This window comes from Pseudomonas sp. v388, from assembly GCF_003935425.1.
Lineage (GTDB): Bacteria > Pseudomonadota > Gammaproteobacteria > Pseudomonadales > Pseudomonadaceae > Aquipseudomonas.
This window is the reverse complement of record NZ_RHQN01000001.1, coordinates 1-56,201: the sequence shown is the minus strand read 5'-3', so window position 1 is coordinate 56,201 and position 56,201 is coordinate 1. Positions and strand designations below refer to the sequence as shown.

The 56,201-nt window shown below is 60.7% G+C and carries 53 protein-coding genes and 3 pseudogenes (1 of these 56 running past the window's edge); 20 read left to right on the top strand and 36 right to left on the bottom strand.

Annotated elements, in window-relative coordinates:
* The 15 genes from EGJ27_RS00280 to EGJ27_RS00210 form a co-directional block, all read right to left on the bottom strand.
* Positions 1–473, bottom strand: partial view of a fumarylacetoacetate hydrolase family protein gene (locus tag EGJ27_RS00280; RefSeq protein ID WP_125828625.1) — the 5' portion only. 274 nt of this gene lie to the left of the window's left edge; the window shows 473 of its 747 coding nt (coding positions 1–473); its start codon is at positions 471–473; its stop codon lies off the left edge, out of view.
* Positions 470–1,906, bottom strand: a complete 1,437-nt coding sequence (gene hydA, locus EGJ27_RS00275; RefSeq protein ID WP_125828624.1) for a dihydropyrimidinase — start codon at positions 1,904–1,906, stop codon at positions 470–472. Before hydA ends, EGJ27_RS00280 begins: the two co-directional genes overlap by 4 nt.
* A gap of 12 nt (positions 1,907–1,918) precedes the next feature.
* On the bottom strand, positions 1,919–2,815 hold the full coding sequence (locus tag EGJ27_RS00270) for an allantoinase PuuE (protein ID WP_125828623.1): 897 nt from the start codon (positions 2,813–2,815) through the stop codon (positions 1,919–1,921).
* Positions 2,816–2,868: 53 nt separating this feature from the next.
* Positions 2,869–3,741 (bottom strand): MurR/RpiR family transcriptional regulator, encoded by an 873-nt coding sequence (locus EGJ27_RS00265; RefSeq protein ID WP_125828622.1) that lies wholly within the window; start codon positions 3,739–3,741, stop codon positions 2,869–2,871.
* Positions 3,742–3,757: 16 nt separating this feature from the next.
* Positions 3,758–5,005, bottom strand: coding sequence for a cysteine desulfurase-like protein (locus tag EGJ27_RS00260; protein WP_125828621.1), 1,248 nt, complete (start codon positions 5,003–5,005; stop codon positions 3,758–3,760).
* A gap of 21 nt (positions 5,006–5,026) precedes the next feature.
* Complete coding sequence (locus EGJ27_RS00255) at positions 5,027–5,761, bottom strand: amino acid ABC transporter ATP-binding protein (protein ID WP_125828620.1); 735 nt, start codon at positions 5,759–5,761, stop codon at positions 5,027–5,029.
* Entirely contained in the window at positions 5,758–6,435 is a 678-nt protein-coding gene (locus EGJ27_RS00250) for an amino acid ABC transporter permease (RefSeq protein ID WP_125828619.1), read from the bottom strand. The genes EGJ27_RS00255 and EGJ27_RS00250 overlap by 4 nt, the downstream gene beginning before the upstream one ends.
* 99 nt (positions 6,436–6,534) lie before the next feature.
* Positions 6,535–7,311: a transporter substrate-binding domain-containing protein gene (locus EGJ27_RS00245; RefSeq protein ID WP_125828618.1), complete on the bottom strand. Its 777-nt coding sequence runs from the start codon at positions 7,309–7,311 to the stop codon at positions 6,535–6,537.
* Between the two features lie 408 nt (positions 7,312–7,719).
* Complete coding sequence (locus EGJ27_RS00240) at positions 7,720–8,898, bottom strand: fumarylacetoacetate hydrolase family protein (RefSeq protein ID WP_125828617.1); 1,179 nt, start codon at positions 8,896–8,898, stop codon at positions 7,720–7,722.
* Positions 8,899–8,913: 15 nt separating this feature from the next.
* Complete coding sequence (locus EGJ27_RS00235; RefSeq protein ID WP_125828616.1) at positions 8,914–10,698, bottom strand: IlvD/Edd family dehydratase; 1,785 nt, start codon at positions 10,696–10,698, stop codon at positions 8,914–8,916.
* 15 nt (positions 10,699–10,713) lie between these two features.
* Positions 10,714–11,598: an NAD(P)-dependent oxidoreductase gene (locus EGJ27_RS00230; RefSeq protein WP_125828615.1), complete on the bottom strand. Its 885-nt coding sequence runs from the start codon at positions 11,596–11,598 to the stop codon at positions 10,714–10,716.
* Positions 11,595–12,968 (bottom strand): MFS transporter, encoded by a 1,374-nt coding sequence (locus EGJ27_RS00225; protein WP_125828614.1) that lies wholly within the window; start codon positions 12,966–12,968, stop codon positions 11,595–11,597. The genes EGJ27_RS00230 and EGJ27_RS00225 overlap by 4 nt, the downstream gene beginning before the upstream one ends.
* Positions 12,969–13,037: 69 nt before the next feature.
* Complete coding sequence (gene denD, locus EGJ27_RS00220) at positions 13,038–14,015, bottom strand: D-erythronate dehydrogenase (protein WP_125828613.1); 978 nt, start codon at positions 14,013–14,015, stop codon at positions 13,038–13,040.
* Positions 14,016–14,061: 46 nt separating this feature from the next.
* Positions 14,062–14,910, bottom strand: coding sequence for an ureidoglycolate lyase (locus EGJ27_RS00215; protein WP_125828612.1), 849 nt, complete (start codon positions 14,908–14,910; stop codon positions 14,062–14,064).
* A 32-nt stretch (positions 14,911–14,942) separates the two neighbouring features.
* Positions 14,943–15,701: an SDR family oxidoreductase gene (locus tag EGJ27_RS00210; protein WP_125828611.1), complete on the bottom strand. Its 759-nt coding sequence runs from the start codon at positions 15,699–15,701 to the stop codon at positions 14,943–14,945.
* Between the two features lie 109 nt (positions 15,702–15,810).
* Here EGJ27_RS00210 and EGJ27_RS00205 point away from each other — a divergent pair, with 109 nt between their 5' ends.
* Both EGJ27_RS00205 and EGJ27_RS00200 read left to right on the top strand, forming a co-directional pair.
* On the top strand, positions 15,811–16,767 hold the full coding sequence (locus tag EGJ27_RS00205; protein WP_125829418.1) for a LysR family transcriptional regulator: 957 nt from the start codon (positions 15,811–15,813) through the stop codon (positions 16,765–16,767).
* A gap of 111 nt (positions 16,768–16,878) precedes the next feature.
* Positions 16,879–18,165 (top strand): MFS transporter, encoded by a 1,287-nt coding sequence (locus EGJ27_RS00200; RefSeq protein WP_125828610.1) that lies wholly within the window; start codon positions 16,879–16,881, stop codon positions 18,163–18,165.
* A gap of 313 nt (positions 18,166–18,478) precedes the next feature.
* On the opposite strand, the gene EGJ27_RS00195 is transcribed toward EGJ27_RS00200, so the two are convergent.
* Both EGJ27_RS00195 and EGJ27_RS00190 read right to left on the bottom strand, forming a co-directional pair.
* Positions 18,479–18,973 carry a nuclear transport factor 2 family protein gene (locus tag EGJ27_RS00195; RefSeq protein WP_125828609.1) on the bottom strand — a complete coding sequence of 165 codons (495 nt, stop codon included), beginning with the start codon at positions 18,971–18,973 and terminating at the stop codon, positions 18,479–18,481.
* A 103-nt stretch (positions 18,974–19,076) separates the two neighbouring features.
* Positions 19,077–19,835 carry an SDR family NAD(P)-dependent oxidoreductase gene (locus tag EGJ27_RS00190; protein ID WP_125828608.1) on the bottom strand — a complete coding sequence of 253 codons (759 nt, stop codon included), beginning with the start codon at positions 19,833–19,835 and terminating at the stop codon, positions 19,077–19,079.
* 252 nt (positions 19,836–20,087) lie between these two features.
* Here EGJ27_RS00190 and EGJ27_RS00185 point away from each other — a divergent pair, with 252 nt between their 5' ends.
* The gene (locus tag EGJ27_RS00185) at positions 20,088–21,542 is read left to right on the top strand and encodes an MFS transporter (protein WP_125828607.1); all 1,455 of its coding nucleotides are present in this window, start codon (positions 20,088–20,090) and stop codon (positions 21,540–21,542) included.
* Positions 21,543–21,556: 14 nt separating this feature from the next.
* Here the strand turns inward: EGJ27_RS00185 and EGJ27_RS00180 are convergent, their stop codons facing one another.
* A complete protein-coding gene (locus tag EGJ27_RS00180; protein WP_125828606.1) occupies positions 21,557–22,408 on the bottom strand; it encodes a LysR family transcriptional regulator in 852 nt (283 codons plus the stop codon).
* 108 nt (positions 22,409–22,516) lie between these two features.
* Between EGJ27_RS00180 and EGJ27_RS00175 the strand changes: the two genes are divergently transcribed.
* The 5 genes from EGJ27_RS00175 to EGJ27_RS00155 all read left to right on the top strand — a co-directional run bounded on the left by EGJ27_RS00175 (position 22,517) and on the right by EGJ27_RS00155 (position 27,029).
* Complete coding sequence (locus EGJ27_RS00175; protein WP_125828605.1) at positions 22,517–23,410, top strand: NAD(P)-dependent oxidoreductase; 894 nt, start codon at positions 22,517–22,519, stop codon at positions 23,408–23,410.
* Between the two features lie 25 nt (positions 23,411–23,435).
* Complete coding sequence (locus EGJ27_RS00170) at positions 23,436–23,612, top strand: ATP-binding protein (RefSeq protein WP_125828604.1); 177 nt, start codon at positions 23,436–23,438, stop codon at positions 23,610–23,612.
* 183 nt (positions 23,613–23,795) lie between these two features.
* Entirely contained in the window at positions 23,796–25,172 is a 1,377-nt protein-coding gene (locus EGJ27_RS00165) for a pyridoxal-phosphate dependent enzyme (RefSeq protein ID WP_125828603.1), read from the top strand.
* Positions 25,169–26,347 carry a PLP-dependent aspartate aminotransferase family protein gene (locus EGJ27_RS00160; protein ID WP_125828602.1) on the top strand — a complete coding sequence of 393 codons (1,179 nt, stop codon included), beginning with the start codon at positions 25,169–25,171 and terminating at the stop codon, positions 26,345–26,347. The genes EGJ27_RS00165 and EGJ27_RS00160 overlap by 4 nt, the downstream gene beginning before the upstream one ends.
* Before the next feature lie 316 nt (positions 26,348–26,663).
* Entirely contained in the window at positions 26,664–27,029 is a 366-nt protein-coding gene (locus EGJ27_RS00155) for a hypothetical protein (RefSeq protein ID WP_125828601.1), read from the top strand.
* A gap of 52 nt (positions 27,030–27,081) precedes the next feature.
* Here the strand turns inward: EGJ27_RS00155 and EGJ27_RS00150 are convergent, their stop codons facing one another.
* The 4 genes from EGJ27_RS00150 to EGJ27_RS00135 all read right to left on the bottom strand — a co-directional run bounded on the left by EGJ27_RS00150 (position 27,082) and on the right by EGJ27_RS00135 (position 29,297).
* The gene (locus tag EGJ27_RS00150) at positions 27,082–27,486 is read right to left on the bottom strand and encodes a carboxymuconolactone decarboxylase family protein (RefSeq protein ID WP_125828600.1); all 405 of its coding nucleotides are present in this window, start codon (positions 27,484–27,486) and stop codon (positions 27,082–27,084) included.
* Positions 27,437–27,850 (bottom strand): MerR family transcriptional regulator, encoded by a 414-nt coding sequence (locus tag EGJ27_RS00145; RefSeq protein WP_125828599.1) that lies wholly within the window; start codon positions 27,848–27,850, stop codon positions 27,437–27,439. The genes EGJ27_RS00150 and EGJ27_RS00145 overlap by 50 nt, the downstream gene beginning before the upstream one ends.
* A 177-nt stretch (positions 27,851–28,027) precedes the next feature.
* A complete protein-coding gene (locus EGJ27_RS00140; protein WP_125828598.1) occupies positions 28,028–28,420 on the bottom strand; it encodes a RidA family protein in 393 nt (130 codons plus the stop codon).
* Positions 28,421–28,688: 268 nt separating this feature from the next.
* Positions 28,689–29,297, bottom strand: coding sequence for a TetR/AcrR family transcriptional regulator (locus EGJ27_RS00135; protein WP_125828597.1), 609 nt, complete (start codon positions 29,295–29,297; stop codon positions 28,689–28,691).
* A 118-nt stretch (positions 29,298–29,415) separates the two neighbouring features.
* On the opposite strand from EGJ27_RS00135, the gene EGJ27_RS00130 reads away from it, so the two are divergent.
* On the top strand, positions 29,416–30,630 hold the full coding sequence (locus EGJ27_RS00130; protein WP_125828596.1) for an MFS transporter: 1,215 nt from the start codon (positions 29,416–29,418) through the stop codon (positions 30,628–30,630).
* A gap of 203 nt (positions 30,631–30,833) precedes the next feature.
* Here EGJ27_RS00130 and EGJ27_RS00125 read toward each other — a convergent pair whose 3' ends face one another.
* The 8 genes and pseudogenes from EGJ27_RS00125 to EGJ27_RS00090 form a co-directional block, all read right to left on the bottom strand.
* Positions 30,834–31,214 (bottom strand): DUF6632 domain-containing protein, encoded by a 381-nt coding sequence (locus tag EGJ27_RS00125; protein ID WP_125828595.1) that lies wholly within the window; start codon positions 31,212–31,214, stop codon positions 30,834–30,836.
* 492 nt (positions 31,215–31,706) lie between these two features.
* The gene (locus EGJ27_RS00120) at positions 31,707–32,207 is read right to left on the bottom strand and encodes a lipocalin-like domain-containing protein (protein ID WP_125828594.1); all 501 of its coding nucleotides are present in this window, start codon (positions 32,205–32,207) and stop codon (positions 31,707–31,709) included.
* Positions 32,204–32,404 carry a hypothetical protein gene (locus tag EGJ27_RS00115; RefSeq protein ID WP_125828593.1) on the bottom strand — a complete coding sequence of 67 codons (201 nt, stop codon included), beginning with the start codon at positions 32,402–32,404 and terminating at the stop codon, positions 32,204–32,206. Before EGJ27_RS00115 ends, EGJ27_RS00120 begins: the two co-directional genes overlap by 4 nt.
* 376 nt (positions 32,405–32,780) lie before the next feature.
* Positions 32,781–33,068, bottom strand: a complete 288-nt coding sequence (locus tag EGJ27_RS00110) for a nuclear transport factor 2 family protein (RefSeq protein WP_125828592.1) — start codon at positions 33,066–33,068, stop codon at positions 32,781–32,783.
* A gap of 115 nt (positions 33,069–33,183) precedes the next feature.
* A complete protein-coding gene (locus tag EGJ27_RS00105) occupies positions 33,184–34,275 on the bottom strand; it encodes a nitronate monooxygenase family protein (RefSeq protein WP_125828591.1) in 1,092 nt (363 codons plus the stop codon).
* 76 nt (positions 34,276–34,351) lie between these two features.
* Positions 34,352–35,539: an NO-inducible flavohemoprotein gene (gene hmpA, locus EGJ27_RS00100; protein ID WP_125828590.1), complete on the bottom strand. Its 1,188-nt coding sequence runs from the start codon at positions 35,537–35,539 to the stop codon at positions 34,352–34,354.
* A 265-nt stretch (positions 35,540–35,804) separates the two neighbouring features.
* Positions 35,805–36,027: pseudogene (locus tag EGJ27_RS24980) on the bottom strand (IS5/IS1182 family transposase); the annotation flags it as partial.
* Between the two features lie 142 nt (positions 36,028–36,169).
* Positions 36,170–37,069 (bottom strand): LysR family transcriptional regulator, encoded by a 900-nt coding sequence (locus EGJ27_RS00090; protein ID WP_125828589.1) that lies wholly within the window; start codon positions 37,067–37,069, stop codon positions 36,170–36,172.
* A gap of 124 nt (positions 37,070–37,193) precedes the next feature.
* Between EGJ27_RS00090 and EGJ27_RS00085 the strand changes: the two genes are divergently transcribed.
* The 8 genes from EGJ27_RS00085 (at position 37,194) to dctM (ending at position 45,988) form a co-directional block, all read left to right on the top strand.
* A complete protein-coding gene (locus EGJ27_RS00085; RefSeq protein WP_125828588.1) occupies positions 37,194–38,027 on the top strand; it encodes a MaoC family dehydratase N-terminal domain-containing protein in 834 nt (277 codons plus the stop codon).
* A gap of 62 nt (positions 38,028–38,089) precedes the next feature.
* On the top strand, positions 38,090–39,253 hold the full coding sequence (locus EGJ27_RS00080; RefSeq protein WP_125828587.1) for an acyl-CoA dehydrogenase family protein: 1,164 nt from the start codon (positions 38,090–38,092) through the stop codon (positions 39,251–39,253).
* A gap of 10 nt (positions 39,254–39,263) precedes the next feature.
* A complete protein-coding gene (locus EGJ27_RS00075) occupies positions 39,264–40,613 on the top strand; it encodes an MmgE/PrpD family protein (RefSeq protein WP_125828586.1) in 1,350 nt (449 codons plus the stop codon).
* A gap of 27 nt (positions 40,614–40,640) precedes the next feature.
* Positions 40,641–41,840 carry a CaiB/BaiF CoA-transferase family protein gene (locus EGJ27_RS00070; RefSeq protein ID WP_125828585.1) on the top strand — a complete coding sequence of 400 codons (1,200 nt, stop codon included), beginning with the start codon at positions 40,641–40,643 and terminating at the stop codon, positions 41,838–41,840.
* 44 nt (positions 41,841–41,884) lie between these two features.
* Positions 41,885–42,754 carry a CoA ester lyase gene (locus EGJ27_RS00065; protein ID WP_125828584.1) on the top strand — a complete coding sequence of 290 codons (870 nt, stop codon included), beginning with the start codon at positions 41,885–41,887 and terminating at the stop codon, positions 42,752–42,754.
* 220 nt (positions 42,755–42,974) lie between these two features.
* Positions 42,975–43,973 (top strand): TRAP transporter substrate-binding protein, encoded by a 999-nt coding sequence (locus EGJ27_RS00060; protein WP_125828583.1) that lies wholly within the window; start codon positions 42,975–42,977, stop codon positions 43,971–43,973.
* A gap of 99 nt (positions 43,974–44,072) precedes the next feature.
* Positions 44,073–44,705 (top strand): TRAP transporter small permease, encoded by a 633-nt coding sequence (locus EGJ27_RS00055; protein ID WP_125828582.1) that lies wholly within the window; start codon positions 44,073–44,075, stop codon positions 44,703–44,705.
* Complete coding sequence (gene dctM / locus EGJ27_RS00050; protein WP_125828581.1) at positions 44,705–45,988, top strand: C4-dicarboxylate TRAP transporter large permease protein DctM; 1,284 nt, start codon at positions 44,705–44,707, stop codon at positions 45,986–45,988. The genes EGJ27_RS00055 and dctM overlap by 1 nt, the downstream gene beginning before the upstream one ends.
* 474 nt (positions 45,989–46,462) lie before the next feature.
* On the opposite strand, the gene EGJ27_RS00045 is transcribed toward dctM, so the two are convergent.
* The 3 genes from EGJ27_RS00045 to EGJ27_RS00035 all read right to left on the bottom strand — a co-directional run bounded on the left by EGJ27_RS00045 (position 46,463) and on the right by EGJ27_RS00035 (position 49,013).
* Positions 46,463–47,482, bottom strand: coding sequence for a zinc-binding alcohol dehydrogenase family protein (locus tag EGJ27_RS00045; RefSeq protein ID WP_125828580.1), 1,020 nt, complete (start codon positions 47,480–47,482; stop codon positions 46,463–46,465).
* 10 nt (positions 47,483–47,492) lie between these two features.
* A complete protein-coding gene (locus EGJ27_RS00040) occupies positions 47,493–47,786 on the bottom strand; it encodes a putative quinol monooxygenase (RefSeq protein ID WP_125828579.1) in 294 nt (97 codons plus the stop codon).
* A 228-nt stretch (positions 47,787–48,014) separates the two neighbouring features.
* Entirely contained in the window at positions 48,015–49,013 is a 999-nt protein-coding gene (locus EGJ27_RS00035) for a zinc-dependent alcohol dehydrogenase family protein (protein WP_125828578.1), read from the bottom strand.
* Between the two features lie 102 nt (positions 49,014–49,115).
* On the opposite strand from EGJ27_RS00035, the gene EGJ27_RS00030 reads away from it, so the two are divergent.
* From EGJ27_RS00030 to EGJ27_RS00020, 3 genes and pseudogenes are all read left to right on the top strand, one after another.
* Positions 49,116–50,003: a LysR family transcriptional regulator gene (locus tag EGJ27_RS00030; protein ID WP_125828577.1), complete on the top strand. Its 888-nt coding sequence runs from the start codon at positions 49,116–49,118 to the stop codon at positions 50,001–50,003.
* A 93-nt stretch (positions 50,004–50,096) separates the two neighbouring features.
* Positions 50,097–51,263, top strand: a pseudogene (gene traD, locus EGJ27_RS00025) (conjugative transfer system coupling protein TraD); the annotation flags it as partial.
* A 5-nt stretch (positions 51,264–51,268) separates the two neighbouring features.
* Positions 51,269–52,021, top strand: coding sequence for a TIGR03747 family integrating conjugative element membrane protein (locus EGJ27_RS00020; protein ID WP_125828576.1), 753 nt, complete (start codon positions 51,269–51,271; stop codon positions 52,019–52,021).
* Between the two features lie 483 nt (positions 52,022–52,504).
* Here the strand turns inward: EGJ27_RS00020 and EGJ27_RS00015 are convergent, their stop codons facing one another.
* From EGJ27_RS00015 to EGJ27_RS00005, 3 genes and pseudogenes are all read right to left on the bottom strand, one after another.
* Positions 52,505–52,963, bottom strand: a complete 459-nt coding sequence (locus EGJ27_RS00015; RefSeq protein ID WP_125828575.1) for a hypothetical protein — start codon at positions 52,961–52,963, stop codon at positions 52,505–52,507.
* On the bottom strand, positions 52,964–53,260 hold the full coding sequence (locus tag EGJ27_RS00010) for a GIY-YIG nuclease family protein (RefSeq protein ID WP_125828574.1): 297 nt from the start codon (positions 53,258–53,260) through the stop codon (positions 52,964–52,966).
* A gap of 185 nt (positions 53,261–53,445) precedes the next feature.
* Positions 53,446–56,201, bottom strand: a pseudogene (locus EGJ27_RS00005) (DUF637 domain-containing protein); the annotation flags it as partial.

Below are 56,201 nucleotides of genomic sequence, written 5' to 3'. Positions count from 1 at the left end.
GGCACACCGAGCACCAGTGCGCGGTTGAGCTGCTGATCGGCCAGCCGCAGCAATGGTGCGGCCTGATCGCCCTGCAACCAGCGGGTGCCGCATAATTCGATGCCAGGCAGCCACGCATCAATGGCCGTATGGAGCATCGCCCGTTCAGTGTTCTCGCCGAGATCACGGGCCAGGCGCACGATCAACTCGCCTTCGATACCGAAACCGAAGGCCTCGCCCGATGGGACGTGCCAACCCGACGCATGCACGGCCGTTGATGGCACCCTTGCGGCGCTGAGCAGTCCACCCGGCGCGCCACCGAGCTTCCAGGCGGCAGGTGCCAGGGCATCGAACCAGCCAAGGGCGTCCGCCACTCGGCGCTGCACTTCATAGGCCTGGGTTTCGCTGTTCAGGCTCAGCTCCGGCAGCGGCTGCTGGCGCCCTTCACGCCAGCCGCGAATCAGGCCGGCTGCCACGTGTTCCTCGACGCTCATAGCGGCAGCTCGGTCCGGCGCCGACGCACTTGGGCCGGCGCCGGACGCTCGCAGCGTAAAAAGCGCCCACGCCCGGCGTCACCGCGCGGCTCGCCATCCCAAACCACCTCGCCGCGAGACAGCGTCATGGCCGGCCAGGCGCTGAGTTGCATGCCGGCGTAAGGCGTGTAGTCAACGTTGTGATGCAGCATGGCGTTGTTGATGGACACCGGTTGCCCTTCGTCCCAGATCACCAGGTCGGCATCGGCGCCGATGGCGATACTGCCCTTGCGCGGGTACAGGCCATACAGTTTGGCGGCATTGGTGGAGGTCAGCGCCACGAAACTTTGCGGCGTGATACGGCCGCTGCGCACGCCTTCAGACCAAAGCAAGGCCATGCGTGTCTCGACGCCGGGAATACCGTTAGCGGTCCGGTCGAATGACGCCTGCTCGCCGTGTGCCTTCTTGCCGTCCGCGCCGTTGAAGCGAAAGGGTGCATGGTCTGAAGAAAAGATCTCGAACGAGCCGTTCTCCAGCCCGTCCCAGATCACCTGCTGGTTGGCGGAATCACGCGGTGGCGGGCTGCAAATGCACTTGGCACCTTCAAAGCTGTCGTCGCAACCCAGCGAATCGGCGGTCAGGAACAAGTATTGGGGACAGGTTTCGGCATACACTTTCAAACCCTGGCTCTGCGCCCAGCGGATCTGCTCCACGGCCTCACGGCCCGAAACGTGCACGATCAGGATCGGCACATCCACCAGTTCAGCCAGGGCGATGGCGCGGTGAGTCGCCTCACGCTCCACCAACATCGGCCGCGACGTGGCGTGATAACGCGGCGCGCTCAGCCCGGCTGCCAACAGACGCTCGGTAAGCCAGGCGATGCAGTCACTGTTCTCGGCGTGCAGCATCACCATGGCACCCTCTCGGCGCGCCACCGACAAGGTCTCCAGGATCTCACGGTCATTCAGTTTCAGCGCATCGTAGGTCATGTAGATCTTGAACGAGGTGTAGCCTTCGGCAATCAGCGCCGGCAGCTCTTCACGCAACACCTGTGGCGTGGGATCGGTGACGATCAGGTGGAACGCATAATCGATGACCGGCTTGCTGCCGGCGCGCCGGTGATAGTCCTCGACGGCCGCGCGCAAGCTTTCGCCCTTCTGCTGGCAGGCGAAGGGGATGACTGTCGTGGTGCCGCCGCAGGCAGCCGATATCGTCCCGCTGAGAAAGTCATCGGCCATCACCGAGCCGTCGCCGGTGGGCTGGTCCAGGTGCACGTGGCTGTCGATACCGCCGGGTGTGACATGCCGTCCGGCCGCGTCGATTTCCTGTCGACCCTGGGGCAGGTCCAGGCCCAGGGCGGTAATCAGCCCGTCACGGATACCGATGTCACAGCGAAACGTGTCCGCTGCAGTCACTACATTGGCGTTGCGAACAATCAGGTCGAAAGCGTGCATGTCCGGACTCCCTCAGCCGCGCGCCAACCAGGCCCTGGCTATTTCTTCACGGGTGGTGAACCACACCTCATCGTGGCTCTGTGCGTACTCGATGAATCGCTTGATGGCACGCACCCGGCCCGGCCGCCCGACCATGCGCGGATGCAGCCCGATGGACATCATTCGCAGGCCATCGGCGGCTTCTTCGTACAGCACGTCGAAACTTTCCTTCATGTATTCGAGGAAGTCCGAGGCCTGGGAAAGCCCTGGGGAGTTCCAGTAGCGGAAGTCGTTGACGTCGCTGGTGTAGGGAACGACCAGGTGCTGCTTGCCCTGGACGTCGACGAAGTAGGGAACGTCGTCGTTATACGCATCGGAGTCATAGAGAAATCCTCCCTCCTCGGCCACCAGTCGCCGGGTATGTACGCTGGCGCCGTAGCGGCAGTACCAGCCCACGGGACGTTTGCCACAGGTGCGCTCGAACGACTCGATCGCAAGCCGAATGTGCTCGCGCTCCTGGGCTTCGCTCAGACGGAAAACCTCTTCCCAGCGATAGCCATGGCTGCAGATTTCGTGGCCCAGTTCGACAGCCGCTTTCGCCACATCGGGGTTTTGTTCGAACGCCACCGCGCACGCATGAAAGGTCGCGGGGACGTCGGCGGCCTGCAGGATGTCGAGAATGCGCCAGATACCGACCCGTGCGCCGTACTCGTACATCGACTCCATGGCCAGATTGCGGACGCCGTCAGGAAACTGATAGCTGCCCCACTCGGTCATGCTCTCCTGGTCAGGGTCGCCCATTGCCAGCGAGCGCTCCGAACCTTCTTCGTAATTGATGACGAAGTTGATCGCCAGCCGGGCGCCGTTAGGCCAGGTGCCCTGAGGGCGTTGTCGGCCATAGCCGACCAGATCACGATGGGGTAATGCCATGGGTCCTGTCTCCTGCAACGATTCAACGTTAGGCAAAACCGCCAAGCCCAGGCTCAGCAGTCGATATCTTTGAGTGCATCGTGATCAGGCCCGTCCAGGTTCTGGCCATTGCGGAACGCCAGCCCCATGGCCAGCGTCTGCGCGATGCAGAAGGCGGCGGTCAACGAGCGAAAACCCAGCAGTTCGGCATCATTGACCTCGATCATCACCGACGCTTTCTGTCCGACGGGACTGAGGATGCTGTCCGTAATCGCCACGATGGGGGTCCCGGCCGCAACAGCCTGCTGACACGCGTCGATGGTTTCCTGCGCGTAGGGAGGAAAACTCACCGCCACCAGTACGTCATCGCCGTGCAGCGCACCGACCTGTTCGCGCAGGCTGCCGCCCAGGCCACTGATGTGTACGGCGCGTCTGCCCACGCGGCTCAGGGCGTAGCTGAGGTAGGCCGCCATGGGAAACGAACGGCGCATGCCGACGACAAAAGTGGTACGCGCCTGCTGCAGCAACAGGATGGCCTTTTCAATGGCCTCGACCTGCTGACCTTCCGCCAGGTGCTCAAGGGACACGATGTTGGCCCGGCTGAACGCCGACAGCATGGCGCCGACGTCAGTCGGGTCGTCGAGCAGTTGCTCGCCACGGTAATGCCGGATGCGCTCTTTGAAACTGCCCTGCCCGGCTTGCTGCAATGGCTGCTTGAACAGTTTCTGCAAATCGCTGAACCCGCCGAACCCCAACGCCTGGGCCAGCCGGATGAATGCAGAAGACGGTATGCCGGAAATCTTCGCCAGCGCAGCCACGGTGTTCAACGCAACGTCGTGCGGGTGCTCGGTCAGATAATGGGCGGCATCACGCTGGCGCGCGGTCAAGCGTTCCTGGTGTTCAACGATGGCCGAACGCAGCTCGGCCAGTGTCAGGGGTACAGGCATAAAATCGCTCGAAAATTCAGGAAGGACGCAGTTCGGTGATTGCCTGGGCAAGATGCGCCACCAGGCGCTTCATTTCATCGACGCTGTTGTAATGCGCGATCGATACGCGGACCACGCCGCCGTAGCGGGTCAGGCCAAGCGCTTCGATCAAGCGGCGGGCGTAGAAATCACCGTAACGAATTCCCATTCGATGCGCATCGACGCGTCGAACGATCGCTTCGGACTGGATACCTTCGACCACAAAACTGATGGTGGGCACACGGTCGCCGTCGGTCACACGCGGCTTGCCGATGATTCGTACCCCCGGCGTTTCGCGCAGAAAGGCCAACAGGATCTCGGCCAGACGATCTTCCTGCACCTCGAAGGCATCGAAAGCGGCCTGCATCAACTGGCGCTCGCTGCCCATGGCGCCCAGCTGTCGGCCGATGTCGATCAGGTAATCGCTTATTCCGATGCAGCCGTAGGACAGTTCATAGTTGAGGTTGCCGGGCTGAAGCTTGTAAGGAATGACGTCGCGCCCGATGAAAAAGTGGTTAAGGCTTGGCAGCTCCAGCAATGCTTCGCGCTTGCCCCACAACACGGCAAAGTGCGGGCCGAAGGTCTTGTAGAAACTGAACACGTAGTAATCGGCACCGCTCGCTTGCACATCCACCAGTCGATGAGGCGCGTAGGCAACCGCATCAACGCACAATTTACCGCCCACCGCATGAACCTTGCGCGCCACCTGGGCCACGGGGTTGACGCTGCCGAGAATGTTCGAGGCATGAGTCATCGCCACGTAGCGGGTTTTTTCGCTGAGCAACGCGTCCAGATCATCAAGCTCAAGTTCAAGGCTGTGCGGACTCACGGCCCATACCCGCAACGTCGCGCCGCGCTCTTCGCACAGGCGCATCCAGGGGCCGATATTGGCTTCGTGATCGCAATCGGTGACGATGATCTCGTCACCGGCTTGAATCGACGGCGCAATCGCGCGGCAGAGGATTTGCAGCAGGTGCGTGGTAGAGCCACCCATTACGCACTCTTGCGGATGGGGTGCATTGATCAACCTGGCGACCGATTCACGAGCCTGCATGACCCGCGCGCCGGCATCAACCGATTCGCTGTAGGAGGCACCCAGTTGCACCGCACTGTTGAGCAGGTAATCGCTGATACGGTCGGCAACCGGCTTGAGCACGGCAGAACCGCCGGCGTTGTCGAGGTAGGCATAACCGCTGCTCAGTGCAGGAAACTGGCTGCGTACGTAGTCGATATCCAGAGCTTTCAAGGCATGTTCTCCACAATCTGATCAGTGATGCAGGATCGCCTGCAAGAACGCACGGGTTCTCGGCTCTTGCGGGGCCGTGAAGAAATCGTGCGGATTGTTCTGTTCGATGATTCGGCCGTTTTCCATGAAGATCACCCTATCGGCGACCTTGCGGGCAAACCCCATCTCGTGAGTGACAACAACCATCGTCACCCCGGAACGTGCCAGGTTCTGCATGACGTCCAGCACCTCGCCTACCATTTCAGGATCGAGCGCGGAAGTGGGCTCGTCGAACAGGATCACCCGGGGTTCCATTGCCATGGTGCGGGCAATGGCCACGCGTTGCTGCTGTCCGCCGGAGAGCTGGCCGGGGTATTTCTCCGCGTGCGCAGCCATCCCGACCTTTTCCAGTAACAGGCGCGCCCGTTCATTGGCATCACGTCGGGACATGCCCCGTACCCGCACGGGCGCCAGCGCAACGTTGGCGAGCACGGTCAGGTGCGGATACAGGTTGAAGTTCTGGAACACCATGCCGACCTCGCAGCGAATGCCCGCCAGCTTCGGCCCGTTTTCCACGCGCTGATCGGCAACGCGGATGTCGCCTTCCTGGTATTCCTCCAGCAGATTGATACAGCGGATCAAGGTCGATTTGCCCGAGCCCGAAGGGCCGAGGATAACCACCACTTCGCCTTGATCGACGCTCAGGTTGATATCCGCCAGAGCCTGGAAGGCCCCATAGAATTTGGCCACTCGTTGTATTTCGATGACGGTGCTCATGCGCCTTTTCTCCCGGAGGCACTGCGTCGTTCATGCCAGCTCACCAGCTGCACGAGTGGCAGCAACAGCAACAGGTACATCACCGCGGCACCCACCAACGGCGTCGGATTGGCCGCCAGCGCCTGAGCCTGAGTGGCTTGCTTGAGCAGATCCGGCATGGCCACGACCGACGCCAAGGCGGTGTCTTTCATGACGTTGATGCAGTTGCTGGTCATGGGCGGCATCACGATTCGCATCGCTTGCGGCAGGATGATGTCGCGCATGGTGTTGAAAAAGCTCATGCCCTGGGACGCGGACGCTTCGAACTGTCCGCGTGGAATGGCCTCGATTCCGGACCGGAAAATCTCGGCCGAGTAAGCGCAGGAAACCAGTGACAACGCGGCAGTCGCTGCTGCAAAAGAAGACAGGCGAATGCCAACAAACGGCAACGCGTAATAGATCAGCACGAGCAACACCAGCAGCGGAATGGACCGCAGCACGTCGATGTAGACTCGCGCCAGCCAGCGAATCGGCGCGTACGCGTAGAGCCGCAGCATCGCCAGCAGCAGGCCGCCGGCCAGCCCCAGAATGATGCTGACAACGCCCAGCATCACGGTCACACCAAGGCCGCGCAGCATCAGTGGCAGCGCATCGACGAACACGCTCCAGTTGAAGAAAGTCTGTAACAACTCCATTGCGATTCCTTGGTGGAAATGGGCTGAGGTAGCAAGCGTCGGGTCAGTACTTACCGGCGCTGTGGTGGCGGCGCGCGAAGTCGGTGGTCAGCAGAGTGGCTACTTGAGCACATCCACCACTTTCACCGTGCTGGACTCAGGGTCGGCATCAACACCGAACCATTTCTTGTGCAGGTCGGCGATCACGCCGTCCTTTTTCATCGACGAGATGATGTCGTTCACCTGAGCGGCTGATGCCCAGCCCTTGGCGTGCATCAGCGAATACTTTTCGCTGGTCGGAATACGCGCCACCACCTTGTATTGAGGCTTGTCCTTGATGTAGTACAGGACCGCCGGAATATCGCTCACATAGCCGTCCATGCGGCCCGACGCCAGATCGAGCATGGCAGGCGACAGACCTTCGTAGCGCGAGACTTCCTTGAACTTGTACTCGGACTGATGGGTATTCACCCACATGTCACCGGTGGACCCGGTATCGACACCCACAACTTTGCCGTCCATGTCTTTCAAACCGGTAATGCCGGACTTCGCGAGTACCGACAGGGACTGGTCACTGTCGTAGTACGGCTGGGCGAAACCCACCGATTCGAGGCGTTTGGGGGTAATCGTGATCGAGGAAATGGCGATGTCGGCACGTTTGGACTGCACGGCACTGAACAGGCCATTGAACGGTATGTTGACGAACTCGACAGTCTTGCCGGCGCGCTTGGCGACTTCCTTTACGACGTCAATTTCAAAGCCGACGATCTCGCCTTTGGCGTCCTGAAATTCCCAGGGTACGTTGCCCACGTTGGCGCCCACGGTCCAGTCGGCAGCCCAGGTAGAAGCGGAAAATGCGGTCGCCACGGCCATGCTCAAGAGTACTTTCACATTCATGTCTTGCTCCCCGATCAATCAGTCAGTTCAACTAGGCCGCCTTACCGCTTGCGCAGGCGTTTCGAGGCCCAGACTAGGATGACGGATCAAATAATTCAAGCGATAACTAGAATGAATTAAATGCTTCAATCAGGTGCGAGCATTTCCAGAATTGGTGCGAGCGCGTCGAGGCTGGCGGGCTGCGGTACGGACCGGATTCGGCCGTTGAGGGAGGTGAACCGGTGCACCGAAGCGGAGCGTGAAGCGCAGGCGAGCATCCCGCTCCGATTCTCGCCCACCGGAACTTTTTCCGACCATGACCCGAGTCTGGGCCACGCAGCGGTGCCCAGCGTATGGGTTCGCCACGTGGACGTTCCTGTGAGCCAGGCCCGGCTGATCAGGTGGACAAGGAGGAAAGTGTCGCGCCGTCTACAGCACGCCGCGTCGCGCCAGATTGCTCATGAGCGCACCCACGCCAAAGCGCCAGGGCGGGGCCTGATCGCTGGTGGCAACGCGGTTTTGAAGGCAACCCAACAGCGGCGAGGAAATACTCACCCGATCTCCCACCTTGTGGGTGAAGCCCTGGCCCGGCTGGTCGCGATCATCGGTGGGCGCGAACAGGGTGCCGAGGAACAGGACGAAGCCATCGGGATACTGATGGTTGAGGTTGAGGGTCTGCTGGACCAGATCGGCCGGGTCGCGGCTGATCTGGCTCATGGAACTGGCGCCGTTGAGCACGTAGCCGTCCTGGCCTTCGACACGCAGGGCAACTTCACAGCGGCGCACATCGTCCAGGCCGAAATGCTCGTCGAACAGACGGATGAAAGGCCCCAGTGCGCACGAGGCGTTGTTGTCCTTGGCTTTGCTGAGCAGCAGCGCGCTGCGCCCTTCGAAATCGCGCAGGTTGACATCGTTGCCCAGCGTCGCGCCCTGAATGCCGCCTTTGCTGTCCACCGCCAGTACCACTTCAGGTTCCGGGTTATTCCAGCTCGAGTGCGGATGGATGCCGATGGAACTGCCACTGCCCACGGCGGCGAGTATCGGCGCCTTGGTGAAGATCTCGGCATCCGGACCTATGCCCACTTCCAGGTACTGGGACCACATCTGCTGCTCGATGAGCACCTGTTTGAGACGCATCGCCTCGGCAGAGCCGGGGCGCAGATCACGCAGGTTGTCGCCGATGACCCCTTGTACCAGCTGGCGTATCTGTAGCGCCCGCTGCGCATTGCCGCCGGCTTTTTCTTCGATTACCCGCTCGATCATGCTCGCGGCGAAGGTCACGCCCGCCGCCTTGATCACCTGCAGATCGGTGGGCGGCAACAGGCCTGGCCGTGCAGGATCACGATGTTCGCCGCTGTTGGCGAGCAGCGCCTCCACGCTGCAAATCCGCGGGCCACCGGCCTCCCGTGCGGCCTGCAGCGGTGTATCGCTGTCGAGCAGCAGGCTCAGGGTGGGAAACTGCGCGGTGACATCGATGACCTCACCGTCACGCAATACCACGACAGCCGGACCGCCCTGCTCGCCCGGCAGCCACACGCGCCCTACCAGGGTTGCGCGTTGCCAGTCGTGGGGCATGGAATTCTCAATCGTCAGTTGCAGCGCTTGCATAATTCGTCCTTGGGCTCAGTGGGAATGGCGCGGGGGGCCGTTTTTTTCGATCACCCGCCAATGCAGGGTGGCCGGTTCCAGGCAACCGCCGGTGGACAGCTGGCCGACCAATTGCCGGTAAAGCTCCTGCCAGGGCGTTTGCGCGGGCGGCAATGCCGGTAAGGGTTCCTGACGGCGCGCTGCCAGCTCGGCTTCGTCCACCAGCAGGTTCACGCTGCGGGCATTGAGGTCGACGCGCAGGCGGTCGCCGGTGCGCAGCAGGGAAAGGCCGCCGCCTACCGCCGATTCCGGCGACATGTTGAGGATCGACGGGCTGGCGGAAGTACCGCTCTGGCGACCGTCGCCCAGGCAAGGCAGCGAATCGATACCCGCCTTGATCAGCGCGGCGGGCGGCGCCATGTTCACCACCTCGGCGCTGCCGGGATAGCCGACCGTGCCGCAGCCACGGATCACCAGAATGCAGCGCTCGTCGATGTCCAGGGCCGGGTCGTTGATCCGCGCCTGATAATCCTCAGGTCCTTCAAAAACGATGGCCCGCGCCTCGAAGCTGTTGGGCTGCAGCGGGTCGCTCAGGTAAGTGCTGCGGAAGGCTTCGCCCACCACCGACATTTTCATGATGGCGCTGTCGAAGAAATTGCCACTCAGCACGATGAAACCGGCGCGGTGCTTGAGCGGTTCGGCGCAGCTGCGGATGACGTCGCGGTCACCGGTCGCCGCGCTTTCGACGATCTCGCCCATGCTCTGGCCGCTGGCCGAACGGCAATCGCGGTGCAGGCGCCCGACCTTGTCCAGTTCGTGCATCACCGCCGGGACGCCGCCGGCGCGGTGAAAACTTTCCCCCAGGTATTCTCCGGCCGGCATGCAGTTGACCAGCAACGGCACGTCTTCGCCCACGCGCTGCCAGTCTTGCAGGGACAGATCGATCCCGCTGTGGCGGGCGATGGCGATCAGGTGCGGCGGGCAGTTGGTGGACGCACCCAGCGCCGAGGCCACCGCAATGGCATTCTCGAACGCGGCGTGGGTCATGATGTGCGACGGCCGCACGTCCTCGCGCACCAGGTCGACAATGCGCATGCCCGTGGCATAGGCCATTTGCCCGCGCTCACGGTAAGGCGCCGGAATGCTCGCGCAACCGGGCAGCGACATGCCCAGCGCTTCGGCGATAGCGTTCATCGACAACGCCGTGCCCATCGTGTTGCAGTGACCCACCGAGGGCGAGGCCGCCGTGGTGAGTGTCATGAAGCCTTCGTAGTCGATCTCCCCGGCGCTGAGCAGATTGCGCGCATGCCAGAGCACGGTTCCGGAACCGATGCGCTGTCCTTTGTGCCAGCCGTCGAGCATGGGTCCGCCTGACAGCACGATGGACGGCAAGTCAGTGGTGGCCGCCGCCATCAGGCAGGCAGGGGTCGTTTTATCGCAGCCGGTGGTCAGCACCACGCCGTCCAGCGGATAGCCATGCAGCACTTCGACCAGCCCCAGATACGCGAGGTTGCGGTCCAGGGCGGCAGTGGGCCGCCGCGATTGCTCGGCGATGGGATGAACCGGAAACTCCATGGGAATGCCGCCTGCGTCGCGGATACCGTCCTTGACCCGCTTGGCCAGTTCGATGTGGTGACGATTGCACGGCGTGAGGTCGCTGCCGGTCTGGGCGATGCCAATGATCGGCCGCCCCGACTGCAACTCGGCGCGGGTCAGGCCCTGGTTCATGTAGCGCTCAACGTAAAGCGCGGTGAGGTCCGCGTGGCTCGGGTCATCGAACCACTGCTGGCTGCGCAGACGGCGTGAGGTTGGGTCAGTCATGTCGAACTCCGGCGGTTATTCGGGCAAATGGTTGTGGCGGCGCAACTGGCGGATCAGCCCGGCATGATCGAGCTCGCCGTCACCGGCCTCGACCATGGCCTGGAACAGGCCGTTGACCAGACTGCCCACCGGCAGCGACAGGCCCAGGGAATCGGCGTGGGCGAGCGCGGTGCGAGTGTCCTTGAGTTGCCATTTGGCGGGGCCGCCCGGAGTAAAGTCGTTGTGCAGCATGCGCTGGCCGTGCTGGCGCCATATCACCGAGTCCACGAACCCGCCCAACAGCGCTTCGTGCACCCTGGCCGGATCGGCGCCGCCGCGTTCGGCCAGCAGCAGCCCTTCGGCCACGGTGGCGATGGTGCTGGCGACGATCAACTGGTTGACCAGCTTGGCCAATTCGCCGGTGCCGGCCGGGCCGACATGCACCGCTCGACCCAGCGTTGCCAGAATGGCGCGCCCCTGCTCGAAGGCGTCGGGCTCGCCGCCTGCCATGATCGCCAGGCTGGCATTACGGGCGCCGCGTTCGCCACCCGATACCGGTGCATCCAGATAGCGCAGCCCCAGCCTGGCGCACTGGCGCGCCTGCTCGACCGCTGCGTCCACGGCGATCGAGCTCATGACGATCACCAAGGCATCCGGCGCCAGGGCCAGGGCAGCGCCCTGCTCGCCGAACAGCACCTGGTTGCAGGTCGGGCCGTCGCTGAGCATGCAGATCAGCGTCTGTGCGCCTTCGGCGGCTCGGGCCGCACTGGCGTGTATCTGCGCCCCGTGTTCGGCCAGCGGCGCGGTCTTGTTTGCGGAGCGATTCCAGGCCTGGACCGGGTAACCGGCTTTCAACAGGTTCAGTGCCATGGGCTGACCCATGATGCCGGTGCCGATGAACGCCACGGTGGGCTTGCTCATGCCTTGCCTCCAAGGCCGCGCACGGTCGGCTCGGGTTCACCGACCACAGCCACCTTGTTGCGCGGCATCAGTACCATGCCCAAACCTCCGGCGCCGACCAATGCGGCGATGATCAGAAAGCCCGGGGTATAGCTGCCGGTGGCGTTGAACAGGAAGCCTGTCAGGTAGGGGCCGGTGAAACCGCTCAGGTTGCCGATGGAGTTGATCAGGCCGATGCCCGCCGCCGCACCCACGCCGGTCAATACCTGGCCGGGCACCGCCCAGAACACATTGATGGCGCTGTACACGCCCATGGCCAGCAGGATGAAGCCGATCACGATGATCCATGGCTGGTTGATCAGCAGGGCCACGGCAATGGAGATGGCGGCCAGCATTGCGGCGCCGCCGGCGTGCCAGTGGCGTTCTTGCAGACGGTCGGAACGGCGGCTCCACCAGATCATCGCCACGGCCGCGACGGCGTAGGGAATCGCGGTGATCAGACCGTTCTGCATCAGGCCGATCTCCAGCCCGAACGAGGCGCGGAACGACGCCAGCACCGTGGGCAGAAAGAAGTTCATGGCGTTGGAGCCAGAGGTGATGCCGAAATACACCAGCGCCAGCAACCACACCTGCCGGCTGGCCAGCGCCTTGCGGATCATCTGGCCTTTGGTGGGTTGCACGCCGACCACCAGTGGCTTGGCGCGCTCTTCCTGCTCCAGTGTGTTGATCAGCCAGGTGCGCTGCTCGACGGTCAGCCAGTGGGCGTCCGCCGGGCGGTCGGTGAGGTAGAAGTAGCACACCATGCCGAGAATGACGGCCGGCACGGCCTCGACGATGTACATCAGCCGCCAGCCCACCAGGCCATAGGCATCGCCCAGTTCGATCAGGCCCACTGACAACGGCGCACCGATGATCTGCGCGATGGGTACGCCCAGGTAAAAGGTGGCGATCATGCGCGCTCGATAGCGGCTCGGGAACCACAGCGACAGCAGGTAGATCACCCCCGGGAAAAAGCCCGCCTCGGCGATCCCCAAAAGGACCCGCAGCGTGATGAAATGCCCGGCGGTCTGCAGAAAGCCCATCGCACCGGCGATGATGCCCCAGGTCACCATGATGCGCGCGATCCACACCCGCGCGCCGAAGCGGTGCAGCAGAATGTTGCTCGGCACTTCAAAGATGAAATAGCCGAGAAAGAAAATCCCGGCGCCCAGGCCATAGATGGTCTGGCTGATGCCAATGTCTTCGTTCATGCGCAGCGCCGCGAAGCCGACGTTATTGCGGTCCAGAAACGCTACGACGAACAGCAGGATAAGGAACGGCACCAGGCGCCGGGTCACGCGCTTGATGGTTTGCCTTTCGATATCCGAGACATCCGGGTGTGAAGTGATCATGTCGCACGGCCTCGCATTGTTGTTGTTATGGGATTGTGTGCAGTAGCGGGCGCCTGACTGCGGGGCGCGTTAAAGGGTCAGTCGGGTGTCCTCGATGTGAGCGCGCACGATGGCATCGAAATCGGCGTCGGCGGTGAAACCCAGGGCGCTTGCGCGCCGCGCCTCCACCCTGCTCGGCCAGCTCTCGACGATGCGCTGGATGGTGGCGTCCGGCTCCCAGCGGATCAGGCGGGTCACGTCGGGGCCTGCGACCCTTTGCAGGGCGGCGACCATGTCGGCGACGGTGGTGCTGATGCCGGGCAGTGGAATGATGCGTTGATTGCCCAGGGTTTCGGGCGACAGGGTCATGCCGCGCAGCATCGCTTCGACAATCCGGCGTGGCGAGGTGAGATAGACCTGGGTATCCGGGCGCACCGGGCACACGGCCGGTTCGCCGTTCAACGGCTCGCGAATGATCGAGCTGAAGAACGTCGACGCGGCTTTGTTGGGTTTGCCGGGGCGCACGGCTACGGTCGGCAGGCGCAACACACGGCCGTCGATGAAGCCTTTGCGGGCGTAGTCGGCCACCAGCAGTTCGCCGACCGCCTTCTGCATTCCATAGGACGATTGCGGCGTCAGCGCGGTGTCGTCGTTGACGACCTCGGGCAAGGTGCCACCGAACACCGCGAAACCGCTGGCGTAGACGAACCGTGGCCTGCTGCCCTGCTTGCGCAAGGTTTCCAGCAGGTTCAGCAGGCCATGCAGATTGACCTGCATGCCGAGGTCAAAATCAGCTTCTGCCGCCGAACTCACCACCGCTGCCAGGTGCCAGACCAGATCGACGCCATCGACGATACTCGCTACGACACGCGGATCGGCGATGTCCCCGGTAACCCGTTCAATGCGCGCGTCGTCGGGGAGTTCGTCGCCGGCAAAGGCATCGAACAGTACGATGCGCTCAATGGCCTGGGGCGCCTGGCCTTCCAGGGCCAGGCTGTGCAGGTCGAGCAGGCGGCGCGCCAGTTGCTGGCCGATGAAGCCGGTACCGCCGGTAATCAGAATGCGCATCTGTTTCTCCTTGTTGTTATTGGATCAGTGGCACGCCGCCTTGGGCTCAGTCCGCTTGAACGGTGCGCTGGCATTGCTCACCCAGGCCTGCAATGCCCAGGCGCATCTGCTGGCCGGCGCGCAGGAAGACGGGCTCGGGTTTCACGCCAAGGCCGACGCCCGGCGGCGTTCCGGTGGAAATGATGTCACCGGGTTGCAGCGACATGCAGCGACTCAGGTAAGCGATAAGCGCGGGAATCTGAAACACCAGGGTGCGAGTGTTGCCGTTCTGGTAGCGATGCCCGTCCACCTCCAGCCACAGGTCCAACTGATGCGGATCGGCGATTTCGTCGTGAGTCACCAGCCACGGACCGATGGGGCCGAAGGTGTCGAAGCCCTTGCCCTTGTCCCAGGTTCCGCCGCGCTCCAGCTGCCACTCGCGTTCGGACACATCGTTGATCACGCAATACCCGGCGACGTGGTCCATCGCATTGCTTTCGTCGATATAACGGCCGGCCTTGCCGATCACCACGCCCAGCTCCACTTCCCAGTCGGTCTTGCTCGAGCCGCGGGGGATCTGCACGTCATCGTTGGGGCCGCAGATGGCGCTGGTCCATTTGTTGAACACCACAGGTTCGGTGGGCACGGGCATGTTGGATTCAGCGGCGTGGTCGGCGTAATTCAGGCCGATGCAGATGAATTTCCCCACTTCGCCGACACAAGGGCCGATGCGCGGCGAGCCGTTCACCAGCGGCAAGGCCGTCGGGTCCAGCTCAGCCAGGGCTTGCAGGCTGGCGAGTTCCAAGGCACGACCCGCGATGTCGGAGATATGCGCCGAGAGGTCACGGATGTTTCCCTGGGCGTCCAGCAGGCCGGGCTTTTCCTGGCCTTTCTCACCATAGCGCAGCAGTTTCATAGGCAGTTCCTGAGTGGTTGCAAAAAAGAGAGTCAGATGCTCATGCCGCCGTCGATCACATGTACGGCGCCGGTGGTGTAGGCGCTGGCATCGCTGGCCAGATAAAGGGCCAGCGCAGCGATTTCCTCGGCTTGGCCGAGGCGGCCCAACGGCTGGCGATCGACGAACGCCTGATACACATCGGCCTCCGAGCGGCCTTGTTGCCGTGCCTGGACAGCGATGCGTTGGCGCAGAGACGGCGAGTCGACGGTCCCTGGACAGATGGCATTACAGCGGATGCCCTGCCTGACGTAATCGGCGGCCACCGACTTGCTCAGGCCAATGACGGCGGCCTTGCTGGCGCCGTAGGCAAAACGGTTTGGCAAGCCTTTGACGCTGGAGGCGACCGACGCCATGTTGATGATGCTGCCGCCGCCCGCGGCGAGCATCCCCGGAAGGAACGCGCGGATCATCCGGTACATGGCCGTGACGTTGAGATCGAATGAAAATTGCCAGGCTTGCTCATCGCATTCCAGCAAGGCGCCGCTGTGGACGTAGCCGGCGCAGTTGAACAGCACGTCCACCGTGCCCACCTGGTCGCGGATAGCCTCGATGGCGGCGCGTTCAGTCACATCCAGCGGCAACGCCAGGATGCCCGGCATATCCTGCAGCGGCTCGATATTCACGTCAGTGGCGATGACTTCGGCACCGGCCTGCTGGAAGGCCAGAACCGACGCACGGCCGATGCCCTGGGCGGCAGCCGTGATCAACACGCGTTTATTGGCAAGGGTCCATTGATTGGCAGGAGTCATGGAGGTGTCCGTTTTTTGTTGTTGGGGGACAGCGTCAAACGAACTTAGAGTCAGTTGCCGATAAGCGCCAATGAGATATTCTCAAGGTTCAATAACCGAGGGTTATCGGATGACCGATCTGGGCTTTAGCCAGTTGTGCAACTGGCTGCGTTTTCGTCACCTGGTGTTGGTGGACACCCTGGCGCGTACGCAAAACATGCACGCTACGGCACTGGAGATGAACATCAGTCAGCCTGCCGTCAGCAAGATGCTTCGCGAAGTCGAAAAGCAGTTGGGTTTCGCCTTGTTCCAGCGGCTGCCGCGCAGCATGTCGCCCACCGACCTGGGCGCTCACGTGGCCCGCTACGCGCGCATCGCACTCAATGACTCTCGGCATTTCGTGGGCCAGATCAATCATCTGCGGCAAGGCGGCCATGGCCTGTTGAAGATCGGCAGCATCTACGCCGCCACCTCCGTGGCGTTGCCGGCCGCCATCGTCGGGGTCAAGCAACGCTGGCCGCTGCTGACGCTGGATGTGCTGGAGGGCACCAGCGCGGATCTGCTGAACATGCTCGAACACAAACAGCTGGACCTGGTCATTGCCCGGTTCACCTCTGACCGCCACCGCCAGCTGTTCGAGTTTCAGCCCTTGGCGCCAGAACCCCTGTGCCTGGTGACCGGCAGCCAGCACCCGCTCGCCGGCGCGCATGAACTGCCGCTGGGCGAACTCGGCAGCTGGCCATGGATCGTGCCTCCCACTGGCACGCCAATGCGCATGCGGCTCGAACGTGCCTTTGCCGAGGCGGGCATGCAGACGCCCGAGAACACGGTAGAAACCCTTTCCCTGCGAACCATCCTGCAACTGCTGCAGACCGCGCCCATGGTGGCCATGCTCGCCGAGTCCATGGTCGGCCCTGACGTCCAGGCCGGACGTCTGGCCCGCCTGGCATTGCCGTTTCCGCTGGTCCTGGCGGACTACGGCATTATCACTCGCCGCGACGAAAGCCCTGGCTGGTCGGCACAGGCCTTGATCGAGGAGCTTCTCAGCGGCGCGGATGCGCAACGGGCGCAACAGAGCCTTCGATAACCCAAGGTTATCGATCAATGGAAAGCTGTCATTGGGCGCCTGGCATCCGGCCGACTAGAGTGAACGACGCCCGCGCTCGACGACGGGCGTCATCGCTCAACAGAGGCGCTCATGAGAACAATAAAAAGCTACAAGAAACTGACGATTCTGTTCCTGTTCCTGATCGGCGTCGTCAATTACTTGGACCGCAGTGCGCTGTCCATCGCCAATACCTCCATCCAGAAAGACCTGGGCATCAGCCCCATTCAAATGGGCGTCATGCTTTCGGCGTTTTCAATCGCTTATGCCTTCTCGCAGTTGCCGCTCGGCGCACTCATTGATCGCCTGGGCAGCAAGCTGGCGCTGGGCGGTTCCCTGATCGTGTGGTCCTTGGCGCAGGCTGCTTTCGGCCTGTTCAGCAGTTTTCATCAGCTGGTGGCATTGCGCGTGCTGCTGGGCATCGGCGAGGCGCCGGTGTTCCCGTCCGCCGCCAAGGCGCTGTCGGAATGGTTCGACACGCAGGAGCGCGGCACGGCAACCGGCTGGGTCTGGTCCTCGACCTGCCTGGGGCCGTGCCTGGCACCGCCGCTGCTGACCTTGTTCATGGTGCACCTGGGCTGGCGCGGCATGTTCGTGCTCACCGGGGTCATCGGCCTGGTGCTGGCCGCCTGCTGGTTCGCGTTCTACAAGAGCAAGGCGCAATACATGGCGCAGAGCGGACGCGCCGAACCACTGCCCATGCAAGCCAAGCGCCCGGCCACACCACGAGTACGCTGGATCGCCTTGTTCAAGGAGCGCAATACCTGGGGTGCGTTTCTGGGCTTCATGGGTGTGATCTACATGATCTGGCTCAATCTGACCTGGCTTCCGGGCTACTTCGAACGTCAACACGGGCTGGACCTGTACCGCACCGCCTGGGTGGTCTCGCTGGCCTACCTGTTCGGCGCCGTCGGGACCATTGTCGCCGGCAAGGCCTGCGACCGCCTGGTGGCGCGGGGCATGAAAGTGCTGGCCAGCCGTAAGCTGATGGTGATTCTCGGCCTGCTTGGCGGCGCGTTGTTCACGCTGATCGTGGCGTTTACCACCAACGTGGTGGCTTGCGTGGTGCTGCTGTGCCTGACCATGTTCTTCATCAACATCTCGAGCGCCACGGCCTGGATGATCGTCAACACCATTGTGCCTTCGGAACGCGTCGCCTCCTTCGGTTCGATCCAGAACTTCGGTGGTTACCTGGCAGGCTCCATCGCACCGATTCTCACTGGTTTCAGCGTGCAGCAGACCGGGTCTTTCTCGTCGGCATTCGTGATCAGCGCAGTGGTGGCAGCATGCTCGGCGGTGGCCTATTTCGCACTGCTCAAAGAACCCGCGCCCAAGCCGGTGACCTTGTCGAGCGCGGACGGGGCACCGGCTGCGGGGTAGGCGTTGCCGCGCGCAGATCGAGACTGCAGACCGAAACAGGGGCAAGCCAGCCGAACGGTTCAGACGCGGTTCCTACTGCTCGTTGTTCGGTCGACCTGCGCGTACCGCCTTGTCGTTTGTCGGGGAATGGTTGTCCGCTGCAAGAGGTGGGAGCCGGGCTATGCCGAACTCGACGATCAGCGTCGACGACGTTTGATTTGTCCTGGGCTTGAAGGAGGCCCAGGCTCAAGCTGCAGGCGTGGATGCCGTAACGGACTCGGCGTTCTCATGCGACTCGACGCTACGCTACGCTAGACGGGCGACCCGTCTGCGTTTACGCCCTGGCCGCTGCGGGCTGTAACGCTGAAAACGACTCGATGCCGGCAATGGGTAGCCAGTCGTTCAAAGGGGTCAGGTAGTGAAGTTCGAATCGCCTCGACAGAAACGCCCATTTCCCTGCGCGGCGTTCGAACCTGTCGTAATACAGCCCACTGACTTGCACCGGCCCCTTTTCGATGTCATGGAACAGGCAGTTCGCGGCGACGGTTCCCGTAGCGCTGTCGCCCACGATATCGATCAAGGGATTGGCCATCCAGTGGTGCATGTGGGGCATCTGGCGCCAGCTGTTTTCAGCCATGGCGAGGATCCCGTCACGGCCCGAGGCGCTGCCGAACCCTGGGAGATCGAGGCTGGCATCCAGGTGCCAGATGTCCTGCAGGAGCGCCGCGTCGAGGCGGTCGAATGCGTTCGCGTAAGCGCTGATAAGTCGATCGATCGCGGCGCGGCTTTCCAGCGCGTCGAGTCGCGCGCTGAGGGTATCGATGTTCATGATGTTCTCCTGGTTGAGATGTGCGCAGGACCGGCACCGGTCGGTCGGCGCCCGTCCAGGCCCGCCGGCCTCGGAGTGAGTTCGCGCGGGGGTCAGTGAGACTTCAGATTTGCGATAACCCCCCGTCGACCATCAGCTCCACGCCGTTTACGTATCTGGCGTCGTCGGAGGCCAAAAACAGTGCCGCGCTGGCGATTTCTTCAGGTTGTGCCATGTAGCCCAATGGCGTGATTTGCTCGACGTATCGGCGCAATGCGGCGATATCGCTCTCGCTCATTTTCAGCCCGTTGTCCATCAGCGGCGTGCGCGTGAAGCCGGGGCTCAACACGTTCGCGCGGATTTTGCGATCCTTGAGTTCATTGGCCCACGTGCGTGCAAATGATCGCACTGCCGCCTTGGAAGCGTTGTACAGGCTCAATCCTTCCATGCCGTTGCTGGAGCAGATCGAGGCGGTCAGGACAATGGACGAGGCGTCTTTCATCAACGGAAGAAGCGTCTGGACACTGAAAAAAACGCCTTTGACGTTCACGTCGAACATTGCGTAGTAAGCCGCCTCGCTGGTCTCTCCGAGCGGGTTTTTCTCGCAGATCCCGGCATTCGCGAACACGGCGTCGAGCCGGTCGTCCTGCGTTTCGATTGTCGTCTTGAGCGCGTCGAGATCCGCTTGACGCGAGACATCGGAAACCACCGCGACAGCCTTGTCGCCGAGTCTGGCAACCGCCGCCTCCAGCGTGTCCGCTGCCCGTCCGGTGATGTAGACGCGTCTGGCGCCCTGGGCGATCAAGGCTTGCGCGATGGAAAAGCCGATCCCCGTGGATCCGCCGGTCACGACGGCGACCTGATCGCTGAATTTACCTGCCATGTCTGACTCCTCAGTCGTTGATAAAGGGTCGTCTGGAGCGACCTTATTCATGGTGAGCGTCATCGCGGCACAGCGGGACTGACACGGATGAACAATGGCCGTGCAGTTTTGTAAGGCGAAAGACCGGGAGCGATCCCCTAAATTGGCATCCATCGGCTCGGCGCGAGCGGGCAAACAGCCTGCACAAGCCTGGCCGCTTACCTGTCGCCTTCACTCGTCGTGAAACCTGAGTTTCCACACAGGATGCCTGTCATGTCTCGAATCGAAACAGAAGCGCCCGAGCCCCGGCGCTGGCTGATGTTTGCCATCTTGCTCGTAGGCGCTTTTCTGCCGCCCCTGGATTTTTTTATCGTTAACGTCGCGCTGCCCTCAATACAGGAGGATCTGGGTACAGGGTCCTCCGCTGAGCAGCTGGTGATCTCTTCCTATGCGACGCTCTATGCCGTGACGCTGATTACCGGCGGGCGACTGGGCGATCTGTACGGTCGCGGGCGGATGTTCTTCCTTGGCCTGCTGGGCTTTGCCGCCGCGTCACTGATGTGCGGGCTGGCGGCTTCGCCCTGGCTCCTTATCCTCGGGCGAGCCTTGCAGGGCGTGACCGCCGCCGTGATGGCTCCTCAGGCGCTCGCTTCGGTGCAGGCGATTTTTCCAGCGTCGGAAAGACCCCTGGCATTGAGTGTGTATGGGGCCGTGTTTGGACTGGCGTCAGTGATCGGCCAGGCGCTGGGTGGCGTTCTGATTGCCGTCGACGCGTGGGGCATGGGGTGGCGCGCGATATTCCTGGTCAACCTGCCGATCGCGTTGCTGGTCATTGCGTTCGGCATCCCTGTGCTCAAAGAAACCCGTGCCCCGCACGCGAGCAAGCTGGACCTGGTGGGCACGGCGTTGTCGATGCTGGCGCTGACCGCGCTGGTCGTGCCGTTGATTGAAGGCCGCGAAGCAGGATGGCCATTGTGGGCCTGGCTGTCGCTCGCCGCAGCCGCTGTGCTGGCGGTGTTGTTCTGGCGATACGAGACCCGCCTGCGCCTCGCAGGCGGCACCCCGATCCTCGACCCGGCCGCCCTGAAAGCGCCTGGCCTGGGTCGCGCGCTACTGGTCGCACTTTGCTTCTACGCTATCGGTGTGTTTTTCCTGCTGTTTTCGCTGTACATGCAAGGCGCACTGCACATGAGTGCACTGCAGGCCGGCCTGATCTTCCTGCCCTTCGGCGTGGGTTTCCTGCTCGGTCCTTTATCGGTCCCCCGACTCCGGCGCGTCCTGGGGGGCTACGTGAACCCCGTAGGCATGGGACTGGAAGTATCAGGTTTTCTATGGCTGGGCTGGCTCGTGTCAGCGACGCCGACCACCCTCGCCCCGCCCCTCACGTCCCTGACGGCCATCCTGTTCATGATCGGGTTGGGACAAGGGCTGGCCCTGCCGACGCTGATGCGCATGGTCACGGGCCGGGTCGCGCCGGCGTATTCGGGGATGATCGCAGGCGTCACCAGCGCTACGTTGCAAATCAGCACGTCGCTGAGCGTTGCACTGATCGGTGGCGTTTTTTATACCTTGCTGGGGGAACAGGCGACGGCGGTCAGCATCACTCACGCCTTCACGATCTCCGTTCTGTGCATCGCCGCCTGCCTGGCCGTGGGGGCTGCGGTGAGCCTGACGTTAGCACGGCAGCCTGCGCTGGTACCGGAGCCATCGGCCGTTCGCTCGACCTGAGAGGCCTCAACGTTTTATGGGGCGCCGATCATGCTGGAGGCAAGATCGGCCAGCGCGCGCAGCCGGTCCATCTGGCGCATGTCCTGGTGATACCCCATCCAGATGTCCCGCCCTGGCGGCGGCGGGTCCTCATCCAGCCGTCGCAGCCCCGACACGGAGTCGCCGAGAACGCGGGGCAGTACGGCAACGCCAAGGCCCTTGGCGCACATCTGCGCCTGAACCGTCCGGCTGCTGCTGGTGAACACGGTGCGCGCCAGCGGATAGCGTTGCTGCAGCCACTGCACGTCCGGGTAATGAGCCTGGGCGACGTTCATGAGGATCAGGCCCAGGCCCTCGCCATCCGGGCGCGGCGTCGGGGCGTTCAAAGCGGCGTAGAGCCCGTACGGCAAGGTGGTGAGTTTGCGGTGGACGATATCGGGCTCGGTGAAGGGCACGATCCGGAAAGCGATGTCGGCATCCCGGCGGGCAAGGTCGAACAGCCGATGCCCGGCGATGACTTCGGGAACGATCAACGGATACCGTTGCACCAGTTCGCTCAGGACCGGCGACAACACATGGCAGGCAAACCAGTCGGCTGAGGATATGCGCAACAAGCCTTCGGGATGATCACCGTGCCCCGCCAGACGACGCTCGATGGCCAGGGCGCTGTGCTCCATGTCCTGCGCCAGACTGAGAATCCTCTCGCCGCTGTCCGTCAGCACCAGCCCTTGGGCAGTCCGCAGGAAAAAGGGCTGTCCGCTGGTGTGCTCAAGCACCTGCAGACGCCGCCCGACCGTCGGGTGACTGACCCCCAATTGTCTGGCGGCACCGCCCAGCGAGCCGCTGCGGGCAATCGCCAGGAAGATCCGCATGTCGCTCCAGTCCATGCCTCACCCCTTACAAAAATGAACGACGAGGTTGCAACAATGGCAGTCCCGCGGCAATCCCCTGAACCGCATACTTTGAAGCCATCAACAGCAGCAGGAGGCTTCAACATGAACATCGGCTTTATCGGGACAGGCAGCATGGGACGCGCCATCATTCCCCTGCTTCTTGCGGCAGGGCATCGCGTCTCGGCATGGAATCGCACCCGGAAAACGCTGGCGGATCTGCAAGACGTGCGCATCCTCGCCACACCCGCCGAGGCATTCCAGGAGGACGTCACCATCAGCATGCTTGCCGACGATCACGCCGTCAGGACTGTGCTGTTGACTTCTGCAGTGATCAACACCGCGAGAAAGGGCTGTATCCACGTCGTGATGTCGACGCTCTCTCCTCCGCTGATGAAAGAGTTGCAAGCCATTCATCACGCCAACGGCATGGCGCTGGTTGCGGCGCCGGTTTTCGGCGTGCCTGCGGTGGCGGCGAAGGGCGAAATGAACATCGTTGTCGCCGGGTCGCCGACGGCAATTGCGACCGTACAGCCCCTCTTCGACTTGCTGGGAAAAAAGACCTGGCGGATGGGCGACGATCCGGTGCACGCCAGCATTGCCAAGATCGCCGGAAACATGATGATTACCCAAGCCATCCAGTCCCTGGGTGAGGCCAGCGCGCTGGCCGGGCGTCATGGACTGAGCCCGGCCACATTCATTGACCTGATGACCCAGACCTTGTTTGCCTCGCCCAGCTATCAACGCTATGGACAGAACATCGTCAACGGTTCTTTCGAACCGGGCTTCGCGTTGTCGTTGGGTCTCAAGGATATCAACCTGGCCATCGAGGCGGCCCACCGCGTGAACCTGGAACTGCCCGCAGCCGACGCGGTGCGGGCGAACATGACCGCGGCCGTGGCCCGAGGGCTGGGCCACAAGGACTGGTCGATTTTTGCCACCGAAACGGTTACTCGCTCAGCGGAGCGTCCCAGGGAGATCACGACCGATAGTCGCTGACAGCCAGCTCGTATCGGAGGCGGCGATGGCGACCCTCTTCGAGCCCATGACGCGGGCTACATCCGAAGCGACCGCTGCGCGCAGCATCGGTCTGGGGCTGTTCAGGGTCAAGGAAATCACGACCGCCCACGGCGGTGTCATCTCCATTGAGTCGACCGCAGGCCTTGGCACGACCTTGAGTGTGAAACTTCCCGGAGACTGACCGTTTCCTGCGCATCGCACCACCACAATCAACCCCGAGCCTGACGACAACCCCGGCGCTATGCCCTCTCTCCCCGCGTCCCGACCAAAGCGGACGTTTGCCACATTCCGCCTTACGTCTAGGCTGTCTGAACACGCAAGCAGACCGTCCTTGAATTTCTACCTGGCGCTTTGAGGGTATGACATGTCAGCCGATTCCCATCCTGCCGTGCTCGAACTGATCGGCAATACGCCGCTGGTGCGCGTCAGTCGCATCGACACCGGGCCTTGTACGTTGTTTCTCAAGCTCGAATCCCAGAACCCCGGCGGCTCGATCAAGGACCGCATCGGGCTTGCCATGATTGATGCGGCCGAGCGCGACGGACGTCTGCAGCCAGGCGGAACCATTGTCGAAGCGACAGCGGGCAACACCGGGCTGGGTCTGGCGTTGGTCGGTCGGGCGAAGGGTTACCGGGTGGTTCTGGTGGTGCCCGACAAGATGTCCACCGAGAAGGTGTTGCACCTCAAGGCCATGGGCGCTGAAGTGCACATTACCCGCTCCGACGTCGGCAAAGGCCATCCCGAGTATTACCAGGACTTCGCGGCACGACTGGCGGCCGAGATCCCCGACGCGTTCTTTGCCGATCAGTTCAATAACCCCGCCAACCCGTTGGCACATGAATCCAGCACCGCGCCGGAAATCTGGGCGCAGACTCAGCATGACCTGGACGCTATCGTGGTGGGCGTCGGTTCGGCCGGGACGCTTACCGGCCTGACCCGTTTTTTCAAGCGCGTGCAGCCTGACCTGCAGATGGTGCTGGCCGACCCGGTCGGCTCGGTGGTCGCGCAATACAGCCGCGACGGCACCCTGCCAACCCCCGGTTCCTGGGCGGTCGAGGGCATTGGAGAAGATTTCATCCCCTCGTTTGCCGACCTTTCCAGTGTGCGCCACGCTTATTCGATCAGTGATGAGGAAAGCTTTGACCATGCCCGAATGCTGTTGCGGACCGAAGGCCTGCTCGGCGGTTCTTCGACGGGCACCCTTCTGGCTGCGGCGCTGCGGTATTGCCGCGAACAGACCGAGCCCAAGCGCGTCGTCAGTTTTGTCTGTGACACCGGCACGCGCTATCTGTCCAAGGTCTACAACGACCAGTGGATGACCGACCAGGGCCTGCTGCAGCGCACCCACTACGGCGATTTGCGCGATCTGATCGCCCGACGTTTCGAGGATGGCCGGGTGATCAGCGTCACGCCGGATGACACTTTGCTCACCGCCTTCCAGCGCATGCGTCTGGCCGATGTCTCGCAGTTGCCAGTGTTGGTCGAAGGCAAACGGCTGGTGGGGGTCATCGACGAATCCGACATTCTGCTGGGTGTCCATCAGGACCCTGCGCATTTTCAGCTCTCGGTTGCCGGCGCGATGAGTGACAAAGTGGAAACCCTGCCGCCGGACAGCGGCCTTGATGAACTCCAGCAGGAACTGGATCGTGGCCTGGTGGCGATCATCGCCGACGCCTCGGGCTTTCATGGCCTGATTACCCGGGTCGACCTGCTCAATCATTTGCGGAGATCTTTTGCATGAGCCAGCACGACGCAACCACGCCGCATCACGCCTTCGCTACCCGCGTGATCCATGCCGGGCAGGCTCCGGACCCTTCCACCGGCGCGCTGATGCCGCCGATCTATGCCAATTCGACCTATCTGCAGCAAAGCCCCGGCGTGCATAAAGGCCTGGATTACGGCCGCTCGCACAATCCCACTCGCTGGGCCCTTGAGCGCTGTGTCGCGGATCTTGAAGGCGGTACCCAGGCGTTCGCCTTCGCCTCCGGGCTGGCAGCGATTTCGTCAGTGCTTGAATTGCTTGATGCCGGTTCCCACGTGCTTTCCGGCGATGACTTGTACGGCGGCACGTTTCGCCTGTTCGACAAAGTCCGCCGCCGCAGCGCCGGCCACCGCTTCAGCTTCGTCGACATGACCGACCTGTCGGCCTTCGAAGCCGGGCTGCAGGACGACACGCGCATGATCTGGGTAGAGACGCCCAGCAATCCGCTGTTGCGGCTGAGCGACCTGGCAGCCATCGCCGCCATCTGCCGCGAGCGGGGCATCCTCTGTGTGGCGGACAATACCTTTGCCAGCCCGTGTATCCAGCAGCCACTGGCGCTGGGTTTCGACATCGTCGTGCATTCCACCACCAAGTACCTCAACGGCCATTCCGATGTCATCGGCGGCATCGCCGTGGTGGGAAACAACCCTGAACTGGCCGAGCGCCTGGGCTTCCTGCAGAACTCGGTCGGCGCCATCGCCGGCCCGTTCGACGCCTTCCTGACCCTGCGCGGGGTGAAAACCCTGGCGCTGCGCATGGAGCGCCATTGCAGCAACGCACTTGACCTGGCGCAGTGGCTGGAACTCCAGCCGCAAGTGGCACGCGTGTACTACCCCGGCTTGGCGTCTCATCCTCAGCACGTACTGGCACGCGAACAAATGCAGGGCTTCGGTGGCATGATCTCCCTTGACCTCAATACCGATCTGGCCGGAGCCCGGCGCTTCCTGGAGCAGGTCAAACTCTTCGCGCTGGCGGAAAGCCTGGGCGGTGTCGAGAGCCTGATCGAACACCCGGCCATCATGACCCACGCGAGCATCCCCGCAGAAAATCGCGCCCGACTGGGCATCGGCGACGCGCTGGTGAGGCTGTCGGTGGGCATCGAGGATGTAGAGGACCTGCGCGCCGATCTGGCGCAAGCCTTGGCCAGCATCTGAAAGACCGGCGCACGGGACCGTCGCTGGAGCCGAAGCGGCCGAAACTCGAAGGCGTTCGTGCGGAACCGGCGTCGGCTTGCCGTTCTTTCAAGGCCAGCCTTCTCGTCCAGACGTCTTATCGTGGGCAAGGCGCATTCAGCCCGCCAGCAAATCCACCAGCCAATTGATCAACGGGTTTGAATCCGAACGAGGGTGCCACGCAGCTATCAGCTCGTAGCCAGGCGGACAGCCTCGTCTTCCAGCCGGACGGGCAACAAATGGCCAGGATGAAGCGGCCGCAGGAACGCAACCCATCACATGAAAGGACCCAATCTCTATGCAATCTGTAAATCTGCAGACCAGCGAACGGCTGAATGGTCGCCGCTTTTCGGTGGCAAACAACACCCAGGGCTTATCCGGCGCCGGTACTGTGTTTCATTACCAGGTCGAGGAAGGCGCCATAACGAGCACTTACCAAGGAGGTCGGATTCGTATTGGTAATCAGGTAGGACGTATCACAGGGCCAGACACCATCGAACTTCTCTACCACTGTCTGACCACAGACGGCGAGCTTCTCTCAGGCTGGTCGCGCGGCAGAGTGGGCGTCGATGGGGCTGGGCGCACCACCCTGTCGTTTGTCTGGGGATGGTTGTCCGGTGCAACCGGAGGTGGGGACTCGAGCTATGTCGAGCTCGTCGATTAGCGTCGACGACGCTTGACCAAAACAAGTGCCCCATGACTATGCGGACCGACGTTTATGGGCAATCCGCCCTGTTCATAAACACCTCTTTGGCAGCAAAAAGGCCATTGAGCGCAGCAGGAAAGCCCGCATAGACCGCCATCTGCATCAGGATTTCTGTGATTTCCTCCCGTGACAGCCCAACATTCAAAGCTGCCTCGATGTGCACCTTCAGTTGAGGGGTGGCAGTGCCCATCGCCGCCAGCGCGGCAACCGTCGCAATTTCACGATCGCGCAGACTCAAACCGGGCCGTGAGTAAATATCCCCAAAAGGAAACTCGAACAGGTAGGTCGCAAAATCTGGAGCGATGTTTGCGAGCGCGGCGACGACTTTCTGTCCGGCTTCGCCATCAATCTCAGCAAGAGCGCGCTTACCTCGCTCCAGGCGACTTTCGTTTTCCAGCGGGTGGTGGTGTGTCATAACCGTTAATCCTCTGTGCTTGATCGATATACCCGGAGATCTTGGTGTCGAGGACGAGCAGGCAGGCGGCGAGGTCGTTGGCATGGGCCCGTACAGACTCACGGTGTTGTTCAAGCATCGCGCGGCGCTCGGCGTGCGTTTCAACACCGCGCTCGCGCAGAGTCGCGTAACGCACCATGTCCCGGATCGGCATCCCGGTGGTTTTCAGGCGTCCAAGAAATTCGATCCAGATCAGGATGGAGGCGTCATAGTCACGCTGGCCCGAACTGTCACGCTCGGCACAGGGTAGCAACCCGATCCGTTCGTAATAGCGGATCGTATGAGCAGAAAACCCTGAGCGCTTTGCCAATTCACCTATCTTCATATATGCCTTCTCGTCCAGACAATGAACACGTTACGACTTAGAGCGCACTCTAAGTCAAGCGTATTCCATGCTTGCTTGAAACAATGTCGTATCAGGAAGGCACAGGCAAAAGGCCGACGCTGGTTGCCGCCCGAGCGCGCATCGAGGATTTATGTATTTACGTGCGTATTTTAAAAATTATCGCTGCACGGCGATGCATTTGATCTCCACGAGCAGGCCCGGTCGAGCCAGTTCACTGACACCTATGCATGTCCATGCACAAGTGCTCCGGGGGAAGACTCGATCCTTCACTCGTCTGAAGACAGGCATGTGGGTTTGCATATCGACGTGATACGTCGTCATTTCGACGACATCTTCAAACCGGCAGCCACCAGCCGTCAGAACCAGCCGTAGATTCTCCCAAGCTGCCAAAAACTGCTGCTCGGGATCATCGATCACCGATAGTTCCGGTGTCCGGCCTACCTGACCGGCGCAGTAGAGCGTCTTTCCTACTTTTACAGCTGGCGCATAACCCGCTTGGTCGCAGAGCAATTTCATGCCGTCTGGAACGATGATCTGACGATCAGTCATGGTCGTGGAGCCCAGGATATAAACGGATATGAAACCTAACCCAAGTGCCAGAGCGCCGTCCAATCCGGTCACGCCTCACTAATCAATCGAACCCGGCAGGTGTGTCAGGCGCACGCTTACGAACAAAGGGCTACTTTTGTGCATGCGTGTCATCGACTACCGGTCCAGCGGCTTCGCTCTGCAGCGAGGTTTCATCCGTGCTGCCCTTGCCTTTCATCGTGTTCCACGCCCGCTTCCGGTCCTGATCTCGCTGCCGACATTCTTCACGTCAGTGACTGCGTTGCGCTTCACACCCCATCATCTGATCGAGCACACGCGCTGAGGTCTCAGCGACGTCAATCAGCCTGCTCTCCTGCCATCCTTCACGCGCAGCGGCCGATAGCCCGAGCATTGTTACCGAGACGTAATCCGCAATGAGCGCAGGCCTTGGCGTGCCGGATGACTTGAGAAAAGAAAGCATCCGCTCGCGGTTTTGCCCTGCTTTTTTTGAGGCCTCGCTGCCCCAATCGGTGGTTCCGGCCTTGGCGTGTTCCAAAATAAAACAGCCGCGTCGCCGAGGATGCGCAGCGTAGGCTCGCGCCGCAGCCGTCAACATATCTCTGAGCGCCGCCTGAGGCGAATTGCCGGGGGTCAGGAAGCGGTCCAGTGGCACCACCGTGGCCGAGTAGTGCTGCAACGCATCTCTGAAAAAAGCCCCTTTACTTCCGAAAGCACTATAGAAGCTGGGCGCTGTGATCCCGATTGCCTCAGTCAGCGTGGCCACGCTGACGTTCTCATAGCCGTGCTCGTGAAACAAATCCTGTCCGACCTGGACGGCGTCCTCAAGCGAAAACTCACGCGGCCGTCCACGCGATCTCTTAATTTCATTAACAACCATTACAAAATTCCTTTACCCATATGGATACCCAATAATATAGTGACCTATAACGTAAATAACCACCTTCTCCCATCGCCGCACCCGAAGACCCGGTGCTACCACCCTCACAAGGAAAACCATGCAGCCTTCCCCATCCCCCAGCCTCTCCATAGGAAAACCCAAGTCAGGCTCTACTCTGCCGACCGCGGCGCTGTCCGGCCTGGCGGCCAGCGGCTTCCTGTGCATCGTCACCGAAACGCTTCCCGCCGGCCTGTTGCCACAGATCGCCTCTGGTCTCAGTGTCTCTGAAGCCGTCGCCGGGCAGCTCGTTACCGTCTACGCGCTGGGGTCGCTGCTGGCTGCGATTCCGCTCACCAGTCTGACGCAAGGCTTTAGACGAAGGTCCGTGCTACTCGCGACGATCATATGCTTCGTGCTTGGAAACACGCTGACGGGACTGGCGGACTCGGTCGGCGTCGTATTGGTCGCGCGGTTCATCGCAGGCTGCGCAGCCGGACTCGCCTGGGGGATACTGGCCGGCTACGCGCGAAGCATCGTACGCCCCGACCAGACAGGGCCGGCAATGGCGATTGCCATGGTTGGTGTGCCCTTGGCGCTTTCGCTAGGTGTTCCTTTGGGGACGTTTCTGGGGAGCCTGGTCGGATGGCGCGGGGCATTCCTGACTCTGTCGACGCTGGGTGTCCTGCTGGTTGGTTGGATCATCGCAAAAGTACCCGATGCTCCCGGCCGAACGGGCGATGATCGACCCTCCCTTCTTCGAGTTCTCGGGACGAAAGGCGTCATGCCGATCCTGCTCGTCATTCTGACCTGGATGACAGCACACAACATCCTCTACACCTACATTGCCCCATTCTCAACGGCTGCCGAAGCACGTGTGGACCTCGTCCTGCTGACCTTCGGCATCAGCTCGCTCATTGGAATCTGGATTGTCGGACGGTGGGTGGATCGGATGTTGCGCCGGATGGTGCTCATCGCGATTGGATCGTTCGCGGTTACCGCCACCTTTCTTGCTGTCGCCGGGGACCAGAGCATCGCCGTCTACGCCGGTGCCGTGATCTGGGGCCTGGGCTTCGGCGGGGCCGGCGCAATGATGCAGACTGCCTCGGCGGATGCGGCCGGCGACGGGGTGGATTTGGCACAAGCAATGGTGACCACTGCCTGGAACCTTGCAATCGCAGCCGGTGGTTTTCTCGGCGGAACTCTGCTTACCAATGGAGGCACGCCGATGCTGCCACCCGTAGTCGCCGCGCTCGCCTCGGCCTCTTTCGCCATAGCTCTGGCAGCACGTCGCTTCGCCTTTCCGCCGGGCCGCCGCGCTCAGGCGAGCCGTTGAACTGTCCTCATCCCTACCCAATCCATGGAAAATCACATGAAGTCATTTGCACGCTCCCTCGCCCTTGCGGCGGCCTTTATAACGGGCGCGTCCGCTTGAGCTGCGTCGCAACAGGCAATCGAAATGGCGCAAGAGGAATCTGTGCTCCCCAGCGGTTTTACCGGTAATCAGGTCTGATTTCAGGCCCCGTTGTTGATCCGGGGTTAAGCAGTCGAATGTGAGCGTGGCGTCAAGATGGCCAAGGCAACTGCCACGATGAACAGCGCCGGCACGTCACCCGCCAAGTGCCCCATTTGCCCCGGCTGGGTGATCGCCTGGACAGCCATGATTCCTCCATGTACGGCGCTGGACCAAACGGTGAACCAGATCAGGCTCAGATTGGCTAATGGATGACGTGCGGCCAGGATCAGGAACACGCCCAATGTGGCGTAGATGCCAACGATCATCATCGGGTAGTCCGAGTGACCGACGTGCCAGGCCCAGCCGGATGGCCAGAACACCATAAGCGGGTAGAGAGCAAGGCATGCAAGGCCAGCTAGAACCAAAACGACGCGCAAATACTTGAGTCTATCGACTACGGTCATGGTGGACTCCTCTCGGGGCCTCTACGCTCCCCCAGTGGGGGTGTTGATGCGTTCACTGACTGGGCGCAAACATTCTTTGTGGAGTAGTTTATTGCTGACCAGCCCGGGCATCCCGACATTCGGGTGACCGCTGAAGGGGTTGAATACCATGCACGGCAAGCCCAATCTGCTCAATCAGTTCGGGCGGTAAACCAAGCATAGCTACTCATCAGATGTCGCCCCGCCCACCAGTCGCCTCTGGTCGTTAGCCAGTGGCGACACCCGGCTGCGGACTATGCACATTTCGCCGACTGACGACTGAGGGTGTGCATCAGGCTGATCTGCATCCCGTAAAGCCTCCATGTGCTCGCAATGCCCGGTTGCCCGATGATTTAAGAAGCCCCGCCTCAGCCAGGATGACTGTGCCAGTGTCCAGCGCGCCACCGGTGCCCCGCAGTAGAGCGTGCAACGTCGTGCCGTTGTGGCTTTCGGGGGCCCACTAGCTGGGCATTGCTATCGAACCCGCATGAATTCTGCGGTGACTCGTCCGCCATCCGGGCGAATGAACGTTTCGTACATTCGCTCCCCTTCCACCCTGAGCTGCAGATCGCGTTCCGTCCGAACAGCGCCCACCCAGTTGGGAAACGTCGCGCCCTCAACGCGATTGCCTGAAAAATGGCCTTGTTCGTTCACTGTGTAGGTGCCGAAGAATCCAATACTCGATGCCATGGCGCGCCTGTTTTCGTCATCGGTGCCGCCGCCGCGTGCGTTGGAACCAAAATGCGGGGTCTGACCATTGGTTAATACCTCGACAAAATGCATGTCGGCAGTGAAAACAAGCATGCCTTGAGGATTATCACCATAGGGCTGCTCAATCTTACCGTCGCGTTCCAACGTGGCGGAAATCATGCGCCAGGTACCCGCCAGCTGGTTCGGGGTCGCGGAAGGAGGCATGGCGTGGCTGCACCCGACGACGCTCAAGGTCGCGAGCAACATTGCGGCGAGCCTTTTCATAACGTGTCCGTCGTCAGTTTCAGCGCTTTATGTGCCAGCAGACCCTCCAGCCGGGCGGGCGAAGCGCGATGGATATTCGCGTACGCCGTACTGCCCGGTGCGATCAGGCGTCCTGGATGCGCGCAGTTCGCAGCAATTCCCGCAACGCCAGGCCCTGGCCCGACAATGTCGATGTCGATGTCGATGCGTGTTTTCATCGTGATGCTCCTCCTGAGATCGGCCGCAGTGTACGGTCATCAAATGCCAGGAATAAGCCGCACGCGCCTGGATAGGCTGGTTAGATAAATTCACCAATGAGCGACATCACTATTTCAACGCCGAACTCTCTCATCAGCTGGGCCTGCGCGCCTTTTGAAGCGGTATAAGCTGCAATCGCAGGGAACGCCCGGTAAATCGCACAAGAGGAGACGTTGACGAGAGTGGGTGATTCCACTGGAACATACGCTCAGATGGACGCCGAGTCGCGAACCGACGCAGGATCGTCCATCTGACCGGAACCTCGTCGCAGGTCGTCAGCAACAAGGCGCCTTCCGCATGGCGCTGATTTCCGCGGCCGCTTGAACGGATCGAACCTCAAATAAGGTAATTGCAGCTCGCCCCGACGCGATGGTCATTGGAAGAATCCTTGACGACGAGGTTGGAAAAACTGTGCTGCTTTTTCAGGTTGTCGACCGCTGTCATGCGGTTGGTTACAAACGCCTCTCGGGTCATGAATCCAGGGGGTTCTCGACCCGATGACAAATAGTCGACGAAGACTTTGCCGGCCAGGCAACCGCTCATAGCCTCCCAGTCTCGTTTATCAAACGCCGCGAAGAAGCGGCACAACAGCGCATGCACCGCTACGAAAACCTGGCTGTTCATGATGCATCCTCCTTCAAACCCAGCTCACGATACCGTTACGAGCTGGCTGGCTGCGAGCCTTTGAACGGCTTGCGTATTGGCGACTTCCCGTACATCAATTTTGAGCAGCGGCATATCAGTTACCTTTTTCAGCGATCAGAGTCGATGCGGTGCGCATCTCCTGGACAAGCGTTTGCAGAAGAACTGCTGCCGGTAATTCTCTGGCCAGCGGGGCGCCTTGACCTGCCCATTGAGCAGCAAAATCGTGGCAACCTTTGGCGCTGGCAGCGGCGTGCAAGGCCTTGGCCACGTCGTAGGCGAGCGGGTATTCAGCCGGGAGCGGGATCTTTTCGAGGTGGGAATCCAGGTAAAGCCGATTGGCAATCCCACGGGCGGGCCGTCCCGAGATGTAACTGGTGACGCGTGTCTCATGAGCTTTGGCGGTCTTCAGAGTCTCTCGGTGTTCTTGGGTCGCGGACGACTCAGGGCACAGAATGAACGCTGTGCCCAACTGACAACCGCTCGCGCCAAGCATCATGGCAGCTTCAATGCCGGCGCCGTCCATGATGCCTCCTGCGGCAATCACCGGCACATCCACTTCCCGAGTGACAATACGTAAGAGAGCGAATAGACCCATCTGGTGGTCCTGGCCCGGCGAATCATCGAACACGCCTCGATGGCCGCCAGCCTCATAACCCTGGGCGACGATTGCCCGGATACCGGCGTGTTCAAGTTCTCTCGCTTCATGCAGCGACGTGGCGCATCCGATGGTGAAAATACCTGCTGCGTTAAGCTCCGCGATCCAGGCCCGAGAAGGCATGCCAAAATGGAAGCTGACGACGGGAGGCCGCTCTTCCAGCAGCATTGCCAACATCGCTTGATCGTCAACGAAACTTGTGTAGATCTCCCTTAACGTTGAGGGCGCGACCGCTTCAAACTCGGCGAAGGCAGACGCTATGTGCGCCAGCCAGGCATCGTTTCTCGCCTGATCGAAGGTTGCCGGACGGTGGCAAAACATATTGACGTTGAACGGCTTTGCGGTAAGCGCTCTTGTCTGCCTGATCAAGTCGCGCCCCTGATCGACGTTACTGGCACCCAGACCGATAGAGCCCAGCCCACCGGCATTCGAAACCGCTGCGGCCAGCCTGGGCGTCGAGACGCCCACCATGGGCGCCTGGATGATGGGGTATTCGATACCCAGCAAAGGCAATAATCCGTGTTTCGGCATAATTCACCTACCTTACGCGTCGTGAGTTTCGGTCAATGGCGCCACCAGCGGCTCCCGGACGCCATTTCAAGAGTTGCTAAACCAGCGCTTCGGCGGGACCGAAGAATTCATAGTGCGTCTGATCTTCAGGCACTTGCAGCTCATGCAGCGACCGCTTCATAAACGCCATGAAAAGCTTAGGGCCCAGGAAGTAGACGTCCTGATCTCTGTCAGCGGGTAGCCACTGCTTCAGATGCTCTATAGACGGCAGGCCAATGGCATTTGGGTAAGTCCCGGCATGGGTGCCGGCTTGGTTGTGAACCACATACGCCTTGAATAGCGGATAGCGTCGCTGCCAGTTTTCCAGCACGCCCTGAAAGCCCTGCGCTTCGGCATTACGAGCGTAGTGAATAAACACGACCGGGCGGTTACCAGCCTCAAGTGCCGTTTCGGCCATTGCAAGCGTTGGAGTGATGCCGACGCCGCCGCTGATCAGCACGAGCGGCTTGGTCCCGTCGGTCAGCGTGAAGTTACCGGCAGGCGGAAACAGCTCAAGCACTGACCCGGCCGCGACCTGATCGTGGAGATAATTGGAGGCAACGCCACCTCGCTCGCGCTTGACGCTGATGCGATAGCCAGCCCCCGAAGAAGGCGCTGACAGCGAATAATTTCTCCGGACTTCCGCACCGTTGATGTTTAGACGAACGCCAATGTACTGGCCCGCCTTGTGCGCCACGACCGGCTTGCCGTCGACCGGCTCGAGGTAAAACGACGTAATCTCACTGCTTTCAGGGATCTTGCAGGCCACTTTGAACTGTCGCCCGCCTCGCCAGCCGCCTGGCGCCGAGGCGATGCTCTCGTACATCCCCTCTTCGGCGTCGATCAAGATGTCGGCGAGTTGCTGATAAGCGGCTGCCCACGCGTCAATCACTTCATCCGTGGCCGTCTCAGCTCCCAGCACTTCCCGGATGGCGCGCAGCAGACAGGCGCCGACAATCGGGTAATGCTCGGGAAGGATCTGCAGCGCCACGTGCTTGTTCACGATCTGGCCCGCGAGCGGCCCGAGGTTCTCCAGGCGGTCAATATTTCTGGCGTACATCAACACACCGTTGGCAAGCGCACGCGGCTGCGCCCCGTTGGCCTGATGCGCCTGATTGAACAACGGCCGCACCTCCGGGTGCTCGGCCAGCATGATGTTGTAGAAGTGGGTCGTGAGCGCCTCGCCGCCTGTTTCCAAAACCGGGACTGTCGCCTTGATGATGTCGCGTTGCGATGGGGTGAGCATATGAACTCCGATAACTCAGTCAGTGCTAACGACTGAGCAACGAATGTGCCATATGCAAAACCCCCGTAAACCGGACACTTCGCGAGTCCATGGGTCATTAAGACTCGGGTCAGAATGACTCTAGCGCAATGGGAAGAGTCATTTAGACTCAGTTGTGTAAAGCGCCCTATGGGAGCTCTGGAATCGACATCAGAACACTGCGGTTCTTTCACTAAACCGAAGATGACAACCGCGGATGGCGCCACCCCGCTTCCCACTACGCGTTAGAGCGCATGTATTGAGGTGTCGCGGCGATGCGCCGAGCAATATCGCGCGCCGCTTCATGGAGGCTCCGTGGGATTTTTTCTAAATGGAGTCCTCGGGCAGCAGCGTTCTTTCATTGAGCAAGTAGCGCAGTCGGTTTGCGAGGATCGAAAGATGATGGTGTCGGCTTTCGTGACATGTGAGCGCTGGTTCTTGAAGGCCCGCGCCCATCCGCAGCGGTTAGGTCATCGCCCACTGGGGTGGCGAAACCATGGGTTACGTGATGCTTCCCTTCAGGTTGGCGGCGTTCGGCTTGAGCTGTTTTCTGGTCCGGATGATCGCCCAGAGCACCGGGCGGTTGCTGACTGCGCGGGCTGATCGTGCGGCTCAAGGCACCGCAGAAGTGGCGGGCATCAGGGTAGCGATCAGCGCTCTGACCGTACCCGGCAGCGCTTCGAGTTCGCGTACCAGAATGCTGCGCTCGCGCACGGCCCAGGGTTCGTCGAGATCGATAGTGACGAGTTGCAGCGTCCGGCTGTGCCTTGTGGCTGCCGATTCGGGAATGATGCCGATGCCCACCCCCGCCTCGACCATCCGGCACACCGCTTCAAAGCTTGAGACCTGAATACGCAGGGACAGGCTCTCGCCCAGCTTTTCGACATGATCGCGCAGAAAACTCAGCAGCGTGCTGCCTTCGTGCAGGCCGATGTGCTGAAACGCCAAGGTCTGTTTCAGCGTGACGGTCTTGCGGGTCGCCAGTTCATGCCCTACAGGCACGATCAGCACCAGCCGGTCGGTGCTGAAGTGAAGAACCTGAAGACCCGCGGCCTGCACCGGCCCGGCGATGATACCCATGTCGGTGCTGCCGTCCAGCACACCCCGCACAATGTCACGCGACAGCCGCTCCTGGAGGTCGACGGTGACACCGGGCCGCCTGGCGAGAAAACCCGCCAGCACCTCGGGCAGGAATTCCGTGACCGCCGTCGTGTTGGCGAAAATGCGGATATGCCCGACCGAATCGGACCCCATGTGTGTGAACTCGGCCTTGAGATAGTCGACCTGGCTCATGATCAGCCGGGCGTGCCTGAGCAGTTTATGCCCGGCGGGCGTCAGCTCGACGCCGCGACTGTCCCTGTACAGCAGCCGGGTGTCGAGCTGGCCCTCCAGCGCCTTGATCCTGGCACTGGCGGCAGCCGGCGAGAGAAATGCCCGGCGTGCGCCCTGGGTCAGGCTCGGCGATTCTCCGATATGGATGAAAAGGCGCAGATCAGCCAGGTCGAAATGCATGGGCGTCTCCAACGATGCTTGGGCGTTCAGCATATCTGAACGCGGTCTTATGCAAATGTAAATTCTCAGAATGCCAAGCCTCTCGCATGATCCGCGCATAACAACGACGCGGAGACCGCACGCCATGAATGATTCGCCATCGGATCCGACTGCCTGGATTGGCAGAACGCAGCAGGCCCAGGACGTTTTCAGCCGCAATCTGATCAAGCGGGTTGCCGCCACGTTCGGCGAGCCCGCGCCTGACGACGGACAGCCTTTGCCGCCACTGTGGCAGTGGTGTTTTTTCCAGGAGCCGGTCGCCGAAACCGGGCTGGGCGAGGACGGGCATCCGGCCCGTGGCGGTTTCCTGCCCCCTGCCGCGAACCGTAATCGCATGTGGGCCGGTGGCCGGGTGCAGTTCATCGAGCCGCTTCTGGTAGGTGTCGCGGCAGAATGCGTGTCCACCATTACGCACGTCGAAGAAAAACACGGTCGCACCGGCTCGCTGTTGTTCGTCACGGTGCGTCACGACTATGCCCAGCACGGCCAGCTCTGCGTGCGCGAGGAGCAGGACATCGTCTATCGGGAACCCAGTTCGCCCAAACTGGCCAGCGATGCATTGCCCGACGACGGCGAATGGTCCGAAAGCATCGCTCCGACCCCAACCCTGTTGTTCCGCTATTCCGCGGTCACCTTCAACGGTCATCGCATCCACTACGACTTTCCCTATGTGACGGCAACCGAGGGCTACTCGGACCTGGTGGTGCACGGCCCACTGATCGCCACCTTGAGTCTGAGGGCGTTCATTCGCGCCAATCCAGACAAGCGCGTCCGGCACTTCGCCTACCGCGGCGTGCGCCCGCTGAACCTGCCTGCGCATTTTGAAGTCGGCGGTCGTGTCGTAGAGCCCGGCAAGGCCCGCCTGTGGGCCGGCAATGAAGCGGGCATCGCCCAGAGCGCCGACGTCACTTTCGACTGACCGCTTCCAACCGTGAACGCACCGCCGGGTCCCTGTGGTGCGGCTGACCCAGAGAATCGACCATGAATCCGTATGAAGATGAAGACCTCAATGCCATCCGCGAAGGCGTGCGTGCGCTGTGTGCGGGTTTCGACGCCGCATACTGGCGCAGGATTGATGAAGAAAAAGGTTTCCCCGAAGACTTCGTCAAAGCCCTGACCGACGCTGGCTGGCTGTCGGCGATGATTCCCGCCGAGTATGGCGGTTCGGGTCTGGGCCTGGCGCAAGCGTCGGTCATCCTCGAAGAGGTGAATGCCTGCGGCGGTAATTCCGGAACCGTGCACGGCCAGATGTACAACATGTTCACGCTGCTGCGTCACGGCAGCGAAGAGCAGAAACGCCATTACCTGCCCAAGCTCGCCAGCGGCGAATTGCGCCTGCAGTCGATGGGCGTGACCGAGCCGACCACCGGCACCGACACCACCAAGATCAAGACCACGGCTGTCAGACAAGGCGACAAGTACGTGATCAACGGCCAGAAAGTCTGGATTTCCAGAATCCAGCACTCGGACCTGATGATCCTGCTCGCTCGGACCACGCCGCTGGCAGAGGTGAAGAAGAAATCCGAAGGCATGTCGATCTTTCTGGTTGACCTGCGTGAAGCCATTGGCAAGGGGCTGACCGTTCAACCCATCGCCAACATGGTCAATCACGAAACCAACGAGTTGTTCTTCGACAATCTCGAACTGCCGGCCGACAGTCTGATCGGCGAAGAAGGCAAAGGCTTTAAATACATTCTTGACGGTCTGAACGCCGAGCGGACCCTGATCGCAGCCGAGTGCATCGGCGACGGTCGCTGGTTTGTCGAGAAAGCCAGCGCCTATGCACGTGACCGCGTGGTGTTCGGGCGGCCGATCGGGCAAAACCAGGGCGTGCAGTTCCCGATTGCCGAGGCACACATCGAAATCGAGGCAGCCGACCTGATGCGCTGGCGCGCCTGCGAGGAATACGACAGCGGCAAAAACGCCGGGGCCAGCGCCAACATGGCCAAGTACCTGGCGGCCAAGGCTTCCTGGGAGGCCGCCAACGCCTGCCTGCAGACCCATGGCGGTTTTGGCTTCGCCTGCGAGTATGACGTGGAACGCAAATTCCGCGAGACCCGCCTCTACCAGGTCGCGCCGATCTCAACCAACCTGATCCTTTCCTACGTCGCCGAGCACTTGCTTGAACTGCCGCGCAGCTTCTGAGGGCACGCCCATGTACCACACCGATGCCTTGGCGACCTTTCTCGCCGACCTGCATTACTCACAGATTCCGGCCGGCGTGCTGGACCGCACCGAGGACCTGTTTCTGGACTGGATCGGTTCTGCGCTCGCCAGCCAGGGCGCCCGTCCGATTCCGTTGTTCGAACGCTACGCCCAGCGCATGGGTCCGGCCGAAGGTGCTGCGCGGATTCTGGTCAGCGGGCGCGGCACCACGCCGTACTTTGCCGCGCTGGTCAACGGCGCGGCCTCCCATCTGGTTGAGCAGGACGACTTGCACAACAGCTCGGTGCTGCACCCGGCGACCGTGGTCTTTTCCGCGGTCCTGGCGGCCGCGCAGGATCTGGACAAATCCGGCAAGGACCTGCTGGTCGCCTCGGTCGCCGGCTATGAGGCGGGCATTCGCATCGGCGAATTCCTCGGCCGCTCGCACTACCGGATTTTCCACACCACAGCCACGGTTGGAACCCTGGCAGCGGCTGTCGGCGTGGGCAAGCTGCTGAATTTCGACAAGGAGCAGTTTATCAATCTGTTGGGCACCGCCGGCACCCAGGCGGCCGGCCTCTGGGAGTTTCTGCGCGATGCCGCCGATTCCAAACAGCTGCATACTGCCAAGGCCGCTGCCGATGGCGTGCTGGCTGCCTACATGACCCAGGACGGCCTGACCGGTGCGCGCAACATTCTCGAAGGCGATCAGGGGATGGCGGCCGGCATGTCCAGCGACGCCGACCCCGCAAAGCTCTCGGATCGGCTGGGCAGCCGCTGGGCACTGGCCGAAACCTCGTTCAAGTTTCACGCCTCATGTCGCCACACCCATCCCGCCGCCGATGCGCTGCTGGAACTGATGCAACGCGAGGGGCTGGGCCACGAGCAGATCGCAACAGTGACGGCTCGCGTGCATCAGGGCGCCATCGATGTGCTGGGTCGGGTGGTGAAACCGAGCACCGTGCATCAGGCGAAATTCTCCATGGGCACGGTGTTGGGGCTGATCGCGGTGCACCGCAGCGCCCAACTGATCGAATTCCGCGACCTGGCCCTGACGGATACCCGAGTGGATGCATTCCGCGAGAAGGTCGCAATGGAGCTTGATCCGCAGGTCGACGCAGCCTATCCGGCACGCTGGCTGGGCCGCGTCACCGTGACCACAACCGACGGCCGCACGCTGACCGCGGCCATCGACGATCCCAAGGGCGATCCAGGCAACACCTTGTCGCGCCGCGAACTGGAGGAAAAATTCCAGCGACTGTTGGCGTTCTCCGGCGCTCGCACCCCGGAACAGGGCAGGCAATTGATCGACAAGGTCTGGCAGCTGCGCGACGCGCAAACGCTCAGCGATCTGATCTGACACGCGCCCGAGCGCATAGGTGAACCCATGAATCATTCCAACCCACGTCCTCTGGACGGCATCACGGTCATCAGTCTGGAACACGCCATCGCAGCCCCCTTCTGCACGCGTCAGCTGGCCGACCTCGGCGCCCGTGTCATCAAGATCGAACGCCCCGGCAGCGGGGATTTTGCCCGCGGTTACGACCAGCGGGTCGACGGCCTGGCCTCGCATTTCGTGTGGACCAATCGCTCCAAGGAAAGCCTGACCCTGGACCTCAAACAGGACAGTGCCGGGGCGATCCTCGACGCGTTGATCGCCAAGGCCGACGTGCTGGTGCAGAACCTGGCGCCCGGCGCGTCGGCACGCATGGGGCTGTCCTTCGACACGCTGCATGAGCGCTATCCGCGCCTGATCGTATGCGACATTTCCGGCTACGGCGAAGGCGGCCCTTATGAAAAGAAAAAGGCCTACGACCTATTGATCCAGAGTGAAGGCGGTTTCCTTTCGGTCACCGGCGGCCCCGGCGACGAGCAGATGGCCAAGGCCGGCTGCTCGATCGCCGACATCGCCGCGGGCATGTACGCTTATACCGGCGTGCTGTCGGCCCTGATGCTGCGGGACAAGACCGGTGTTGGCAGCCGCATTGATGTCTCGATGCTCGAAAGTCTGGTGGAGTGGATGGGCTACCCGATGTATTACGCATACAACGGCGCTCCACCTCCAGCCCGGGCGGGCGCGTCGCATTCGACGATCTACCCTTATGGCCCGTTTCCCACCGGAGACGGCGGCACGGTCATGCTCGGCTTGCAGAACGAGCGTGAATGGGCAGCCTTTTGCGAGAAAGTCTTGCTGGATACTGATCTGGCGAGCGATGAGCGCTTCTGCGCCAACTTCAAGCGTTCGGAGAACCGCGACGAACTGCGCCGGATAATCGTCGGCAGCTTCGCGCGTCTGACCGTCGACGACGTGGTGCAACGTCTGGAGGACGCGCAGATCGCCAATGCACGGGTCAACGACATGCAGGGCGTGTGGGACCACCCGCAGCTCAAGGCCCGCGATCGCTGGCGCGAAGTGGAAAGCCCCAGCGGCCCGCTGCCGTCCCTGCTGCCGCCGGGCCATAACGCGGCCTTTTCGCCGCGCATGGACGGCGTGCCGGCGCTCGGCGAGCACACGGGCAGCCTTCTGAGCGAGCTGGGCATCTCTGCCGAGGAGCAGGCACGTTTGGCCGCCTCCGGGGCGATCTGAACACGCATCGGCGATCGTCATTCGCCAAACAGGAGTCTTGTATCATGACCCGGACCCTTGTCCGTTCCGCACTGTTTGTTCCCGGAAGCCGGCCCGAACGTTTTGCCAAGGCGCTGGCTGCCGGGGCCGACGTGGTTATCGTCGACTTTGAGGATGCCGTGGAGGAATCCCTCAAGCGCGAGGCCCGAGACCATCTCGCCGCGTTTTTGACCCGGACGCCACAGGCGCAGGTATGGGTACGCGTCAACGCGCCGGACCATCCCGAGCATCCCGACGACCTGGCGTTCTGCGCACAGCAGGCCGGTGTCGGCGGCGTCCTGCTGCCCAAAGTGGAGAATGCCGCTCAGGTCGCAGCAGTCTGGAAGGCTGGCAAACCTGTCTGGCCGATCATCGAAAGCGCGAAAGGCTTACTGGCGCTTCCGGAGATTGCCGGCGCTTCGGGCGTCGAGCGCTTGTCCTTCGGTAGCCTCGACCTGGCACTGGACCTGAGCCTCACGCCAGGCACGGCCGCCGCCCAGCTGGTTCTCGACCAGGCGCGCATGGTGGTGCAATTGCATTCTCGCGGCGCCAACCTGCTGCCGCCGCTCGACGGCGTCTACCCTGCCATCGGCGATCCCGAAGGCCTGCAACGCGCGGTGCGCCACGCCCATGACATGGGCTATGGCGGTGCCTTGTGCATTCATCCGGCGCAAATACCAGTCATTCACGCCGCCCTGCTCCCCGACGAAGGCGATCTGGCATGGTCGCGCCGGGTCGTGGCAGCCAGCGCCGCCGCCAACGGCGCCGGTGCGTTTCAACTGGACGGCCAGATGATCGACGCGCCGGTCTTGCTGCGCGCCCGCCGCTTGCTGGCCCTGGCAGAGGGTGACGGTCGGCAGACGTCGAACCATGGCGATGCAGACCAGGCCTGCTAGCGTTCGAAGAGTTCGCCGGCAGCAACCATTGAAAGCAGCCCGAACAGCAAAGATGGACAGATCGCCTGCGTTCAGCTTTGCCGAACGCTGGATTACGGAAATGCTGATTCTCGACATGCGGTCGATTAGGCCATCGTAAAGCCGGCAACGCTTCGAAACGGCTTGCGAGCCCTACCGGCCGAAAGCTGAATTCTCCTACAACAATAAAAAGGTGATATCGATGTTGAAGCTGACCAAGGCGCTGTTCTGCGCCGCAGCCGTATCCGTGGCCGGCCTGGCTCAGGCCGCCGACCCCGTGGTCATCAAGTTCGCCCACGTGGTGGCGGAAAACACGCCCAAAGGCCAAGGCGCACTGATGTTCCAGAAGCTGGTCGCCGAAGACCCGCAACTCAAGGACAAGGTCAAGGTCGAGGTCTACCCCAACTCGTCGCTGTTCGGCGACGGCAAGGAAATGGAAGCGCTGCTGCTGGGCGACGTGCAGATGCTCGCGCCCTCCCTTGCGAAGTTCGAGCATTACACCAAGCAAGTACAGATCTTCGATCTCCCTTTCCTGTTCGACGACCTGGCAGCGGTCGACCGTTTCCAGCAAGGGCCGCAGGGCAAGGCGCTGCTGACCTCCATGGACGACAAGGGCATCCACGGCCTGGCCTACTGGCACAACGGTCTCAAGCAATTGTCGGCCAACAAGAAAGTGATCCTGCCCAAGGATGCGCGTGGCCTCAAGTTCCGGGTTCAGGCGTCCAGCGTGCTGGAAGAGCAGTTCAAGGCCATTCGCGCCAACCCCCGCAAGATGAGTTTCGCCGAGGTCTATCAAGGTCTGCAGACCGGCACGGTCAATGGCACCGAGAACACCTGGTCCAATTACGAAAGCCAGAAAGTCCACGAAGTGCAGCCGTTCTTCACCGAAACCAATCACGGGCTGATCGACTACATGGTCATCACCAACAGCCGGTTCTGGAACGGCCTGCCCGAAGACGTGCGGACCGAACTGCAGAAGATCATGGACCAGGTCACGGTCGAGGTGAACAGACAGGCCGAAGCGCTGAACCAGACGGCGCGGCAGAAGATCATCGATGCCAAGACCAGCGAAATCGACCCGCTGACCGCCGAACAGCGCCAGCAGTGGCGCGAAGCCATGCGCCCGGTCTGGGACAAGTTCTCCGAGCAGATCGGCGCGGACCTCATCAAGGCGGCCGAACAGGCCAACAAGGCGTCATAGCGCACCCCTGCGTGTGCGCGATGTTGTGACGTCAGGCTGTGACGTGAATGCGGTTACCCACTCGGGTAGCCGCCTCTCCTCTACGTTCGGAGAATTCTTATGCAATCGCTCAGGCGAGTCTGGGAGCATTTCGAAGAAGGCTTGATCGCCTTCCTGTTGGCTGCCATGACACTGGTGACCTTCGTCTACGTGGCACTGAACAATCTTTACACCGTGTTCTACAACCTCAGTGATCGATGGGCCTGGAGCAGCGAGCTGTTCGCCAGCGTCGGCGATCACCTGATGGGATATGCGCAGGAAATGACCTGGAGCGTCGCCTTGACCAAGGCGCTGTTCGGCTGGCTGATCTTCTTTGGCATTTCCTATGGTGTCCGCACCGCCGGCCACCTGGGTGTGGACGTGCTCGTCAGAAAGACCAGCAAACCGGTCCAGCGCATCCTGGCGATGCTGGCCTGCGCCTGCTGCCTGGCCTACGCCGGGCTGTTTCTGATCGCCAGCGTGAAATGGGTCTCGGCGCTGATGGCTGCAGGTATCGGTGCCGAGGACCTGGACCGCTACGGGATCAAGATCGGCCACATCGCGGTCATCGTGCCGTTCGGTTTCGCGCTGATCATCTTGCGCTATCTGGAAATCCTCTATCGCATCTTCACCCATCGTCAGGCCGGTCTTGGCCTGGCTGACGAAGCGGCGGAAGCGAGCAAACTGGCCAATCCTGGTGAGGAGCAACACTGATGACGGTTATCTGTCTGTTCCTGCTGTTGTTCGTATTCATGTTCCTGGGCGTGCCGATTGCGATTTCGCTGGGGCTGTCGGGCGCGGTGTCCATCCTGCTATTCAGCCAGGATTCGCTCAGTTCGCTCGCCATCAAATTGTTCGAGACGTCCGACAGCTATACCTTTCTGGCCATCCCCTTCTTCCTGCTGTCCGGCGCCTTCATGACCACCGGAGGCGTGGCGCAGCGGCTGATCGACTTCGCCAACGCCTGCGTCGGGCATATCCGCGGCGGTCTGGCGATTGCCGCCGTGCTGGCGTGCATGCTGTTCGCGGCCTTGTCGGGCTCCTCGCCGGCGACGGTCGCCGCAGTGGGTTCGATCGCGGTCGCCGGCATGGTGCGTTCGGGCTACCCACGGGAGTTCGGCGCCGGGATCATCTGCAATGCCGGTACGCTCGGCATCCTGATTCCGCCCTCGATTGTGATGGTGGTGTATTCGGCAGCGACCGAAACCTCCGTGGGCAAGCTGTTCATGGCGGGCGTGATCCCCGGCATCCTGCTGGGCCTGTGCCTGATGGTGGCCATCTACATCGTCGCCCGGATCAAGAAGCTCCCGGCCCAGCCGCGGGCGAGCTTGCGCCAGTGGCTGCACACTGCACGGCGCGCATTCTGGGGGCTGTTGTTGCTGGTGATCATTCTGGGCGGGATCTACAGCGGGATGTTCACCCCGACCGAAGCGGCGGCCGTCGCGGCGGTGTATTCGGCGTTCATCGCGTTGTTCGTCTACAAGGATATGAGCTTACGGGAATGCCCCAAGGTGCTGCTGGAATCGGGCCGTTTGACCATCATGTTGCTGTTCATCATCGCCAACGCGATGCTGTTCGCCCACGTGCTGACCACCGAGCAGATTCCACAGGAAATCACCAACTGGGTACTGTCCGAGGGCCTGACACCCATTGGCTTCCTGATCATGGTCAACATTGTCCTGCTGATTGCCGGCAGTTTCATGGAGCCGTCGGCGATCATTCTGATTCTGGCGCCGATCTTCTTCCCGATTGCCATGGAACTGGGCATCGACCCGATCCATCTGGGTATCGTCATGGTGGTGAACATGGAGATCGGGCTGGTGCATCCGCCGGTAGGCCTGAACCTGTTCGTGACCTCGGCGGTCACGGGATTGACGCTTGGGCAGACCATTCGCGCGGCGTTGCCCTGGCTCTCGATTCTCCTGCTGTTCCTGATTCTGGTGACCTACGTGCCCATGCTGTCTCTCGCCCTGCCCAACTGGCTAGGAATGCCATAGCGAGTACAGAGCGCTCAGCACCGCGCATATCTGGTGTATCAGGCGTGTGGTCATCGCCAGCAAGCCGGCTACGCCGGATACACCAGCCGCCTGCAAGCCTGAGTGGATCGCCTTACCATCACGCCGGCGCCGTGGAACAACGTCCCGTATGCTAACTGTTGTTTGTAAGCCAGTTTTCGCTTTGGGGCGTTCTACACTCTCACGAATCTTCATTTCAACATGAAGGACCGTGATAGAGAGCCGACCATTCCCAATTGCCACAAAAACCTGAATGCATCCTTAAGAATGCATTCAGGTGCCCATCAAAATCCATCTTTTCCCCCCGTTCTGAATATCGAAAGCGAAGTCCCAGAACACCGGGTATGAGTTACGGAATTCGGGCTTCCCGTGCGTGGCCAAGCGCCTGAAGCAACGCGGTTTGCGTGATGAGTACCTGGGGAGCTGGAGATTACCCAGTCGTTTCTGTGGTACCTCTTAGAAGCCCTCCATCACGATCTTGCCCTTCGCCTTGCCGCTTTCCAGTAGAGCATGGGCACGACGAAGATTTTCTGCGCTGAGGCGTCCGTAGTTATCGCCGACAGTGGTACGCAATAGACCCGAATCAACGTGCCGCGCAATTTCGTTGAGGATGTTGTGCTGCTCCTGCATGTCCTCGGTTTCGTAAAGCGAGCGGGTATACATCAGCTCCCAGTGCAACGACAGGCTCTTACGCTTCAGCGGCACAGCGTCAAGCGTGGCCGGATCATCGATCAGGCCCAGCCTGCCCTGAGGCTTCAGTGATTCGATGATTTGCTCGTAGTGCCGATCAGTCTGGGTCAGGCTGGCGACATAGCTGACTTGTCCAATGCCAATGCGCTTGAGCTCTTCGCTGAGTGGCTTGGTATGGTCGATGACGTGATGCGCACCCAGCTCGGTGACCCACGCCTGGGTTTCCGGGCGCGAAGCCGTGCCGATGACTGTTAGTCCGGTCAGTTGACGCGCCAACTGAGTCAGGATGGAACCCACCCCGCCCGCAGCGCCGACGATGAGCAGCGTTTCGCCTAGGTCGGTGGTATCACGTGCAACACCGAGGCGATCGAACAGCAATTCCCAGGCGGTCAGGGAAGTCAGTGGCAATGCCGCAGCCTGCCTGAAATCCAGCGAATGGGGCATTGAACCGACGATACGCTCGTCCACCAGTTGCAGCTCACTGTTGCTTCCCGGGCGGATCAACGATCCGGCGTACCAGACCCTGTCACCGGGCTTGAACAGCGTCACGTCGCTGCCGACCGACTTGACCACGCCGGTAGCGTCCCATCCGAGGATACGCGGATGGCTTTCGTCTTCGTGCGGTACGTAGCCCTGTCGCACCTTGGTATCGACAGGATTGACCGAAACGGCCTTTACCTCTACGAGCAAGTCGCGCGGCTTGGGCACTGGCTCGGGTATATCGATCTCCACCAAGGCGTCGGGATGTTCGATAGGCAGGCATTTGAAGTGTGCAATGGCTTTCATTCGAAGAACCTCAGGAGATGCGATACATTTTCGTGATGGTGAGCTTTTCAGCAGCACGCTCGATGAAAGGGAGCGCTGCCTGAAAATGCGGGGTCGCTTCGTGAGCAGTCAGCGCCGCTTCAGTGCGCCACTGTTCGATCATATGGAAAGTGCGGGCCTGCTCGGCATCACGATGGAAGTCGTACTGGATGCAATCCGCTTCGGCTCGGCTCGGGCCTTGCAGGCCCTGCAGCGTCTCCTGAAGTTCGGCTTCAAACCCGGCCTTGGCGATCAAAGTGGCAATCAGTGTCAGAGGGGTAGTCATCAAACCTCCTGCTTGTGGGCGTTATAAAGAGAGAGCGCGTTGGCTGGCACGGGTGTATCGAAGATATCCATGCCGTCGGCCGTGCGGCCAACAATTTGAATCCGCGGTGCTGCGAGATGCCGGCCTGGTCGAAATCCAGGCTATCGGCACGACACACATGAACTCGTCGCAGGGAGAGACTGAGTCACTGTCTGCGGGCCCGGCGCGCACGATCCTGTGTCGGCGTGACTAAGCCTTTCGCTCAATGACGACTTTGCCAATGGCACGACCTGACTCTAGGCGATCATGTGCCGCACTGACACCCGCAGCAGTGAAATCATGGCGCTCATCGATCAGAGGCTTGACCAAGCCGCGATCAACCAAGGCAGCCAGTCTTTGCAGAATCTCGCCATGGTGCTTGCGGTCTTGGTTATGAATGATCGAAACAGCCATGAATACCAGGTCGAGTCTCAACGCCTTGAAGTGCATTTCGGTCAGATCGTAGGTGTCGTAACCGATGATCGAGACGACGTGGCCCTTGAGCTTCGCGGCTTTCAGCGAGTTCTGTAAGACCTCGCCGCCCAGGGTATCGAAGACCGTATCGAATCCCTTTCCTTCAGTGATTCGCTGACTGTATTCCTCAGGCGTCTCGCTGTTATAAAAAATAATTTCATCGGCGCCCAACCGACGGGCAATTTCCGCTTTTTCCGGTGTGGAAACAGTCGTCGATACCCTGGCTCCCAGGACCTTGGCCAATTGAACGCCTATGTGCCCTACACCGCCGGTGCCACCATGTACAAGGACATTGTCATTGGGTTTGATCGAAGCACGGTCGATCAGCGCCTCCCATGCAGTAATCGCCACGAGCGGCAAGCTTGCTGCCTCGCCAAAAGAGAGCGACGTGGGTTTTAGCGCCAGCATCTGGGCATCGACCTCCATCTGATCTGCGAGCGCACCGGGAATCCCCACGATGCCGCCGAAACAGCCATAGACTTCATCGCCTGGGTTGAAGCGCGTCACGCCAGTACCGACGGAGCTGACCACCCCTGAAACATCAATGTGAAGAGTGGCCGGGAAAGTCAGACCAGCCGTACCTTCGCTGCCACGACGAATTTTCGTGTCCACGGGATTCACGCTTGTCGCCCGCACATCGACAATCACATGACCTGCTCGAGCAACGGGACTGTCCGTCTGAATGTCGACAAAAAGGTCTGAGCTACCATGCTGATTTATCACAATGGCTTTCAAGGGTTTAACTCCGAGGGACTATAGGCCACCAAATTATCATCAATAAAATGGGATAAGTACGTTAGAGTTGTTGAATCTTTCGGTCCTGATGGTTGGTAATAAATGCTGGATTCCATCGATGAATTGCGTTTGTTTGTTGCCGTTTTTGAGGAAGGATCCATCCGTGCGGCTTCCGAACGACTGCGGATGACAGCTGCGGGCGGAAGTAAGCGTCTTCTGGCCCTTGAAGACAGCGTGGGCCGGAGACTTTTTAACCGAACCACCCGCAAACTCAGCCCCACTTCTGACGGAGAGAAGCTTTATCAGCATGCCCTGAGCATCCTCGAAAGCGTCGAGAAGGCCGAGGGAGGATTTTTCCAGAAGACCGAGATTACCGGTCATCTGCGCATAACCGCTTCCGCGACATTTGCCCAAGGTTATTTATCGAGCGTCGTAAGCAGTTATCTCAAACGCTACCCTGGCGTCATCGTCGATCTCCATCCGACGGATCAACTGGTTGATCTGGCCGCCCATGGTACCGACCTTGCGATTCGGCACGGCGTCATGGCCGATTCGTCCCTGATCGCGCAAAGAATTGCTGCCTCTCGACGTCTGATATGCGCGGCCCCCCAGTATTGGGAAAAACAGGGCATGCCTATCTCTCCAAAAGAATTGGCCATGCTGGACGGCCTCATCGTTGGTAAGGATTCCAGCTGGGCCATGTCCCGAGGAGGCGTCAAAAAAACCTGCAAAATACGCAAACGGTTTTCATCCAGTCTTGGGGAAGTGGTTCGCCAGATGGCGATAGATGGACATGGAGTAGCGCTGCTCATGGACTGGCATGTACGAGATGATCTTGATTCAGGCGCGCTGGTGGAGGCATTTTCCGATTGGGCCATTGAGCCGCCGGTGGGAATCTATGCGGTCTACCCTTCAAGAGAAAACATTGCTCCGACTGTCCTGAGCTTTGTTGCTCATCTCAAAGAGTGGGTCGCGGCCCACCCCGTTTAAAAGAAAGCGACAGTACCGCCACGATGAACCCTGCCGGATGGAGAAAGAAGACCGGGAGGTATCACTAAAAATGCAGATCAATGAGGTTCGACCCATGTGATCAACATCGACGCCCTGTTCATCGAGTACAGCGGCCATTACTTCGCACGCCACGACACCAAGGCCTGGGAGGTTATCGTGCAGATCGAGGCCGGGCTCAACGACAAGAACATCCCCTTCAACATGAAGGGCCGCCAGAAGCGCGTTATTGCCATCGACCAGTACCTGTCGCAAACCCGAGTTGCAGATCCTGTGATGGATGGGCTGCGCTCTGCGGTTCGCTACGACAAGACGTACTTCGACAAGATCGTCGCTTCGCTGCTGCCGCTGTTGGAAAAACTCACCACCGGGCGCATGGCGGAGCTTATCTCGCCCAACTACAACGACCTCAGCGACCCACGGCCGATCTTCGACTGGATGCAGATCATCCGCAAACGGGCGATTGTTTACGTCGGCCTCGATGCCCTGTCCGATCCGGAAGTGGCCGCTGCGGTGGGCAACTCGATGTTCTCCGATCTGGTGTCGGTGGCTGGCCATATCTACAAGTTCGGTATCGACGACGGCCTGCCAGGTGCCGTCAACGACCGCAAGATCCCGATCAACCTGCACGCTGACGAATTCAACGAACTGATGGGCGACGAGTTCATCCCGATGATCAACAAGGGTGGTGGCGCGGGCATTCAGGTCAGCGCCTATACCCAGACCATCAGCGATATCGAAGCGCGCATCGGCAACCGGGCCAAAGCCGGTCAGGTAGTCGGTAACTTCAATAACCTGTTCATGCTCCGCGTGCGCGAAACAGCGACGGCCGAGCTGCTGACCAAGCAGTTGCCGAAGGTCGATATCTACTCGACCACCCTGGTGAGCGGCGCGACCGATGCCTCGGATCCGTCCGGGAAGACCGACTTCACCAGCAACACCCAAGACCGGGTCAGCTCCACCAGCGTCCCGCTGATCGAGCCCGCGCATATCGTCAGCCTGCCCAAAGGCCAGGCCTTCGCACTGATCGAGGGCGGCAACCTGTGGAAGGTGCGCATGCCGCTGCCCGCGCCTGATCCTGACGAAGTCATGCCCAAGGACCTGCAAACCCTGGCCGAGCACATGCGCAAGGGGTATTGCGACGGAGGCGGCCAATGGTGGACGGCCCCTTCCTCGCGAACGCTGCCCGAAGATCTACCGGCTGACCTGATCGACACCCTGCCCGCCCAACCTGCTGAATAATTCATATGGCCAACCCCACGCAAAGCGCCCAAACCCAGCAACAACGCGTCCGAGAAAAAGGGCGGATCATGCGCGCCCTCTCCATCCCGTTTGCCTTCATCGGCCTGCTGCTGGGCTCGCTATTTATCAGCGTGCTGATCGAATGGATCGGACTGTGTTTCTACTGGCGAGAACAGGGCTGGCACCACGCGCGGGACATGCTCAACAACGAAGTCCAATGGATCGCGAATGGCTTTGCCCAAAGCCTGGTGGTGGACAATCCGGGCAGAACAGCCAAGGCCGTCATCGATGTCGCGTACGTGTGGATGTTCGAAAAGACCGGGCTAATCGAATGGATCAACTACTCGGCAGCACAATCGCGGATCAATGGCAGCCAGGCTCAAGGTGCTCATCAATACCTTGGGATGATGTACGTTGCGCTTGAGGATTACGGGTTGGCGGCGGTCTATACCGTGCTTACGTTTCTGACGCGACTGGTGATTCTGACGCTGTCGGTGCCGCTGTTTCTGATGGCTGCGTTCACTGGGGCGGTGGATGGGCTGGTGCGGCGGGACTTGCGCAGGTTTGGGGCGGGGCGTGAGTCAGGGTTTATCTATCACCGGGCGAAGATGCTGGTTGTTCCAGTCGGCGTGGCGCCCTGGGTGATCTATCTGGCGATGCCGGTGAGTGTGAGTCCGGTGTTGATATTGCTGCCTTGTGCGGTGGTTTTGGGTGGAGTGGTGAGTGTGACGGTGGGGAGTTTCAAAAAGTATTTATGACGTAGATTTTTGGTCAGGTCCCGACGCGTCAGACCTTAATGCCGCTGTCAGTAGTGCGAAAGGTTGCTCATCACCCATATGGCCGCCGCGGCAATGATATTGCGTTTTGCTTCGTGCTCCGACTCGGTTTCATCGGCGCTCGCATCGCTGAACAGGCGCGTCAGCACGCACGACGGCCCCCCGGCCGTTGCTCTAGCTGAGCAGCTTTGCCCGCTCACTTCTGCCCCGCACATCCCAGGATCGCGTGGAAGCCGACATGTCCTCTCCTGCCTTCTTTCTGGCCTTTCGTTACTAGGTCGCCCGATGGCCTCCGAACCTTGTTGCTGGACGTAATTGACCAACGTGGTCTGACCGGACCTGCTGATATCACCGCTGAGGTCTCAAGACACCGGCGAGCAGTGCGGTCGTTATCTGGCGCCACGTATAGCCGGCATGCCAGCGGGCCAGCATTGACAGTGTCAGACCAAGTCGAAGCTCTATAACTCACCAGACCTCATGAGTCTCAGCTCGGTAATTCTTCTCAATGCGGTCAACAAGCAATGGCGCACTGATAATTCCCTCGGTTGGATACTCCAGCTCATCCGACCTGAATTCCCTATCGAGTCGAAATGACTCTCTACCATCCCACAACCAAAGGGAGCCACCCGGCCCGCCATTCCTAGAACGAAATGTAGGAAATAGCTGCAACCGTTCGGGAACCGGGACATTTCCAACAACGGACAGGAGACCTTGATTTACTGCACTTTGAACAACAAAAAAAGCAGAAAACTGTGGCTCTCTGTCAACCACCGCTGAAAAATCACTCGGTTGCTTATTATGAAACCCTGGAAAAACACGAATTAAGAAACCGAACTCCGGGTGCTTATGAGTAACTTGCGCATATGCGACACCCTGCGAGGTTAATACCTGCAAAATGTCGCCCAACCTTACCTTCTTAGCCATTTAAAATCCTTCGTATCCAGCTTTTTTCAGCAGCTCGGTGCCGCGAATCAAACCCTGCTCATACTTGGTAGGGTTTTTGATAGACGATATGGAGTTGATTTTGTTCATTAACGTCCCACCATCTTTACCTAGGCCATGATAATCGATCAGTGTTTGCTCAACCGCCCGTGCATCCGCACGAGATATATTTTCAAGCCCTCTTATTTTTGAAATCACTATATCTTTTTCTCTAAGATGAGCTTGACCACGTTTAACGATGTCGTCGGTTATTCCTACATATCGAGTTACACCATCCACGACACAGCTATAAACACAGGTCTTACCGCCAACAGATGCAACCTCACCTACGCCTTTTGCAGCTCTGACTTCAGCCCAATAAGCATACGCCTTTTGTACGTTGCTAGCCTCCGCTGCTGTCGCAGCACGAACAGCCCCCCTAAGGCACCTACAGGCGCGATCAAGACTTCGGCGACGAGCCCTTTACCGTCTAGATAGGTCTGTTGCAATGAAGCTTTAGCCGTCAGCGCTCGCTCTATAAGCGTAAATTTGTAGTTCTCACACACCGCACTGGTGCATTGCAGCTCACCTAACGCCGCCAGACCGCCATGAATTTGCCCCAGCAGGTCGTTCGCTCGAGCAGGTCCAAACGTTTTGAGCGCATCGTCCAGATTGTCTCGGCTCAGTTGATCGTAGTTCGTATCACCGTACTGTGCAGTCCAGACGTTTCGATAGCACGAGTCGCCCTTGCCCTTGCACGCATCCATGTCGCCTACGAAATCAACCATTTCATGGTGATTCAAGAAATTATACTGGGTGGCGTTCTTTGCGACCCACGCGCCAGCCTCAACGGCTTTAGCGTCCCCGCCGACAACCGCAGCAGCGAGCATGCCCACTAATTGAGAAGCCGAAGTGAGCAGCAGATCGCGTTGTGTCGGCGATAGCTGCGTAACGCTGCGTCTCAATGGCGTCGCAAAGGCCTCGTTTACACCTGCAGCCATTGCTCCGGAAAGGAAGTCGCTACCAGAAGCTTCAGCCAGACTCCCACCGATCAAGGCATGCAAAGCAATCTTCCCAGCACTGCCATCAGCCAGATTTGATCCGCCTGCCGCGTTGAAGCTGGTAGCCGCCGCAGTGTTCAACAGTGATGTGAGGAGGGCATCGTTGTAATTCGCATTCATGCCAAGCGCTTTGCTTAGCGCCACGGAAGTGGTGTTTTGTAGTGCCTGGCTTGCAGCGAACCGGCCAACATTCTCCACACTACCCAGATCAATAGTGATTTTCCCTGTCAACGGATCTGTGTTCGTAGCCGTCAATCCATTGAAATGCCTGCGGTCAGGCCTGCGGTCAGGCCGCTTACTGCATATCCCTTGAGCGCGTCACTTGATGTAGTGTCCTTTAAGACGGCACCTAGGTCCCCATTGTTACTGATAAAACTATTCGCCGCAGTTGTAGCAGCTCCAGTGGCAATAGCCGCCCCGCCAGCAGCCATCACTGTGCCTGCTCCCGACAGCGCGCTCAGAGCCGCAGGGCCGACGAAGAAAGCCATGGCAATGGCCAACACTAACTGCGCCCCGGCCCCCAACCCCGATTGGCTGTACTTAAAGGAGTCGTGAATCTCCTTCACCTGCCTCCAGTCGACGTCCCCATGCTTCTCGGCTTCCTTCAACCACGCGAGTTGCGGGTCGGCTTTCACCATCGCATCAATGGCCGCACTCACCGTCTGTTTGTTGACTTGCTTGACGTCGATCTTTAAGCCTTCCACCGCGCGGATGGTCAACTCGCCTTTGGCGATGAGCTCACTCTGACGCAATATCTCGTCAGTACGGCCTTTACCACTCGAAGAATTCCAAGCCAAGTCGCTCCTGCTCTTCTCGTGGCTCTCCTGATGCAGGTCCTTCACACCTTCAAATGTCACCGCACCGCCACTATCAATGGTCAGGTCTTTACCGCTCTCCAGTTTTGCTTCCTGATAGTGTTGATCGCCGCCACTCACCAGCAGCAGATCGCCACCGGTTTTGATCTCGCTGCTCACGTTGCGCACGTCGGTCACTTCGTCGCGCTTTGTTACTTTCTTGCCCCAAGAGCCTTTTTTCTTCTTGTCATACAGCGAGTACTCGCTGTCCTGCGCTGCCAGGAGGTCGAGATTATTGCCTGCGACGAGGTAAGCTTCATTACCTGCGGTTATACGACTGGAAATGACGGCGAGGTTCTGGCCGGCCGCCAGTGAGATAGCCCCGCCCGCCTCCATCGCCGTAGAAACCTGGTGAACATTGTCCTTCTGGACGGTGAGTTTCTTGCTCTTGGAGAGATAGTGATACTCGTCCGCCGCCGAACTGATTGTGAGGTTCTCATCGGCACTTGCGGTAATGTCACGCTTGGCCGATATCTGGCTGGCGATTGCATTCACGTCGCGCGCTGCGTTGATTTTGAGGTCGCGGCCGGAGGCTACGTCCGCCGACAGCTGCGTCACGGTCGTGGTGTGACGATCACTGCTGACGGTCTCGGCAGAGAGGAGACTTACGTCGCGGCCGGCATCGATCGCGGTATCACGGCCACTTTGCATTACCCCGCCGATGACGTTGACATCGCGGCCTGCGGACAAGGCCATGTCATTACCGGCTTCGATGCGGGCAGCGTTGTCTGCGTAGTCAGTTCGGCCCACGGCCCTACCGCTGGTATTCATCGCAGTAGTGACGGATCGTTCATTGATCACATCGCCGCCGACCGCCATCACGCTTACGTCGCGACCGGCAATGATCCCGCCCGATTTGTTGACCACGTCATTGCCTGCCAGCAGATCCAGGCGGTTGCCGGCTTCCAGCAGGCCGCTATTGACCACATCATTGCCAGCAGTAACCGACAGGTTGTTGGTCGCACGAATGGTGCCGACGTTTTCCAGGTTCTCACCCGCTATCACCGTAATATCGTTGCCTGCGAGCAGAGCACCGGTCGGGCCTAGACGGTTGTTCGCCTGGGCCAGGTACAAGACCGGCACCAGCACTTTTTCGCCATTCACTTCATGCTCTTCGAGCCACACGATATGGGTCAGCGCGGCGACCTGCTGTGAAGTCAGCGATACCCCGACCGCAAGGTTCAGCTGATCCTTGCTGGTGATCGCATTGTTCATCAGGTAGCGGAACTGATCTTCGTTGGAGGTCTGCCCGCCGAGGAAAGCCTGCCCTGTTCTGGCGACAACTGCCTGCTGCACGAGTCGTTGTTCATACAGACCATCGCCCAA

What these genes read in the sequence shown, in the direction of transcription:
- hydA (WP_125828624.1), bottom strand. Translation starts at nt 1,906, where the DNA reads ATGCACGCTTTCGACCTGATTGTTCGCAACGCCAATGTAGTGACTGCA.
- EGJ27_RS00270 (WP_125828623.1), bottom strand. Translation starts at nt 2,815, where the DNA reads ATGGCATTACCCCATCGTGATCTGGTCGGCTATGGCCGACAACGCCCT.
- EGJ27_RS00265 (WP_125828622.1), bottom strand. Translation starts at nt 3,741, where the DNA reads ATGCCTGTACCCCTGACACTGGCCGAGCTGCGTTCGGCCATCGTTGAA.
- EGJ27_RS00255 (WP_125828620.1), bottom strand. Translation starts at nt 5,761, where the DNA reads ATGAGCACCGTCATCGAAATACAACGAGTGGCCAAATTCTATGGGGCC.
- EGJ27_RS00250 (WP_125828619.1), bottom strand. Translation starts at nt 6,435, where the DNA reads ATGGAGTTGTTACAGACTTTCTTCAACTGGAGCGTGTTCGTCGATGCG.
- EGJ27_RS00245 (WP_125828618.1), bottom strand. Translation starts at nt 7,311, where the DNA reads ATGAATGTGAAAGTACTCTTGAGCATGGCCGTGGCGACCGCATTTTCC.
- EGJ27_RS00240 (WP_125828617.1), bottom strand. Translation starts at nt 8,898, where the DNA reads ATGCAAGCGCTGCAACTGACGATTGAGAATTCCATGCCCCACGACTGG.
- EGJ27_RS00235 (WP_125828616.1), bottom strand. Translation starts at nt 10,698, where the DNA reads ATGACTGACCCAACCTCACGCCGTCTGCGCAGCCAGCAGTGGTTCGAT.
- EGJ27_RS00230 (WP_125828615.1), bottom strand. Translation starts at nt 11,598, where the DNA reads ATGAGCAAGCCCACCGTGGCGTTCATCGGCACCGGCATCATGGGTCAG.
- EGJ27_RS00225 (WP_125828614.1), bottom strand. Translation starts at nt 12,968, where the DNA reads ATGATCACTTCACACCCGGATGTCTCGGATATCGAAAGGCAAACCATC.
- denD (WP_125828613.1), bottom strand. Translation starts at nt 14,015, where the DNA reads ATGCGCATTCTGATTACCGGCGGTACCGGCTTCATCGGCCAGCAACTG.
- EGJ27_RS00215 (WP_125828612.1), bottom strand. Translation starts at nt 14,910, where the DNA reads ATGAAACTGCTGCGCTATGGTGAGAAAGGCCAGGAAAAGCCCGGCCTG.
- EGJ27_RS00210 (WP_125828611.1), bottom strand. Translation starts at nt 15,701, where the DNA reads ATGACTCCTGCCAATCAATGGACCCTTGCCAATAAACGCGTGTTGATC.
- EGJ27_RS00205 (WP_125829418.1), top strand. Translation starts at nt 15,811, where the DNA reads ATGACCGATCTGGGCTTTAGCCAGTTGTGCAACTGGCTGCGTTTTCGT.
- EGJ27_RS00200 (WP_125828610.1), top strand. Translation starts at nt 16,879, where the DNA reads ATGAGAACAATAAAAAGCTACAAGAAACTGACGATTCTGTTCCTGTTC.
- EGJ27_RS00195 (WP_125828609.1), bottom strand. Translation starts at nt 18,973, where the DNA reads ATGAACATCGATACCCTCAGCGCGCGACTCGACGCGCTGGAAAGCCGC.
- EGJ27_RS00190 (WP_125828608.1), bottom strand. Translation starts at nt 19,835, where the DNA reads ATGGCAGGTAAATTCAGCGATCAGGTCGCCGTCGTGACCGGCGGATCC.
- EGJ27_RS00185 (WP_125828607.1), top strand. Translation starts at nt 20,088, where the DNA reads ATGTCTCGAATCGAAACAGAAGCGCCCGAGCCCCGGCGCTGGCTGATG.
- EGJ27_RS00180 (WP_125828606.1), bottom strand. Translation starts at nt 22,408, where the DNA reads ATGGACTGGAGCGACATGCGGATCTTCCTGGCGATTGCCCGCAGCGGC.
- EGJ27_RS00175 (WP_125828605.1), top strand. Translation starts at nt 22,517, where the DNA reads ATGAACATCGGCTTTATCGGGACAGGCAGCATGGGACGCGCCATCATT.
- EGJ27_RS00170 (WP_125828604.1), top strand. Translation starts at nt 23,436, where the DNA reads ATGGCGACCCTCTTCGAGCCCATGACGCGGGCTACATCCGAAGCGACC.
- EGJ27_RS00165 (WP_125828603.1), top strand. Translation starts at nt 23,796, where the DNA reads ATGTCAGCCGATTCCCATCCTGCCGTGCTCGAACTGATCGGCAATACG.
- EGJ27_RS00160 (WP_125828602.1), top strand. Translation starts at nt 25,169, where the DNA reads ATGAGCCAGCACGACGCAACCACGCCGCATCACGCCTTCGCTACCCGC.
- EGJ27_RS00155 (WP_125828601.1), top strand. Translation starts at nt 26,664, where the DNA reads ATGCAATCTGTAAATCTGCAGACCAGCGAACGGCTGAATGGTCGCCGC.
- EGJ27_RS00150 (WP_125828600.1), bottom strand. Translation starts at nt 27,486, where the DNA reads ATGACACACCACCACCCGCTGGAAAACGAAAGTCGCCTGGAGCGAGGT.
- EGJ27_RS00145 (WP_125828599.1), bottom strand. Translation starts at nt 27,850, where the DNA reads ATGAAGATAGGTGAATTGGCAAAGCGCTCAGGGTTTTCTGCTCATACG.
- EGJ27_RS00140 (WP_125828598.1), bottom strand. Translation starts at nt 28,420, where the DNA reads ATGACTGATCGTCAGATCATCGTTCCAGACGGCATGAAATTGCTCTGC.
- EGJ27_RS00135 (WP_125828597.1), bottom strand. Translation starts at nt 29,297, where the DNA reads ATGGTTGTTAATGAAATTAAGAGATCGCGTGGACGGCCGCGTGAGTTT.
- EGJ27_RS00130 (WP_125828596.1), top strand. Translation starts at nt 29,416, where the DNA reads ATGCAGCCTTCCCCATCCCCCAGCCTCTCCATAGGAAAACCCAAGTCA.
- EGJ27_RS00125 (WP_125828595.1), bottom strand. Translation starts at nt 31,214, where the DNA reads ATGACCGTAGTCGATAGACTCAAGTATTTGCGCGTCGTTTTGGTTCTA.
- EGJ27_RS00120 (WP_125828594.1), bottom strand. Translation starts at nt 32,207, where the DNA reads ATGAAAAGGCTCGCCGCAATGTTGCTCGCGACCTTGAGCGTCGTCGGG.
- EGJ27_RS00115 (WP_125828593.1), bottom strand. Translation starts at nt 32,404, where the DNA reads ATGAAAACACGCATCGACATCGACATCGACATTGTCGGGCCAGGGCCT.
- EGJ27_RS00110 (WP_125828592.1), bottom strand. Translation starts at nt 33,068, where the DNA reads ATGAACAGCCAGGTTTTCGTAGCGGTGCATGCGCTGTTGTGCCGCTTC.
- EGJ27_RS00105 (WP_125828591.1), bottom strand. Translation starts at nt 34,275, where the DNA reads ATGCCGAAACACGGATTATTGCCTTTGCTGGGTATCGAATACCCCATC.
- hmpA (WP_125828590.1), bottom strand. Translation starts at nt 35,539, where the DNA reads ATGCTCACCCCATCGCAACGCGACATCATCAAGGCGACAGTCCCGGTT.
- EGJ27_RS00090 (WP_125828589.1), bottom strand. Translation starts at nt 37,069, where the DNA reads ATGCATTTCGACCTGGCTGATCTGCGCCTTTTCATCCATATCGGAGAA.
- EGJ27_RS00085 (WP_125828588.1), top strand. Translation starts at nt 37,194, where the DNA reads ATGAATGATTCGCCATCGGATCCGACTGCCTGGATTGGCAGAACGCAG.
- EGJ27_RS00080 (WP_125828587.1), top strand. Translation starts at nt 38,090, where the DNA reads ATGAATCCGTATGAAGATGAAGACCTCAATGCCATCCGCGAAGGCGTG.
- EGJ27_RS00075 (WP_125828586.1), top strand. Translation starts at nt 39,264, where the DNA reads ATGTACCACACCGATGCCTTGGCGACCTTTCTCGCCGACCTGCATTAC.
- EGJ27_RS00070 (WP_125828585.1), top strand. Translation starts at nt 40,641, where the DNA reads ATGAATCATTCCAACCCACGTCCTCTGGACGGCATCACGGTCATCAGT.
- EGJ27_RS00065 (WP_125828584.1), top strand. Translation starts at nt 41,885, where the DNA reads ATGACCCGGACCCTTGTCCGTTCCGCACTGTTTGTTCCCGGAAGCCGG.
- EGJ27_RS00060 (WP_125828583.1), top strand. Translation starts at nt 42,975, where the DNA reads ATGTTGAAGCTGACCAAGGCGCTGTTCTGCGCCGCAGCCGTATCCGTG.
- EGJ27_RS00055 (WP_125828582.1), top strand. Translation starts at nt 44,073, where the DNA reads ATGCAATCGCTCAGGCGAGTCTGGGAGCATTTCGAAGAAGGCTTGATC.
- dctM (WP_125828581.1), top strand. Translation starts at nt 44,705, where the DNA reads ATGACGGTTATCTGTCTGTTCCTGCTGTTGTTCGTATTCATGTTCCTG.
- EGJ27_RS00045 (WP_125828580.1), bottom strand. Translation starts at nt 47,482, where the DNA reads ATGAAAGCCATTGCACACTTCAAATGCCTGCCTATCGAACATCCCGAC.
- EGJ27_RS00040 (WP_125828579.1), bottom strand. Translation starts at nt 47,786, where the DNA reads ATGACTACCCCTCTGACACTGATTGCCACTTTGATCGCCAAGGCCGGG.
- EGJ27_RS00030 (WP_125828577.1), top strand. Translation starts at nt 49,116, where the DNA reads ATGCTGGATTCCATCGATGAATTGCGTTTGTTTGTTGCCGTTTTTGAG.
- EGJ27_RS00020 (WP_125828576.1), top strand. Translation starts at nt 51,269, where the DNA reads ATGGCCAACCCCACGCAAAGCGCCCAAACCCAGCAACAACGCGTCCGA.
- EGJ27_RS00015 (WP_125828575.1), bottom strand. Translation starts at nt 52,963, where the DNA reads ATGGCTAAGAAGGTAAGGTTGGGCGACATTTTGCAGGTATTAACCTCG.